Below are 57671 nucleotides of genomic sequence, written 5' to 3'. Positions count from 1 at the left end.
TTGATTTTTGGCACGCGCTTCTTGTGTCATTTTAGCGAAGCCTTGTGCTGATTGAGCATTCAAGGTTGCGCTGTCGGCACCCGCCATATCTGCGAAAGATGCGCAGCCAGAAATTGTCATTACTGTAACAGCACAAAGGCTCAAAGCTAACTTCTTCATACTTATTCTCTCCAAATCAGTATCTTATGAATATAGTCGTGATTAGGGAGGATTATAAAAAATGTTGACAGCAGTTAACATTCTGAATACCTCTATAATCATTGTAATTATGTAATCAGCAGCTGTTATAGGTTTGATTGAAAAAATTAAAGCCAGTGGCGGGCACTGGCTTTAATTCGAACGCATTTGATCTCAGATCAAATTAATCCTCTTCATCATACTCTTCTTCAGCAAAAGTATTTTCTTCTAAAGAAGCATCAAAAATTAAGATGGCTTTACCGTCAGTTTGAATCATACCTTGATCTTCAAGCGTCTTGAGTACGCGTCCAACCATTTCACGAGAACAACCCACGATACGCCCAATTTCTTGACGTGTGATACGAATCTGGCGACCATTTGGCAAAATCATTGCTTCAGGTTGTGCAGATAAGTCAATTAAACAGCGAGCGATACGACCAGACACATCGATGAAGGCCAGATCTGTTACTTTACGCGTTGTATTTTTAAGACGACGTACCAGTTGAGCAAACACAGCGTAACTTAGATCTGGGTATTGTTTACTTAACTCGTGGAAGTTGTCATAAGAAATTTCTGCAATTTCGCATACATCTCGAGTACGTACTTCTGCGGTACGCTGAGGGTTCTTTTCAAAAAGCCCCATTTCACCAAAGAAGTCACCAGGGTTTAAGTAGGCAACGACGATTTCACGTTCATCATCTTCACGTAAAATAATTGACACTGAACCTTTTAATATTAAATACAGTGATTTTGATTCAGTTCCAGCGTCAACAATCGCGGTGCGTTTAGGGTATCTGTTAATATGAGCACGTTTTAGCAATGCTTTAACTGATTCAGGTAGTTGACCTGGAGACAAAGCATCAGTGCTAAGTTGTGAAAAATTTGAAGTCATGCTTAAAATTTCCGAATTTGGATAAAACCGATCGCACAGGCCCTTGCTAGAGCCTTTTCTACACAGAAGAGATGAAATTCCTTATCAACTCATTTTATGTTAGTGTACAAGAACACAGTAAATTTATAACGTTTTTCGGGTAGTTGCAATGCAAACAAGTGTACATTGGTTAGAGAATGTTGCTTTTGAGGCTAAATCAGAAAGTGGCCACACTGTGGTAATGGATGGTTCTGCTGAATATGGAGGTGAAAACCGTGGTCCACGTCCTATGGAATTGATTTTAATGGGACTTGGTGGGTGTGCTTCGTTTGATATTGTGACCATCTTAAAGAAATCTCGCCAAGATGTGACAGGTGTCGTATGTCAGCTTAAAGCGGAAAGAGCAGATTCGATTCCAGCTGTGTTCACTAAAATTCATTTACATTTCGTGGTGACAGGTAAAGCAGTAAAAACCAAGCAAGTCGAAAAAGCGGTTGAACTTTCAGCGGAGAAATATTGTTCAGCAAGTAAAATGCTTGTGGATGGTGGTGTTGAAATTACCCATGATTTTGAAATTGTTGAAGCTGCATAAAGCTTAAATTATTAAGTTTTTCTAAAAAGTGATCTATTTTTATAGATCACTTTTTTTATAAGCTTTTCTTTTTATTTTAGAAATAATTGTGGGTCAACCCGAGCATTATTCAGGCTCATACCCCAATGTAAATGAGCCCCCGTGACTCGTCCAGTATTTCCCACTAAGCCAAGCGTTTCACCCTGACGAATGCGTTGTCCTTTTTCTACGTTAATTTTACTTAGATGACAGAACATACTGATTAAACCTTGCCCATGGTCAATCAGGACTGTATTGCCATTAAAGAAATAGTTTCCAGTTTGCACCACGATACCATCAGCAGGTGCAATTACTTTTTGACCAACTGGCGCTGGAATGTCCAAACCTGAGTGTGGAGCACGCTCTTCACCATTAAAAAAGCGTTTACGGCCAAAAGAGTTGCTAAATTTACCTGCTGTAGGGCGGATAAAGTTTGGGAAACTGTTCCATGTACTTTGACTAAAAGAGCTATAAATATCATTTTGCTCTTTTGCTTCACGCGCATAACGATCCAATTGCTCTTGCTGAGGATTGACGTAATCCTGATTTTTGACGTTGAGACGCTGCTCAGCATAAGGATATGGCTTAAGTTCGATTTGAATCGGACTGTTATTGGTTCTTAGGGTGAGTGTACCGAGAGGCGCAGATAAAGGGATACCAAACACAGCATAACGCTGTGAGCCTTCATGCGTAATCAGTACAGGATTTTGTTCATAAAAAACTTGAGTGGTATTTGCTTCTAAAGGAATAACTGCGATTCCACCAGCTCGTCTTGAGTCTTGTGGCAGTTGTGCAAAAGTAACATGAAGTGGAAGAAGGCAAGCGACTGCCAGATAGATTCTTTTTAAATACATGATCATCATTATGAGTAAAGTAAAGTTGTAAGCTAAAAGGTTCTGCTTAAAAGTACAAGATCGGTGGTGTTCAAAACAGAATAGGTAGCAAAAATATACAAAATATACTTGAAATAGATTGCTTTTGTACCCATATTAAAGCCGAGTCTTATATTTATTATTTTATATAAAATATTGAAAAATATATAAATTTTATTTGAAATTTTAAAATGTGTTCCCATCTAAGTGATAAGTTAGAAATTTGTTGTGAGGAATAACAAGAATGCGATTTGAAAAATTTACAAACCGCTTACAGCAAGCGCTCTCAGATGCACAATCATTGGCCATGGGTAAGGATCATACTGCAATTGCAGGGATTCATATCTTAACCTCTTTATTAGACGAACCGGCCAATCTGAGTTTATTGCAACAAGCGGGTGCGCGTTTACCAGAGTTAAAGCAGAAACTTGAACAAGCAATACAAAATGCACCCACTTTGGCAAATCCGACAGGTGATATCAATCTGAATCCTGAAGCGGTTAAGGCACTCAATTTAGCTGACCGTTATGCACAGAAAGCAGGTGATGAGTTTTTATCTACGGATTGGGTGTTGCTTAGCTTGGCAGAAACAGGCGAAACCAAAACTATTTTAAATAGTGTTGGTGTAACACCAGAGAATTTACGTAAGGTAATTGAAAACATTCGAGGAAATGACAAAGTCATGAGTAACAATCACGAAGATCAACGTGACTCACTAAATAAATATACCATTGATTTGACTGAGCGTGCCTTGGCAGGGAAGTTAGACCCTGTGATTGGCCGAGATGATGAGATTCGTCGTACCATTCAGGTGCTCTCTCGTCGTACGAAAAACAACCCTGTACTGATTGGTGAACCTGGTGTTGGTAAAACTGCGATTGTAGAAGGGTTAGCGCAGCGTATTATCAATGGTGAAGTACCAGAGAGCTTAAAGAACAAGCGTGTCCTGTCACTCGACTTGGGTTCATTACTTGCAGGTGCAAAATATCGTGGTGAATTTGAGGAACGTTTAAAAGCAGTTCTCAAAGACTTGGCAAAACATGAAGGTGAAATCATCCTGTTTATTGACGAGCTTCATACACTCGTAGGCGCAGGTAAGGGCGATGGCGCAATGGATGCAGGTAATATGCTCAAACCTGCCTTGGCGCGTGGTGAACTCCGTTGTGTGGGTGCAACGACTTTAGATGAGTATCGTCAATACATCGAAAAAGATGCTGCGCTTGAACGTCGTTTCCAAAAAGTGTTGGTGGATGAACCAAGTGTTGAAGACACTATTGCGATTCTGCGTGGTCTAAAAGAGAAATATGCGACCCATCACGGTGTACAAATTTTAGATTCAGCGATTATTGCTGCAGCGAAAATGTCACATCGTTATATCACTGATCGTCAGTTACCCGATAAGGCAATTGATTTGATTGATGAAGCTGCATCACGTATCAAGATGGAGATTGACTCTAAGCCAGAAGCTTTAGATAAATTAGATCGCCGTTTGATTCAATTAAAAATGCAGCTCGAAGCGGTGAAAAAAGATGAAGATTCAGGTAGTAAAGCTGAAGTCAATCATCTTGAACAGCAAATTGCTGAAAAGCAAAAAGAGTACAATGATTTAGAAGAGATCTGGAAAGCTGAAAAAACACTGGTTGAAGGTGATAAAAAAGCACAGGTCGAACTGGATCAAGCGCGTAGTGCTTTGGAAAAAGCCAAACGTGAAGGTGATTTGGCTGAAGCTGCACGTTTGCAATATGGTGTTATTCCAGAGTTGCAGAAACGTTTAGAGCAAGCTGAAGTTGCAGAAGAAAATGAAGAACCGAAGTTGATTCGTACCAAAGTCACTGAAAATGAGATTGCCGAAGTTGTGAGTGCAGCTACAGGCATCCCTGTGACCAAAATGCTGCAAGGTGAACGTGAAAAACTTCTGAAGATGGAAGAGTTTTTACACGATCGTGTTGTGGGACAAGATGAAGCCGTGGTTGCGGTGTCTAATGCGGTACGCCGTTCACGTGCAGGATTATCTGATCCGAATCGCCCAAGTGGATCATTCTTATTCCTTGGCCCGACTGGTGTCGGTAAAACGGAGTTAACCAAAGCATTGGCCAACTTCTTGTTCGACAGTGATGATGCCATGATTCGTATCGATATGAGTGAGTTCATGGAAAAACATTCTGTCAGTCGTTTGGTGGGTGCACCTCCTGGCTATGTGGGCTATGAGGAAGGTGGAGTCTTAACTGAGGCTGTACGTCGTAAGCCATATAGTGTGGTGTTGTTTGATGAGGTGGAAAAAGCGCATCCAGATGTATTCAATATTTTATTGCAAGTATTGGATGATGGCCGTTTAACGGATTCACAAGGTCGTGTGGTCGACTTTAAAAATACGGTCATTGTGATGACATCTAACTTGGGTTCACAAGATGTACGTGAGCTGGGTGAAGGAGCGACTGATGAGGAAGTCCGAACTGTGGTCATGAATGCCGTAACACAGCATTTCCGTCCAGAGTTTATTAACCGTATTGATGAGTTGGTGATTTTCCATTCACTGCAAAAAGCACAGATTCGTGGTATTGCGGATATTCAGTTGGATCGTTTGCGTTCACGTTTGAGTGATCGTGATATGGGCTTAACAGTAGATGACACAGCATTCGATCTGTTAATCGACGCTGGTTTCGATCCGATCTATGGAGCACGTCCATTGAAACGGGCCATTCAGCAACAAGTGGAAAATAGTTTGGCTCAAAAAATCCTGTCTGGTGAGTTTCAGGCTGGTGATAACATTTTAATCAAAGGTGAAAATGGTCATCTTGTGTTTGATAAAATGAAATTGAGCTAAGTCTTAATTTTAATGTTTGACCCCAAAGATGGTGATGAAAGTCACCATCTTTTTTTGTATCGGTGCAACTGGTCTGATTTTTTCAGGAATATTACCAATGACATTGCGAGTTGATGAAAAACTTGCTAGTTTCTTGAACAAATAAGAAAAAAATTCAGGATGAATTGCAATGGAAAATAGCAAACATCATTGCACATATAGTTGTGTAATTTTGTTGATGACCGTTTTATCTTCAATCGTAAATGCTGCACAGCCATTGAATGAGGGAACACTCGCCTTACAAACAGGTGTGCTGAATAATGCGCTCCCTAGTATTATCATTAAAGCTCAACAAGATGCCTTGAAGCCAGAAGAAGAACGTTGGCGTTCACAGCGTATTCTTAGCGATAAATTTTTAGGTGATATTAGAGTTAATACGATCTTGGATGGCGTACTATCTACTCATGAAGAGCAAAAGAAAGTATTTGCTGTTGACACAAGAGACAAGGATAAGCGCGAGGCTACGATTAAGCCACATGCACAGCCATCGGATCGTTTCATGATTTATGAATTCGACTCAGGCAATGTTCATGTGACTTATAATGATGAACCAGGCGAAATAGTAATTAAATAGCTGGGTGTTGAATTTTCCAAGCACGATGAATTTTTTGATTGCGTTTGAAATCTAAACCAATCGTTTCAGAGGTGATTTCTTCAACTTGATACATCGCCTCAATTTCTTCATCCAGCTCGAAGCCACGATAGTTATTGGAGAAGTACAAAGTACCATCACTGGTTAAACGATTCATTGCACGTTTAAGCAGTGAAATATGGTCACGTTGAACATCAAAAGTGCCATAAAACTTTTTCGAATTTGAGAAGGTTGGTGGGTCAATAAAGATTAAGTCATATTGTTCATGACCTTCTTTTAACCACTCAAAGCAATCGCTTGCAAAGAACATATGCTGTTCATCAGCGTGGTCAACCGTTAAACCATTCAGTACAAAGTTCTCTTTCGACCAATTTAAGTAAGTATTGGATAGATCGACACTGGTCGTACTTGCTGCGCCACCCAAAGCAGCATGTAGGCTTGCTGTAGAGGTATAGCTATAAAGATTTAAAAAATGCTTGCCACGTGCTTCTTTAGCAATTCTCAGACGAATTTGACGGTGATCCAAGAATAAGCCAGTATCCAAGTAGTCGGTCAGGTTCACTAAAATTCGTGCATCACCTTCTTGGACGATAAAACGTTTAGAGGCGGTACTTTGCTTGGTATATTGTGTTGTACCTGCTTGTCTTGCACGGGTTTTGATGAAAATGGCATCACGGTTTAAACCTGTCACAGCACGGATTGCAGCAAGACCTAGATTAAAACGCTTTTTGGCTTTTTCAGGATCAATGGTTTTTGGTGGTGCATACTCTTGTACATGCAATCGATCACCATATAAGTCGACTGCAATATTGAAATCAGGCAAATCTGCATCATAAAGACGTAAACAATAGACGTTCTCTTTCACAGCCCACTTTTTCAATGCTTGCATGTTTTTCTGCAAACGATTGGTAAAGTCTTCAGCACCTTCAATTTTTTCAAATTGTTGGGGTTGCCAAGTTGCTAAAAATGGCTGTGTAACGGTTGCAGGTTTGACTGTACCAAAACGAACATAAATAGGTAATTTACCATTCATCAAACGTAAAATTTGCGGATCATTAAAGGCAAGTACATCGGCTTGCTCAACTTGTGCAGCAATAATTGCAGCACGTTGATTTGGAAAATTCTTTTGCAATAATGCAGATAAGCCCAAGTAGAGCGAACGGTTAGACGCTTTATCACCTAGACGTTCACCATACGGTGGATTGGTTACGATAAATGCTTTTTTACCTTCAGCATGGAAGTCATCCCAGTCTGCTAAAGTACGTTCTTCTATTTGAATTTTATCCAGTAAATTCTCAAAACCAGCGGCAATGATGTTCTGACGTGTTGCTTTTACGGCTTCCCAGTCTGCATCATAAGCATAGAGTTGTGGTAGCGGTTGCTGCAATGCTCGTTCATGGCGTTCTGCTGCTTCAGCTTTAAGCGTCATCCACAATTCATGGTCATGACCGTGCCAGCCATTAAAACCAAAACGGCGAACTAAACCAGGTGCACGATCAGTCAAAATTAATAAGGATTCAATAATAAATGTACCTGAACCGCACATTGGGTCGAGGATAATGTCAGGCTGATATTGTGCGAGTTGTGCTTTTTGTAGAATCGCAGCTGCCAAATTTTCTTTGATCGGTGCTTCGGTCATAAAACGACGATAGCCACGTTTATGTAAAGAATCACCAGACAGATCTAAACAGTAGGTGTGTTCGGTTTTACCCGCTAAAGCATACAGTGTAATTTCTGGTTGCTTAATATCAATACTTGGGCGTTTGCCAACAGCTTCCATAAAGGAATCAACAACACCATCTTTGACACGCAAAGTCGCAAATTGAGAATTTACCTTAATGTCACGTTCGATATGCAAGCGAACGGCAAAGGTACTTTGTGGTGCAAAAATGAGAGACCAATCAAAGCTGATTGCACCTTCATAGAGTTCTTCGGCAACATCACGTGCATCGTGCGTATGTTCAAGCTCATGGGTATGAATAGGTAAAAGCACGCGAGAGGCTAAACGAGACCACATACAAATGCGGTACGCATTCTCCAATGTACCTTTAAATATTAAACGTCCTGCAAAACGCTGGATATTTTGAATGCCTAAATCTTCAAGCTCTTGTTGTAGTAAGGTTTCAAGCCCGTCCGCACAGGTGACCCAATAGTCTGTTAGACGTGGTTTAGCGTTCATTCAAATTTCCAAAACATTTTTAGCAATCGGCTATTTTAACTGATTTTTATGGGTTCTGTCGGTGCATATTTGTTTGATTGCCAGCTTTATCATCTAATAATTACATTTTTTTTCATTGAGCTGGGGTGGTGCGGCATGAGGACCGTGATGTATTTCATTTTAATTGGCTATTTTATTGCATAGTTGGTACAGCTTTTGCTTTTAAATTTGCACTACATCAGTAAATGATTTTACTTAAAGCTGATGAAATTTAAGAATTTTAATTTGATGGCTGTGAGGATATTATGAAAGAAAGCATGAATAGTGAAGTATCGGTCAATGCTGAAGCTTTTACGATTGCGACTCAAATGTATGTCCGTTTAAGACGTGTTTGTGGTCGTGTGATCGATGTAATGTATTTAGTCAATAATCAAGACTATGCCAAACATGTGCTTGACGTTGCCTTGGCAACTCAGGATCAAGAACTCGCACGATTTGTTGCTCGTTTAAGCCCATTAATTGATCTGTATGCCCAGCCAAGTGTAACGACGACAGAAGTGAAAACAGAAGCTAAAAAAGTAAAAGCTGAGGTTTTAGAAACCTATTCTGTGGAAGTCACTGAAGAAGAAATATATCAGGCACAGGTTCATCATCATTATATTGGTGCGTTACGTTAAGCGATAAGTTATTTAAAAGGTGAAATAAAAGGATGTAAGCGGGGAATTACATCCTTTTTAATTAAGTGCTGAAAACTTCAACTACGAATGAAATCTAAAGTCTGTATAATGCGTTAACTTAACGTGTTAGGAATCTCTTATGCACTTGGCGGCATTGCATACTTTGAGTCAGATCCAGCTCAATCAACAAGGAAATCTAAAGCACTTTTTAACAATTGAAGGTCTTTCCAAAGAAACCTTAACCAAGATCTTAGATACAGCACAAAGCTTTTTAGATGAAAATAATAATTTGATCAACCGTCCGTTACTTGAAGGATTGACGGTCATGAATCTATTCTTTGAAAACTCCACTCGCACCCGTACGACTTTTGAGGCGGCAGCAAAACGATTGTCTGCCAATGTCCTGAATATTGATATTGCGCGTTCAAGTACCTCTAAAGGCGAAACGCTACGTGACACGCTGTGGAACTTGGAAGCGATGGCCGCGGATATTTTTGTGGTTCGCCATTCATCATCTGGTGCAGCGCATTTTATTGCCAAAGATGTATGTCCGAAAGTTGCAATTATTAACGCAGGGGATGGTCGTCACGCACATCCAACCCAAGCGATGTTGGATATGTTGACGATTCGTCGTGAAACCAAAAAGCCTTTTGAAGAATTAACGGTTGCCATTATTGGTGACATTAAGCATTCACGCGTGGCGCGTTCAAATGTAGCTGCATTGCAAACATTGGGCTGTAAAGATATTCGGGTGATTGCACCGAATACGCTATTGCCAGTGGGCTTTAATGAATATGGTGAACATGTCCGTCTGTTTAATAAAATGGATGATGGCGTCAAAGACTGTGACGTGATTATTGCATTGCGTATCCAAAATGAACGTATTGATTCACCTGCCTTATCTTCACAGGCTGAGTTCTACAAAATGTATGGTTTGAATAAAGAGCGCCTTGCAATGGCAAAGCCTGATTGTATCGTGATGCATCCAGGGCCGATGAATCGTGGGGTTGAGATTGATTCAAGTGTCGCGGATGGTGATCAATCGGTGATTTTAAAGCAAGTCACCAATGGTATTGCAGTTCGTATGGCGGTACTCGCACTTGCGATGCAAGGCCAGTTACAAGAACAAGGTTTAATTGAAGCGATTGCACTGTAAAGGATAGATCACATGAGTATAGTAAAAATTGAAAATGTCCGTGTGCTCGATCCAATTCAAAACACTGATCGAGTCAAAACGGTTTATATTGAAAATGGTAAATTGATTGATGCAGTAGATCAAGTCGATGAAAGTATTGATGGGCAAGGCAAATGGTTAATGCCGACCATGGTGGACCTGTGCGCACGAATGCGTGAACCTGGTCAGCAACAACATGGAACTTTAAAATCAGAAGGTAAAGCGGCACGTGCCAACGGTATTTTGCATGTGATTACGCCTCCAGATTCAAAGCCAATTGTTCAAGACAATGGTGCTCTGATTCATGGCTTGATTGAAAAAGCGCAATTAGATGGTGGAATTTATCTGCAAATTATTGGCGCGCAGACTCAAGGTTTGAATGGTAAACAGCCTGCCAATATGGCGGGATTAAAGAAGGGTGGCTGTACCTCAGTTTCAAATGCCAATGCTGCTTTTGATAATGATGATGTGGTAATTCGCACACTTGAATATGCTGCTGGTTTGGGCTTGACCGTTGTATTCTATGCGGAAGAACCACAAATTGCCAAAGATGGTTGCGCACACGAAGGTTTTATTGCTTCTCGTCAAGGCTTGCCAATGATTCCTGCGATCGCAGAGACAGTCGCAATCGCAAAATATTTATTGATGATTGAAGTGACTGGTGTAAAAGCACACTTTGGTCTCTTGTCTTGTGGGGCATCTGTAGAACTGATTCGTATTGCCAAAGCCAAAGGTTTGCCTGTGACTGCGGACGTTGCGATGCATCAACTGCATTTAACGGAACAATTGACTGATGGTTTTAACTCTTTGGCTCATGTACGCCCACCATTGCGTTCTGAGCAAGATAAAGCCTTATTACGTCAGGGCGTCAAAGAGGGAGTTATTGATGCAATTTGTACCCATCATGAACCTTTGAGCAGTTCTGCCAAAATGGCACCGTTTGCTGAAACGCAACCTGGTATTACTGCCTTTGATACCTATGTGGGCCTAGGTGTGCAACTGATTCAGGAAGGCGTATTTGAGCCTTTGGAATGGGTTGCAAAAGTGACGTCGATCCCAGCACAAGTGGCGAATATGACGGAACGCTGGCAACAAGAAGCAGGTTGGGTGCTGGTAGATCCAGAATTGAAATGGACTGTTTCTAAAGAAACTATTGTTTCACAAGGAAAAAATACGCCATTACTTGGTCAGCAATTGACGGGTAAAGTACTGGCAACTTTTGCATAAACTGATGTGAAATAAGCAGAATAAGATGCAAAAGTCTTATTCTGCTTTGTAAAGTGTGATGTAGATATTGTATTTAAATTTTACAAATGTAGATAAAAATAAAAAAATTAGATTAAAGTAAGAAAATAAATGAGATGTGCCTTACATAAAATTATAAAAACGAGAAATAAATTATTTAAATAATTGGAGCTTAATAACATGTCTATAAATCCAATGGAATTACTTAAACAAAAAGTTTCATCTGTGATTGTGAATGACCAAACATGTTTGGTAAATGAAAAAAATGATGTTCTATCAAGGTTTTATCCTGTTTTTTTGCATCGTTTTTTAGAAAAGCCTGAATTGGTTGATCAACTAAAAGAAAAGCTTACGCCGTCTGTTTTTGATTTGTTGGAAGAAAATGAACGAGTAAAAAATGCATTGCTATTGCGATTGGCAGCAGGCAAAGTTTCGGTTGCAGAGGCTGAACTGACGCTTAATCGGGCGATTCCAAAAAGTTTGGCTGTTCTTTCGAATGAAGTTGGAAATGATGCAATTAGCATTATTCATTACCTGAGAGAACATAAACAATCGATCAATGCACTGTTACCAAATTGGTCTGATGAGGTGCTTTCACTTTTAAAAGAAGTTGCTGTTCCGGTGCAGTCTATCCATGAGGAGCCAGTAGAGCTTGATCTACCACCTGCGAAGAAACCTTATCGATTTTTTCCATTTTTAACCCTGATTTTTGCAAGTTTTTCATTAGTTTGTCTATATCAACTCATCAAGTGAACGTGGGGAAGATTGAAGATGGATATACACTATCTTGTACTTCACTTTGTAAAGTGTGATGTAAGTATTGTATTTAAATTATATAAAAACGAATAAAAAACACACAAGTGATTAGAATGAAAAAGCATCAATTTGCGTGTAGTTCGCATTTTTCTTAAGCGATCTGAATATTATAAATTTAATGAGTTGGAGTGAATAACAATGTCAATAAACCCAATGGAATTGTTAAAGCAAAAAGTGACCTCGGCAGTTGTGAGTGGTCAAGACAGTTTAGCGAACGAAAAAAGTGCGCTGCTAACTAGGTTCTATCCGATTTTTCTTTCCGTATTAGCCGCAAAACCTGAACTTATTCAGAAACTCAAAGAATCAATTTCACCTTCTTTGCTTGATTTGTTTGGGCACAATGATCAAGTTAAAAATGCACTGCTGTCTAATCTTGCGGGTGGTCAGGTTCCACCTGCTGAGGTGGAGCATACATTAAATCAGGCGATTCCAAAGAGTCTGGTTGCTTTGACCAATGAAGCAGGAAATGACACATCAAGTATCGTGAATTATTTAAAACAACATGCCGATTCAATTCGCTCACTTTTACCTGCATGGGCAGTCGGCTTGCTTGCTCCATTAGGGCTGGTCGCAAGTAGCTCGACCTCAGCTTCAAATTTGGCAAACACTGCCGCTGCGAATAAATCACGTGCTTGGCTACCGATTGTGGCTGTCATTATTTTAGCATTATTGATCGCATGGTTATGGAAGTCATGTCAGCATAAACAAGTGGCTGTTCCAGTCAATAATGAAGGTACTTCGGCATCACAGGTAAGTACGGATGTGGTACCTGCAAGCTTGTCTTTAACTACGGATGCCAGTGGCAATGTTGCACAATGTCAAGTCGGTGTGGGTGATCAAGGATTTTTGGCAAGTATTCAAGCGAAGGTCAAAGAGGTTTTCTCTTCCAGTCAGGATTGTACCGTAGATACTGCAACAGCACATGCAGCGACATTTACTGATCAAGCTGGACTTGCTGGCGTGTTGGGATTGCTTAAAGGTGTACCTAATCTCTCTTTGGATTGGGTGGGTGACAAAATTACATTGAAAGGTAATGATACAGCCAAACTGAATGAGTTATTAGGCAAGATTAAAGGTCTAGTTCCAAATACGGAAGTTGTGATTGACGCGCCTGTAAGTGCAGCCGATTCAGTAAGCAATAGTTTAAATGCTGCTCAGGATGCACTGGCCAATATTGATAGCAATAAAGTTGACATCAATGAGGTGATTAAAGCACTTAATCTACAAATTATTAATTTCGCCACAGGATCGAATCAGATTCCAGATGAAAATAAAGCAATTTTAGATAAAGCTGCGACTTTACTGAAAACCGCTAAAGATGCAAAACTAACGGTTGCAGGTTATACCGACTCGACAGGTCATGCAGATAGCAATAAAGCTTTATCGCAAAAACGTGCACAAGCCGTGGTCGATTATATCGTGAGCCAAGGCGTTGATGCGGCTCAATTGACTGCTGTAGGTCATGGCGCAGATAACCCCGTAGCAGATAATGCGACCGAAGAAGGTCGTTTTAAAAACCGCCGTATTGAGTTTTCTGTGACACCTTAATTCATCCTTCAAGTACTATTTAAACAGGAGTTATTATTGTAATAACTCCTTTTATTTTAATTATTTAATTTCGTAAATATGATTCTAGATCTGGTTGTTTGCATAAAATTCAAGAAAAGACTCGAAAGTCTAGATTTAAATTGAGTAGAATACGCCCGAAAAAAACAAGATAACAGGGTATTAATATGAATAAGCTTTTTATATTCACAACATTAACGGCAGCAGTTTTATTAACAGGTTGTGATAAGTTCAAGCCGAAAGATAAAGTTGAAAATACGGATAGTGCAGCTGTTGCAGAGTGGAGCTGTACCAATCAAGACAACCTCAATAATATTCAGGCTGCATTAAAAAAAGCGTATTTAAAGCAAATAGAGCGTAGTTTACGTGACAGTGAATATCAAGCGGACTATACGATTTTAGATACTATCAATAAAGGTTTAAAGTTTGAAATTAAAAATGTGCGCACATTAGATGCCAGTGAAACAGAACAGACATCAAAGACATTATTGAGTTGTGAGAGCCAGCTGGTGGTTTCTTTCCCGAAGGGGTTGCAGAAACGTGCAGAAAACGCCTATCTTGAACAGCAAAAATATCAACACGATGGTGAGGACGAAGATCCAAAAACCTATACCTTGAGTGATTATTTCTCGGATAGTGATTATCCATTAACACTCGAAAATGACCAATTAAGCGGTGAGTTTTCCTATAATCTGACCAAAACAGATAAGGATGGTTTGGTTTTCAATATTCCCGATCAAAATGGCGTCATTGATGGTGTGGTGTTCATGGCGACTAAGGCCGTGCAATATGTTGCTTACTTAAAAGAAAATCGCTTGATGGAACAAAGTAGCGAACAGGCGCAACAAGAGTATGATGCAGAGTCTTCTGCTCAAATGGACTTGGCGCAAAAAGCGATGGATATTCGCAAGAAAGAGCTCGATGCTGAGAAATCCAAACAGGTTGAGCGTTTAAACCAAACATGGGATAAATTCAGCCCTGAACAAAAGACACAATTACAGCAAGATCAAGCAGATTGGTTTGAAAAACGTGATGTCGATTGTAAGGTGTTGTCACAAAAAAGTGTGTATGACATTCCTGAAAAAGATCGTGAGACCTATCAGAAACAATCAGGTTATTGGAATGATGCAATGCGTCAACAAGATCGAGATATGCAATACACCAAATGCTTTACTCAACGGACGATTGAGCGCATTGTTTATCTCAATAATGTCAATTAAGTAAGCAACCAGAACAAGGACGAATTGATTCGTCCTTTTTTTATTGGCATGCTTAAGCAATCACGATGAATAGATAGAGATTATGCGAATTACATTGATTGGCGCAGGGCGTGTGGCAACACATTTCGCAAAAGTATTGCAGTTACAGCATCAAATTGTTCAAATCTATAGTCGCGATTTACAGCACGCACAGACACTGGCTGATCAGGTCAATGCTCAGGCAATTGATCAGGTTCAACAACTTGATCCACAAACAGATCTGGTCATTATTGCTGTGAGTGATCAAGCAATTTCAAGTGTGATTCAAGCGATTACTCGATATTTACCAGACAATCTTATTGTTCATACTTCAGGCAGTACGGACTTGTCGATACTTCAGCATGAGCATTCGCGCGCTGGGGTTTTATATCCATTGCAAACCTTTAGTTTTGAAAGAGCAGTGAACTGGTCTGAAACACCTTTGTTCGTCGAAGCAGTTCAAACACAGGACTTAACATTATTAACGGATTTGGCAAACAGTTTAAGCCAACGTGTTTATCAATATAGTTCTACACAGCGTTTAACCTTGCATTTAGCCGCAGTATTTGCTTGTAATTTTAGTAATTATTGTTATGACATGGCGAAGCAAGTGGTCGATGCTGAGCAGGTTGATTTTAGTTTGTTATACCCTTTAATAAGGGAAACTGCGAATAAGGCAACACTCAATGATCCTCGCCAAATGCAGACAGGGCCTGCAATGCGTGGTGATCAGAATATATTAAATATGCACGCTCAGCTATTGGCAAATATGCATCGAAAAGACTTGGAAAATATCTATGCATTAATGAGTGATGGGATTTATAAACGGCAAAGCAATTAGAATTAACGATAATTATACAAAATAGACAAATTAGTCTATTTTGTATAATATGCCTAAAATTTTATTTAATATTTTATAAAAAAGATGTTGGCTAATATATTTCAAGCGTTAGAGAGTCTCGGCCTTACAGCACAAAAACGTGCCATTCATATTCAATTTTCGAATCAAAATTTAAATACTCAAGTTTTCCTGCAACGTATTGATGGGCAGCATCAACTCAATGCAGGCCTTAAAGCAGAATTAATTTGCTTGTCGACTAATGCGACTATTCCCTTAAAAAAATTTATTGGCAGTCAAGCTGCAATTGATACCGTCACTGATCAAGGTCAATTAACCCGTGTTACGGGGATCATCACTCAAGTCCTACAAGGGCAATCGGATGGAAGTTTAACTTTATATAAACTCACGCTTGAAGATCCAACTGCACTGTGGAAACAACGCCGTAATAGCCGCGTGTTTATGAACAAGAGCGTGTGTGATGTCATCGAAATCATCTTCAAAGAATGGCAGCAAAAAAGTCCCTTATTTGCATCCAGCCTCACTTTAGACCTAAGCGGACTCAGCCAAGACTACCATGTCCGTCCCTTTATTATGCAGTCCAATGAAAGTGACTATGACTTCTTAACTCGTTTGATGCGTAGTGAAGGCATCAACTGGCTGATTGATGAAGCAGCACACACAGTTCCACTCAGCAGTGCAGCCATCCAGGCACAAAAACTACGTCTCATTGATGACAATAGTCAATACCAAGCGCTCGATCGCAGACAGATTCGCTACCACCGCAGCAGTGCCACTGAACAATACGACAGCATGACCAGCTTGATCGGACAACGTACACTACAGCCGAGTTCAGTCCATGTACAACGCTGGCAAGCTGATGCACTGGAACAAGAAGAAGGTGCAGGTAGTGTCCAAAGCACGCATCAACACAGCGAACAACATGACAATGCCAGTCTAGGTCTAGAACAAGCATGGCACTTTTCACCCGCTTGGATGCAAGACCTAAATGGAGAAGATGGGGCGACCCAGTCAGGCAATGCCCAGATTGAAAAGCTCAATCAAAACTTGGGTCAATATTACGATCTACAATCGAAACAGTTTATTGCCCATACCACTGTCCGAGATACCCATGTCGGTTACTGGTTTGAACTGGCAGAGCACCCTGAAATCGATCAACATGACGGGGCAGACAAAGAATTCCTGATCACAGGCAAAAACTTCTATAACCAAAACAACTTGCCCAAAGATCTGAATCAACAAATTAATCAACTGTTGGCACAAAGCAATTGGCAACCCACTCAATACAACAAGGCAGAAGAACGCCAAGCCAACCAGTTAATCCTGCAACGCCGCAATATCAAAACCGTACCCGAATACAACCCATTACAACACCGACCAGCAGCCTCTCCACAACGCGCTAAAGTGGTTGGACCCAGTGGTGAAGAAATCCATGTGGATGAATGGGGACGCATCAAAGTCCGTTTCCTGTTCACCCGCAATGACGATCATAGCCATGATGGTGGTGCAGGCGCGAATGACAATGACACTGACTCCGCTTGGGTGGATGTACTGACCCCTTGGGCAGGTGAAGGCTATGGTGCACGCTTCTTGCCGCGTATCGATGAAATCGTGGTGATTGACTTCTTTGATGGCAACATTGATCGCCCATTTGTGGTGGGACGCATCCATGAAGCACACCGCAGCCCGACCAAATTCGACAACTCAGGCAAGTTACCTGATACCAAGAAACTGGCAGGGTTCAAATCTAAAGAATATCAAGGCGAAGGCTATAACCAACTGCGCTTTGATGACACCACAGGACAGATCAGCGCCCAGTTGCAAAGTAGCCATGCAGCCAGCCAACTGAACCTCGGTAAACTCAGTCATCCCAAAAACAAAGCGGAAAGTGAAGACCGAGGCGAAGGTTTTGAGCTTCGCACTGATCAATGGGGCGCAGTCCGTGCAGGCGAAGGTCTTCTAGTTTCTACGCACAAACAAGATCAAGCGCAAGGCGAACACATGGATGCCCAAGTTGCCAAGCAACAGCTGGAAGGCAATCAGAGCAATGCCAAAGCTTTAAGTGAAGTGGCTAAGAATCAGCAGACTGATGAGATTGAATCATTGGATCAATTGAAAGCCTTTGCCGAAGAAATTGAGTCTGATATTGCCAAGTTTAATAAGGCGATGTTGTTGCTCAGCTCACCCGCAGGCATTGGCCTGAGTACCAATGAAGATATTCATTTATCAGCGGATGGACAGATCAATCAGTTTGCGGGTGACAGTATCAATCTAAGCACACAAAAGAATCTGATTGCACATGTGAGTGGTAAAGCCAGTCTATTTGCGGCGCAAAATGGGATTAAGCAGGTGGCTGCCAAAGGTAAATTTGAAGCACTGGCTCAAGCAGATGGAATGGATTTGCTTGCTAAGCAAGGGATTCAGATTATTTCGACCGAAGATCGCATTGAGATCAGTAGTCCGAAAGAGATTGTGATTACCGCGGGCGGTTCTCAAATCAAGCTGGATGGTTCAGGTATTTTCCCAACGACGGGTGGTAAGTTTGAGGTGAAGGCAGGGCAGCATTTGTTTATGGGTGGGGGATCTGTGAATGTCCCTGCAATTGATTTACCTGACTGTTCTGCGAAACAGACACAGGCAGCTCAAAATGGCTCAGCTAAGGTTGACTTATCATGAGTTTACCTATTTTTACAGCAGTTCAATATGCTTCTGAACAAGATGACAGAGTCCAATTGGAACAACAATGTAAAAAGTTATTAAATGAATACGGGCACGTCATCTTTTTATTAGATAGCACCTTAAATCCATCCATTTTTGATGACGTGGTCAATACCTTAGCGAAAAAGAATATTGCTTATATTCCTTTAGCAATTAAAAAGGACATGGAAACATCTAATCTTTTTTTGATACGAATTGATGATCAAAAGGTATTTGAGCATGTAAAAGATGATGTGCTGCTAAATTTATTGCGCAATAAAGATATTACTAATGACTATTACTTTGTACATGGCTTTGGTGTATCAAAAACAGGATCTCTTGAGGAGTTAAGAGATCAGATAAGAAATAAGTTGGTCGTGTCTGATCAAGGACGGAAAATTTTATTCCGTTGGTATGATCCTCGGGTACTGATTTATTTAAATGATATTTTAGAAGAAAAAAATGTATTGAGTTTATTAGATAACTTTGAAGCGTGGCATTTCTTACATCCTACAGGGTTTTATAGTATCGAATCTCATGAGGAGCGGGCTCAAATCAAAACATTAGCGCTTCGTTCTCTGGATCAATCTCAATCGGTCGCATTAGATCTGGTTGAAATAGCAAATAGTGTATTTCAACAGCTGAATGATTTTAAAGACGTCGATGTTTCAAAATTACGCCCTGTAGAGATTCATAAAACTTTAGTACAAGCATATCAAGTTTATGGACTAGAAAATAATTTAGATCTCGTCACTTATGGTTTATATGGGCAAATTATTCATAAGGATTTTATGACTCATCCTATAGTGACGGATATTCTTTACGCGCATTGCGTGCAGGGTGAGCTTTCATTTACAGATGCAATGGATTATCTGGATGCTGATTTGTATTCCGTTATTCAGCAAGATCTAAATGTATAAGGTGTGATATGACAACAAATCAGCAGGCTAAATTTAAGATTCCATATAATGCTAACTCAAAACTTAGTGAAGCTCTTCAACAGCAAAAACAGAGTAACATTCTTAAATTTGGTCAAAACAACTCTTTGGGAAAGATTGGAAGTCCAGAAGATCTGAAAGAATTAGCTAAAAAAATAGCTCAAAGTTCAGTTTCCAAATCTGCAAAACAGTCCACTGCTGCAAATGTACAGAATAATAGTGCAGGGCAAGCACAAAAAGAATGTTCGAATTTCTGTCGTAAAACGGGTTTTAATATTTTACCTTTACGTTATACGGTAGTCAGTAGCTCAGCGCCTGCTTTGCCTGCAACATTAGGAAAAAATGTAAAAGAGATTCAGTTAAGTCATTTTAAATATGCAGTAGAAATGATTGATACTGGATATATATACAGTTTAGTAAAACGGGCATCTGGAGCTTTGGAGTGGGCAGGCTATCTAGTTACACCGAAAGGACATTTATCATATTTTCCTGTTGGTAAAGAAGCCCCAAAAAGCGTGCCTGAATTTGCCTGCAAAGGGGCGGGTCATAGTGTTAATTCATCTTTGATTACTTTAGAAAGTAATCCTAAAGATGAAGCTAAAGTTGCTTATCTCATCCATACCCATGATCCGATGAGTAAACTAAAACTAAAAGAATATGAAAAAAATGCTGAGAAATTTGTAACTGAAGGCAAATGGCAAAAATTTATTGTGGGAGGTGGGGCAACTCAAGCACATTGTTTGGCAGCAGCCAATGTGAAAAATTCAATTTATAATGTTAAAAGCTTTGGTACAGGACGTATTGAACAAATTTTGAAAAAATTTGTTCAAGAACCTAATAATGTTGCTTGTATGGCGTTGTATGATCCAATTGGCATAACGCTAAAACTCAATGATAGTCGAAATGCGAGATTTGAAAAACTTACAAAATATATCGCAGAGAAAGATAATAAAACGACCAATGAACATAAGTTAAATTCTTCTCAATTGATTGATAGTATTAAGATTGTTGTTGAAAATAAACTTATCAATCAAGGTTTAAGTACTAATACCCTACAGGCTGATTTGAGTACTAAGTTAATATTTGCGCAAGGTAAAATCCCTCTCTTCGGATCGATGGATCAAAGAGACTACCAACGCAAAGTTAATGAAATTTGGGATCGAGCTTCTCCGCAAGAAAAAGAAAAGTTTTTACAGCAGTACAATAAAAAATATGCTGTGGGACAAAAGCAGGTCAGAGATAAGATTATTAGCCAATCTAAAGCACAAGCGAAATTGGATTGGGAAACGAAGTATTCGACAAAAATTGATTGGACCGCAAAAAATGCTTTCGACAACAAAGTGAAAGTATTAACTGATGAAGCACGTAAATCAGCACAAGCCTATGCAAGTGATCATTTGCAATGGCTGCAATCTAAACAGTTACTAAAAGCATTTTATACTTATGATCAAACAGTTCTAAAGGGCGATGGTGCATTATTTCACATAAAAGTACTATCACTCATCAATGGCATGACAGGTTGTGATCAAGGGCAGGCATTGATGGAAAAATGGTTAGGGGTGGATAAAATCTCTGACGATAATCTATATATGCGCGCAGTCACCTATAATCAAAAAAGTTTGATTGATCAATATAATGCAAAAAGTCCTGAAATTACCTCTTTAACTTGGGATCAGTCTCAATCCAGCTTAAAAGGTTTAATTGCTGCGTTTGTCAGTGCTGACCAGCTATGGGAGCAATGGTTAGCTGACCCAAACAATAAAGTTAATGACCTGAAATGGTATAACCCTGCCAAAGCTTTACCTTGGATCTCAGAGATTACACGCAGTGTAGCCAAATGGAGCCTACAATATAATGCAAGTCCTTTGATTGCAAAGAAACTTTCAAGGGTTTCTTTTATTGCCTATGCTCATAGTTCGTTATTAACAGACAAAGTGCCGAAATGGTCATTGCTCTATAATATTGATTTAAAAATGACGAATGCAGCAAGTCAGTTGAATGCGACTGAAATCCAAAAACGTTGGAAGAATGCAGGGCAGAATACGGCTACACAAAAAATTAAAGAAATTCTGAGTAAATCTCCTGTGAGTGTAGCGCTCAGGATTTCTGGAGTTGTTGCTCTATTTGAGTTAATAAATTTGGGAACGCAAGCCAGTCTTTTCGCTGGGGATAGAAATTGGGAAAACGGTTTTAAGGTAACAGCAGGCTTATTAGCGACTACAGCGGTTGTTTTAGATATTGCTGGTGGTGGTATGGATGCTTTAAGTTTTCAAGAAAAAGCGAATAAAATTAGACTATATGGTGCAAGACTTGCAATTGGTGGGGCCACCTTTAGTATGATTGCCGACATTACAGCATTCGTAAAAGAGTTTGGCGGAAAAGATAATATTTTCTTACTGATTGTATTAGGTGCAAAAGCTACTATTTCTTTATTAATGGTTGGTGTAGGTATTGGGATGTTATTAAGACTTCCTGCATTAGCTGGCAGAGATATTGTAATAAGATTGCAAAAGTCTATAGCTATTAAAAGCTTTTTGACTATAGGTATTATGCGTGCTGCTGTATGGCTAAACTGGATTGGTATTGGTCTTAGCGTTATTGAAATTATTTTAAGAAATTATTATTACACAGAAGATGAGCTGCAAAAATGGTGTAAAAAGTCAGTATTTGGGACGGAAGCTGGGAAATATAAATCTCTTGAAAATGAAGAAGAAGCTTTTAGTAAAGCTGTAGTGAGTGTCTAAGATGAATGAAATGTTATTGATCAAGGGATTTGTAAAGAACTTAGATGTTGAGGACTCCAAAATTTATCCTTTGAAGAATATTAAATCACAAGCTGCTGGTAGTGTAATACTTGGAACCTTAACTGCAAGTAGTAGCGCAGCAACTAATGCACCAATTTTGCTAATGGCAGCAAGTGGAGAAGATGCTAAATCTTTTACTTGTGAAGTCGGTGATTATCGTGTGATTGGTCAGTTTACAACAGTACAATTTAAGAACGAGGATGAACTGGTTTGGGTGATTAGTAGGGAAAAAGAGCAAGGAAGACATTTAGCTTACGCTGTACTTGATCCTAAAACTGGGTTACTTTATATGATGTATGAATTGGGACGGTCGTTGAAAAAAGCTTATAACTATAACAATAAGGTAGCATTATTTTTAGGGCTAGTGTGTTTTTCATTTATATCTATTTTAATATTAGGTTCAAAACTTTATTATGGAGATAGTGTAGATATTTCTTTTAATGATATTATTAAATATTTATTTTTTAGCTCTATTATAAGCTTTTTATTTTCCTTCTCTTTTTCTTATCTTGTTTTTGGCCGAGTATTAAAGAAAATGGGGGTGTTATCTGAGAAAATTTTTAAAGTCTTAGGTTTTAAAATAATTGAACAGGACTTTTACAATGATTGTATCGTCAAAGATGGCATTCATATTAGTGTAATGGAATATAGAAAAAACTTAAAAGGTCCAGACCCATATCCAGAGGATTATTTTGATAAAAAATGATAAAAATCGAAGGTCGTGTAAGGAATCTTCAAATTGAAGACTCCAGAATTCATCCATTTAAAAACATCGAAAAACAAGCAGCAGGTACAGCTGTGGTTGGAGCTTTAACTGCAAGCAGTAGTTTGGCAACCAATGCTCCTATTATGATGATGGCAGCAAGAGGAGAAGCTGCTAAATCTTTTACTTGTGAGGTGGGCGAATATAGAGTAATTGGCCAGTTTACAACAGTACAATTTAAGAATGGCGATGAACTGGTTTGGGTAATTAGTCAGGAAAAAGAACAAGGGCGACATTTAGTTTATGCAACACTAGACCCCAAAACTGGATTATTGCATATGATTAATGAGATGGGACGTTCATTAAAGCGGGGCTATATAAGTATTTGCAAAACAGCGCTATTTGTTGCTCTATTTTTTGTATTATTCGGAAATGCAATAATACTAGTAACTTGGTTTATTTCGGAGGATGGCTTAGGTTTTAGCTGGTTGATGCATATATTTGGTTTTATCTTATTTCCATTTGCATTTACATTTTTATTTGTATTAAGTACATTTTTATTTTCACGTGATCAGAAACAGGCTTGTCGGCTATCAGAACAGGTCTTTGCGGTACTAGGTTTTGAAGATGTTAAAAATCAGGATTTCTTCGGAACTGCAGATCATTTCAAGGAAAATGGGCATACTTTCAAACGTAGTGTGATGTATTACCGTAGAAGTTTAAAAGGAAAAGATCCTTATCCAGAGGATTATTTTGATAAAAAATGATAAAAATCGAAGGCCGAGTAAGGAATCTTCAAATTGAAGATTCTAAGATTCATCCACTAAAGAACCTTAAAGTGCAAGCCGCTGGATCAGCAATATTAGGTACTTTGGCTGCTAGTAGTACATTAATGACTAGCGCACCAATCTTGATGATGGCAGCAAAAGGGGTAGATGCTAAAACATTTATTGGAGAAGTAGATGGTGTAAGAGTTATAGGGCAATTTACTACTGTTAAATTTAAAGAAAATGATTCGCTTATTTGGGTAATAAGTGGAGAGAAAGAGCAAGGAAGGCACTTGGCATATTCTGTACTTGATCCAAAGACAGGGTTGCTTTATATGATGTATGAGATGGGGCGGTCATTAAAAAATCTATATGTAAGTACTATAAAGTCAATTTTTTTTCTTTTTCTTTTTCTTTTTCTTTTCTTTTCTTTTCTTTTTCTCTTTTTAAATTTCTTAGATGGTGGTAGTGGAGATTATATTAAATATGGTGGAATAATATTTTTAAGCTGCTTTATTTTTTCCACTGTATTTATGCTAGGTTATATTACAATTGGAAATTCTGTAATCTCATTATCAAAAATATCAGAAAGAATTTTTGATAAGTTAGGTTTTGAAAACCCTAAAAGTCAGGACTTTTTCCAAAAAAGTTTACTTGATATGGATGGTATGCATGCTAGTGTCATGGAGTATCGAAAAAATTTAAAAGGCCCAGATCCCTATCCAGAAGATTATTTTGATAAGAAATGAAAAAGATAGAAGGCCGCGTAAGGAATCTTCAGATTGAAGATTCTAAATTCATCCTTTAAAAAATATAGGAAAACAAGCTGTTGGGGTAGCGATGCTCGAAACTTTAGCTAGTAGTAGCGCATTGATGACTAATGCTCCAATTATGCTTATGGCTGCAAGAGGAATTGATGCTAAAACTTTTTCTTTTGAAGTCAGTGGTTATAAGGCAATTTACTACCGTCCAGTTTCAAGAAAATGATCCACTTATTATTGTAGTTAGTGATGAAAAAGAACAGGAACGGCATTTAGCTTATTCTATATTGGATCCTCAGTCGGGTTTGCTATATATGTTATATGAAATGGGAAGGTCTCTTAAAAAATCATATAAAAATATTTGGCAAAGTATAAAATCAACATTCAGTTTCGATAACTCAGCTACATGGTGGAATATTAGTGCTGGAATTGTTGGTGCTTCTTTAGATGTATCTAAAAGAATTTCAATTGTTGATAAGTTTTTCATTCCTTTTTTTAATGTATTAGGAGTGGCGGCAACGCAAGCAAAATTTATTATAAGGAACATTGGGAACCATAATGGTCTTTTTTTTATTGGTTCAATTATTGGAAGAGCACACTTTAACCTTAAATTATTTTCGAAAAATGCCAAAGATGTTCTTACTGCACGATTGCCAAAAGAACAAATGTTTGATTTTAGCCCAAAAGCTGCAATAAAAGGATCTTTTATAGGAATAGTGGTTGGTGGAACTGTTGAAATACAAAAATGGATGCAGAATGAAAATAACCAAAAAGATATTACAGATTTGCTAGCTAATTTGACAGGAATGGCTATAAAAACTCTTATTGGAACATGGTTAACAGTTTTGTTAGTTAGTATGTTACTAACAGGTGGACCTGTTGGCCTAGTTATTGCGGTTGGTGTTGTTGTTGGAATAGCAATTGGTTGGATGTTAGATTATTTAGATGAATATTTTGGTATGACTGATAATCTTAAAAATTTATATAATCACTTGCAGAGTTGTACACAAAATACGCTGCAAGATATAGTCAATAAAGGAAATCAACTTTTTGGCTTAAATTATACTTTATCTTCATGGTTTTATTAAGTCGAGTTTTTAAATGTCATTAAAAATATCAGAATTTGATCATCAATATTTTGTTAAAAATCATTTTATGTTGAACCTAGCTTTGGGAGTTCTTGGTTTTTTGGGTTTTCTTACTATTAAGGATTTGAATTACTATTATATTAATACTTTTTTTACAGTATTTTATATTTTATATTTTATATTTTATATTTTATATTTTATTGTTTGTGTGTTTTTTTATTTTAGGATAAAAACATCGGAAAGTATTGTTTTATATTCTTTCCATAGAGTAATGTGTAGTTTCTTAAATGCTTTAGTTTTTTTTGTAATTTCTTTAACTATTTCTATGAACTTAGGCGTGAAATACTTTTTTGGATATGTGCTACTTTTTATACTTATATCTATGTTTATATTTGTGAAGTGGAAGGCTTTATTGTTAAAAGAGGAATATATAGAAGTTTTAACAGATAAATATTTCTCAAAAGATGACGTAAGTTTGTATGATTTTTTCTTCTCTATTAGTAATTTTAAATATGGAAATAGTAAAATTTCAGTATTCCTTGCTTTGATTTTTTCTCAAATTGCTTTTGTTCTTGTAATGAATGGATTGTTGGAAATCCACGCTTCTTATGAGCTTTATATTATTGTAAGCCTATTCTTTCTCATATCTTGTTATATTTTATATAATATGGGGGTAAATGTAATTTTGCCTTATAGTTTTTTAAAAAAAATGAAGTGATTGCAAAATAAAAAAATTATTGAGAGTGATCGCTATCCAGAACGTTAAATAGAGATGATTGATTTTGTAACTAATTGAAATTAAATTGTTATTTGGGGTGGGTTATTTGAAACTAAACTTAAAGCTTGTTCAAGGTCCAATCCACTCTCTAGAGAAAGCTAAGTCCAAAATTCCTGTAAATCAGAATATTGGTGGGATTGCAGCAGGTACCGCTTTTGCTGCTTCAGCTGCATTTTCCGTGACGGTCAGTAATGATGGGACACAGCAAATGTTAAGTAGTATGAGGCGTGACCCCAAGGGTACACTTGCAAATAGCTTGAACTCATCTAAAAGAGCTGTATTGAATATTAAAAAAGGTCAAATGGATGAAGAGGTGAAAGATAACTATTTCAATGCTGGAATTAATGCCTTTGCAGGGATACAGGCCAATATTACCCCTTTTGGCGGTTTACAATGGTTAGACCCTGAGCATCCTAAAGACTTTTCTGATTTGGCAAAAATTTCTCCGACTTTGGGACTGAGTGCAGGTGCAGGAGGAAGTGCCAATTTTCAACTTTATTTTGCCAAGGGCGCGTTTCGTTTTAGGGCCAGTATTGCAGCCTGTTATGGGGTTGGCGGCAAAGGTGCATTAGAATTTATGGTTGATTTTAGTAAGATTGACCAATTGATTAAATTTATTGCCTATCAACTGCTTTATATTTCATTTAAAAAACTAGTGTATATGACCGAAGGCACTTTTATGCTACTGCATAAGGTCAGTATGATGTTACCCTTTGAAAAAGATAGCTCCTTTATTCAGAGTGTCGCACTAATTAATTTACATTTCGCAGATTTTAAATCTAGAATGCAAATTGCCGAGAAACGACTAGAAATGTGTCGTAAAATCAATGCTAAAGAACAGTGGTTAAAATATCTAAGTCCTGAAAGCCGCGGCTGTTTCCTGTATCATATTACCCGGCATGGTCTGGTTAGTGGGGTACTCAATCCAAGCCAACGAGATGGTACCTGGGTGCTGAATAATGTCAAGGAATATGACCTGACTGCGCATAAAGAGGCGGTATTAAACCTGTTTAGGAGCGTTACAGTGGTTAGTCACTGGACCAACACGCTTCAACATATGAGTACAGATGGTGACACCTCGGTAAAAACAATTGCGCAAAATGAAAGTGAATTACTGGATTTTCTCAACTTGGGCCGTAGCCATGGCTTCTTACCTTTGGCTGATTTAGCTGAGGTGAAAAGGCGTATTAATCAGGATCATAATTTCCCTAAGGACTACCGTTCAGGTAATCGTTATTTGGATGAATACCTGAAAATGCGTGGTGAGCGGATTTTGGCTTATCCCAAAGACTATAAAATTGCTGACTTTGGTTCATCTGAGTTTATGCAGGCCAAGATTGCGCAAGATATAGAAAAGCCAGAACTGTTTTTAGCACAAGCGCCACAACCCATAGACGAACTTGGGCTGGATCAATACGGTCAAGAAAACAACGCTCTCCAAACTTGGCAAGTCTAACTTCTAACTTGCCGTAGGACTGAAGAATTTTATTTCTGTTTCAGAAATGGTTGGTGGGAGTTAGAAGCACAGCGTACAGCTGTTGCGCCATTTGGATTTATACTGGTAAAAGCGCTAGAATCTTTCTCAAATTGAGGATTTGGTTCTTCTCCACTTCTATAAATTGTTGTAACTTCTCCACTTATTTGTAAATCTAAGGTACCTGCAACTTGGTAAGTGCTACGCACAGATTTAAGTGTACCAGTAGCAGGACCTTGCGGGTTCTTTTCTGGTGAGTTTTTATAATATTGAGGGTCAAACCAGTCCGACATCCATTCGTAACTATCTGTTGCCAAATCATAAAACCCTAAAGGAGATGGAGGAAATTTACCTAAAGTTGGGATAGGTACACCATCCATTTCTAGTGATTTACTCAGTTGATGACGCTGTTCATCACTCCAGACATTACGGCCCATTTCATATTTACCATTATCGGTTGGATAAATAATATATTGACCACGGTTTCGTGCAGCATATTCCCATTGTGCTTCGGTAGGCAAATTCATTGGAATCCCGACCTGTTGTCCTAACCACTGACAATAATTCTGAGCTTGTTGCCAACTCACACCAGCAGGGGCATTAGGAACACGTAATTTTTTTGAAATTTCCTGCATCCCGATTTTGGGTTGTCCTGTTGCTTCAGTATAAAGATCAAAATCATCAAAGGTCGTTTTATAGGCATTGAGACTATAGCTATCTAAAGTGACTTTATGCAGCGGCATAGCGGCATAAAGACCAGTAATTGGCAATTTATCTTTACGGGTGACTGGGCCAAAGTCGCCCATCATAAAAGAGCCACCTTCAACAAAGATCATATTCTTTTTGGTTTTTTCCACCAATTGCTGGATTTTTTGTTGTAGCTCTGGTGATGGTTTGGTTTCTTTAGGGCCTGTTTCAGTCGATTTGGCACAAGCAGTCAGTGCCAGACTGGATAACAGAAGAATAGACAGACTTTGTATTTTAATTCTAATAAAAATCAATAGGTTGTATATATTGCTCCGTATTTTAATAGATAAGATGAAGATCGAACAGCAGATTTATGTTATTTAAATTTAACTAGAAATTTATTATTTCATAGGGGGAGATTGTAATTTTTTCAAATATATATCAGAGGTTAAAGAGAAAAATTGGCAATATAAAAGGTTTATCTTCCTATCAAATTATATTTAGTCTTTTTTGCATTTATTTGGATATGTTTCTGTAATATTAAAATCTAAATCAAAAACAGGCTGTATTGGGATTTCTTCTGATCTGTAGGAGCACATCTCTCGCCATTTCATAGCTTTTTCTTCATTTTCTGGCAGGCCATTTTGCCCATTATAATAATTCTGAAACATATTGTGTTGTGCTAGGCTATAACCTAAGTTGGCAGCTTTAATATACCAGCCTGTTGATATTTGACCATTTTTTTCTACGCCAAAACCTCGTTGATACAACATGCCGATATTATTCATAGCAGCAGGATTGCCTTGTTGTGCTGATTTTTTATACCAATACATGGCTTTATGATAATCAATCGTAGTACCCCATCCAACAGTGTAACATTCACCTAATTTAAATTGTGCATCAGCATTGCCATTCTCAGCAGCCTCTTTATAAAGTTGGAAAATAACTGGGACAACATTCGGAGCTTGATTGGGGTCTTGTTGATCTATGTCTTGATTGTAATATTCATAGTGCGCTTGTGTGTATATTTTCGCTAAATTAACTTTGGCTAATGTACTGCCATGATCAGCAGCTTTTTTGAATAACTGTTCTATTTCCTTATTATTTTTTATAGATTTTTCTTTAATAGCTTGGATTTCATTATCACTTTTTTCATCAAAACTAAATATTGCTTGATCGGTTAGATCCTTATAATACAGTAAAGCCGCATATTCATTTAACTCATCTGCTGTTAATTCATTTAGATGATGACTATATTTTTCATAGTTTTTAGCATATTTTTTTTCATTGTCATTTTTATTCGAAGCATTACAACCAACTAGAATAACGGTTAAGAATAGAAAGATAATTTTCATATTGACCCCCATATCTTTAAATGTGGATAGCATAAGCTATGCCATGTTTGTCATCAAAAGTGGTTTTATAGGCATTCAGGCTATAGTTATCCAGTGTGACTTTATGCATTGGCATAGCAGCATAAAGACCCGTGATCGGAAGTTTGTCTTTACGGGTTACCGAGCTAAAGTCGCCCATCATAAAAGAACCCCTTCAACAAAGATCATATTCTTTTTGGTTTTTTCGCCTAGCTGCTGAATTTTTTGTTGTAACTCAGGTGAAGGTTTGATTTCATTTGTGGCTGTTTCAGGTGATTTGGCACAAGCACTAAAAGCTAGGCTTGAAAATAAAATAAAAAATAGGGTCTGATTTTTCATTATAATAAAATCAATTGGTTGAAATTAATTAAAAAAATTTTAATCAATCTGATTAAAATTGAAAAGATAATTTATGTTAGTAAATATTAAAAAATAATTAAATATTTTTAAACAAAAAATGTTGTGCCGACTTATAAAATAGTTGATTTAAGGATGCGATCTATCATAAAAAAGCCACTAAACATTTAGTGGCTTCCTTCGAAAACTAAATCAGCTTATTTAATTTTCTTAAAAATAAAGTCATTAATTTTATGACCAGATTCCAGACCACGACGTTCAAATTTAGTCACTGGACGCCATTCTGGGCGAGGGTAGCTATTGCCTTTACCTGCCAAGTTTTCCATATCAGGACGATTGTCTAGGATATCAAGCATCCACTCTGCATACGGTTCCCAGTCTGTCGCTGCATGGAAGGTACCACCCAACTCAAGCTTTTGTTCAACCAGTTGCATACGCTCATGAATAACAAAACGGCGTTTAAAGTGACGCTTCTTCTGCCACGGATCTGGGAAGTAAAGCTGTACGCAGTTAATGCTGTTGTCTGGCATTTCACGTAACACTTGGATTGCATCGGCATCCAATACAAACAGGTTCTTTAAGCCTGCCATACCTGCTTCATAGACACACTGTGCGATCCCAGGTACATGTACTTCAATCCCGACAAAGTTACGTTCAGGATTGGCTTTTGCCATTAACACCAAAGAACGACCCATACCAAAACCGATTTCAACGGTTAATGGGCGTTCAGGATGTTCAAAGTGTTGACGTAAATCACCAACAGGATATTCCAAAATTAAATCACGATAATCTTCTAAAGCAGTACGTTGTGAAGTATTGAGCGGAGCTGAACGACGCATAAACGTCACAATTTCACGGTGCTCAGGCAAATTGTCGAGTTCCGTAATTTGCGTTTCTAACTGATCGTTTGACATGATTCTGGAGATATAAATATAGAAATGCCGTATTTTAAGTGTTCAGGTGGTCAAGTCAAACTTTAAGTGATTTTATTTAGTCAGTCATTTTTGAAATTGATTAAAATTTGTCAAAAAATCTTCATGTAGCTGTCACAGAAATTGCATAGCCTAATTAGAATTTTAACACTAAGTAAAAAACGATGAACAATTTTAAATACCATTCGATCGCCATTTGCCTAGGTTTATTAGGCGCGTCTTCAATCTTTTCTGCTGCACATGCACAACTGATGTTTAGCCAATATGTCGATGGCAGCAGTAATAAAAAGGGACTGGAAATCTATAACCCCGATGCCACAACGGTGAATTTAGCTGATTATGAAATTCAGCAGTTCAATAATGGTGGTACAGTCAAAACTGTTGCCTTCCCATTACAGGGAACTTTGGCCAGTAAACAAAAATTTCTGATTGGCCGTTCAGAATTACAGGCGCAATTGGGCGATAAGGTTAATCAAGTTGCGGGATTATCTTTTAATGGCGACGATGCCATTGTGTTGCTTTATCGTGGTACACCCGTAGATCGTTTTGGTCGTATTGGCGAGCGTCCAACGGCAGGTTGGGGCACAACGGTATTTAGTACTGCGAACAGCTTTAAACGGATTCAAACAGATAATCCTGTGGTCAGTATAGACCCGACCAGTCCATTTGATCTAGACCCATCTTGGCAGGCATGGACAGATCGGAATGACTTTTCGAATTTAACCGGCTCTACTACGACACCGCCTGTAGATGCAGTCAGTTGTAGCAGTAGTGATACACCAATTTCTAGTTTAGCCGAGTCGACTCAGAATCAAAACTACACCATTCGTGGGGTGATCACAGCGGATTATCGCTATAGCAATGGCTTCTCAGGTTTCTATGTACAAACCCCTGATAGCAAAGCCACGCAAAATGTCAGCAATGCAATTTTTGTTTATATCCCTGCAAGTAGTGCAGTCAAAGGTGGACAGGTTGGTGATGAAGTCATCCTACGTGGTCGTTTAACCAACTACCAAAACCAACTTCAAATTGATCAGTTGCAGCAGGATATTAAGACCTGTAACCAGAACATGGCATCGCTGATTCAACCACTGGACTTGAACTTACCCTTTAGCAGCTTGACCGATGCAGCGGGTAATTCACCGAAACGTTATCAAGGGATGTTGGTGAAATTACCGCAAACGTTGACGGTCAGTGAAAACTATAATTTTGGTCGTTATGGTGAGCTATCTCTAAGCCTTGGTCGCTTATTCATTCCAACCAATCTTTATCCTGCACTTTCAAATGAAGCTAAGGCTTTAGCGCAACAAAACCTACTTTCTAAGATTATTTTTGATGATGGCTATAATAATCAAAACCGTGCACCGTGGTTGCCACAAAACTTTAGTGCTTTAAATACGCTACGTTCGGGCTACCAATTAAAAAATGCACAAGGTATTTTAGAATACCGCTTTAATGCTTGGCGTGTACAGCCGATTGTGGGCGCGAACTTGCCAGAGGTCGTGACCACCACTAATCCGCGCCCAAGCATTACCGCTAAACAAAGCAAACATATTCGTGCTGCGGCATTTAACGTATTGAACTATGACAATGGCAAAAATGGCTTTCCAACCGAACGTGGTGCCAACAGTCAGGCTGAATTTGATAAGCAACATGCCAAAATCGTCAATGCATTAAAATCAATTGATGCAGATGTTTATGGTCTGATGGAGATTGCCAATAATGGTTATGGCAGTGACAGTGCGGTTGCCAATCTCACCAAAGCTTTAGGACCAGACTGGAAATATGTAATTCCAGAAGGTTTAAATCAGCTCGGTACGGATGTGATTGCCGTTGCGATTATTTATAACAGTAAACGTGTGCAACCTGCCAATAAACCTGCGGTATTGGACTTGGGTGATAAAAATCGCTCCACCATTGCCCAATCATTTAAACCAGTACAAGGTGGTCAGATCTTTACGGTGATTCCAAACCATCTTAAATCTAAAGGTTGTAAGGGTGTAGATGCCAACTCGCTTGATGCCGATCAACGTGATGGTCAAGGTTGTTGGAATCCAACTCGTGTTAAAGCGGTTGAGCAACTTACCCAATGGATTGCCAAGAATCCAACCCAAGTGAAAAATCCGAATATCTTGCTCTTAGGTGATATGAACAGCTACGCTAAAGAAGATCCAATCCTTAGCTTTGAAAAAGCCAACTATAAAGTCTTGCTGAATGACAGCAAAGTCGGTGAGGGTAGTCAGGCGTATAGTTATGTCTTTGGTGTTGCCAGCGATGCAGATGGTTATGGCGGTGCAGGTAACCTTGATCATGCCATTGCTGATGCCAATTTGTATAAGCGTGTGATCAAAAGCTTTGCATGGCATATCAATGCCGATGAGCCGACGGTGCTGGATTATAATGAAGAATATAAAACTGATGAGCAAAAGGCTTTGTTCTTCGCTGCGGATGCTTATCGTTCTTCTGACCATGATCCAGTCATTGTGGATTTGGATATGAAAAGCTCGGACTCTCAGCTTGAGCCAAACAATCCCAAGAATATCATCGTTGAATTTTTAAACTCATTATTTGAATGGTTAGGCAAACTTTTTGGCAGAGCATAATCCGCTTTCCGTGACCTTGTTGGGTTTGTTTTTTCATAAATTAATCATTCGTCACGGAATATAACTTGCAAGGCAGAAAAAAATTCATTAATAGTAGTGGTGTAGATGTTCTTAGCATGAAAGCTATTATAAATTTTAGTTATTTCTGTTCTCGAGTTTCGTAGGAACGTTCTAGGGCATAAGTTGTTAGATAACAAGGATCAATTATGAAGTTGTATTATTCACCTGGCGCATGCTCATTGGCAGCCCATATTATTTTAAATGAAATAAACGTCGATTTTGATTTAGAACGAGTTGATCTAAAAACACATAAAACCTCTAAAGGTGCAGATTATTACGAGATTAATCCAAAGGGTTATGTGCCTGCATTGGAAATTAATCCAGGTTTGATTTTAACTGAGAATGTGGCGATTTTACCGTTTTTGGCACAGCATGATCCTAAACAGGATTTGATTCCACCGTCAGGGATGGGACGTGCCAAAGTGCTGGAATGGTTAGGATATTTAAATTCAGAACTGCATGATGCTTATTCGGTATTCTTTGGTGGCAAACTCACTGATGATGAAAAAACCAAAGCCTATGCAGAAGTTGATCGTTTGCTTAAATATATCGACAACTATTTAGCTGAATCAGATTGTGATTATTTAGTCGATGACAACTTTGGTCCTGCGGATGCATATTTATTTGTCCTCACCAATTGGTCAAACCATATCGAACATGATTTGACGCCTTATATCAATGTGATTGCATTACGTAATAAAGTGGCGGAACGTCAATCTGTGCAAATAGCAATGCGTGATGAAGGTCTATTAAGCTAAATGAGACAAATAAAAAAGCCTCTGTTTACAGAGGCTTTTTTATTTCAACTCAATTATTGTTGAGCTTTTTCTTTCACATCAGCAGCAGTTGATTCTACCGCACCTGCAACTTTAGCGGTTGCATCACGTGCAGCAGCTTCAGTTTTTGCAGCAGCTTCAGCAGTTGCAGTCGCAGTGTGATCAGCAGCAGCATCAATTTGATCACCTGCAGTATCTACCGCAGTGGCAACATTGTTAGCAGCAGTATCAGCAGCATTTTGTACATCCGCACTAGCTTGGCTAGCAGCGTGCTCTAAATGTTCACCCGTGGTTGCACCTGTTTCAGGTGCTTTATCTTTATTACAGCCTACAAGCGCAACAGTAGCAGCAAGACCTAATGCAACAAGTAATTTATTCATTGTCTATTTCCTTTTCTTTGTGGCATCCAATAGGATATGGATACCGAAAATATAAACACAAACTTGATGAATAATAAAGTTGAAAATTTGTTGATAACTTGTAAAAACACACACTTACATCGGGAAATATAAGTGTGTGCACGTGTTTTAGATCAGTTATACGCCAGAACGGATCATATAATCAAAAGCAGACAGCGATGCTTTGGCACCTTCACCAGTCGCAATGATGATTTGCTTGTATGGCACAGTCGTACAGTCACCCGCAGCAAATACACCTTTGACATTGGTTTCATTACGATCATTGATCACGATCTCACCGCGGTTACTCAGCTCAACCGCACTGTTCTTTAAGAAATCCGTGTTTGGCAATAAACCAATTTGCACAAAGATCCCTGCAAGCTCTACGGTGTGTTCAACCTCAGTGGCACGATCTTTGTATTTCAATGCCGTTACTTGTGAACCATCACCCACCACTTCAGTACTGAGTGCATTCAAGATCACCGTGGTATTTGGCAAGCTGTTTAACTTGTCTTGCAATACTTGATCGGCACGTAGTTTGGTATCAAACTCAACCAAAGTTACATGCTCCACAATCCCCGCAAGGTCAATGGCTGCTTCTACACCCGAGTTACCGCCACCAATCACCGCAACACGTTTGCCTTTGAACAATGGGCCATCACAGTGTGGGCAGTACGCAACACCACGAGTACGGTATTCTGCTTCACCTGGTACATTCATTTCTCTCCAGCGCGCGCCAGTTGAAAGAATGATGGTTTTCGATTCAAGCTTGGCACCATTTTCCAGTTCAACTTCAACTAGACCATTGGCGGTTTGATCTGCACCTGTGATCTTGCTAACACGTTGCAAGTTCATGATATCCACACCGTATTCACGTACATGTGCTTCCATGTCTTGAGCGAACTGCGGGCCTACGGTTTTTTGAACCGTGGTGAAGTTTTCAATATCCATGGTATCCATCACCTGACCGCCAAAACGTTCAGCCACGATACCCGTTTTGATGCCTTTACGTGCTGCGTAGATTGCTGCGGTACCGCCAGCAGGACCACCACCAATCACCAACACATCAAACGCATCTTTGGCATTGATTGCCGCTGCATCTTTCTCAGCAGAATTGCTATCTAACTTGGCAACGATTTCTTCCAAAGTCATACGACCTTGACCAATATGTTGATTGTCTTGGAACACCATTGGCACCGCCAAGATTTTGCGCTCTTCAACTTCGTCTTGGAAGAAAGCACCATCAATCATGGTCGCCGTGGTATTTGGATTGTTAATCGCAATTAAGTTGAGCGCTTGAACCACATCTGGACAGTTATGGCAGCTGAGCGAGACAAACACATCAAAATTTGCGCTTAAGTTTAAGCCTTTGATCTGAGTGAGGACTTCATCAGAGACTTTTGGTGCGTAACCAGACACTTGTAATAATGCCAAGATCAAAGAAGTAAACTCATGTCCCATTGGCAAGCCAGCAAAGAACACACGCGGTTGTTCACCTGCTTTTGCTACACCAAAACTAGGACGGCGAGCGTTTGAACCGTCAAAACGCGCCGTAACTTGGTCAGAAAGTTCAGCAATTTCCGTTACGAGTTCTTTAATTTTTGCAGCTTTGTCCGAGTCATCTAAAGCAGCAACCAACTCGATTGGACTTTCTAAACGTTCTAAATAAGCTTTTAATTGAGTTTTAATATTTTGATCTAACATGTATTTCTCCAAACGCTAAGACTTTTCAATCAGCTAAATTCATTCAATAAAGCTATAGTACGCAAAAGTACTGAATAGGTAAAACAGTATGTTTTTATTGGTTTGATCGGTTTTTTGAATTTTTAGCGTATTGGCTATTATGTGTACAGATAGTTCCATATAAATTTGAGTACAATCAAAGTTGTTATATAACTGCAATCATTTCGTGGCATAAATAAAGGGTAAGCAACATGGCGTTACAACGTGGCATCTATCAGCACTATAAAGGTCAGCTATATCAAGTGTTTAATGTTGCACGACACAGTGAAACCGAAGAAGAGTTGGTCGTTTATCAATGCCTATATGGTGATTATTCGATGTGGGTACGCCCGTTGACGATGTTTAACGAAACCGTTCAACTTAATGATGGTCAGATTTTACCGCGCTTTAAACTGATACAAACGACTTAAATTCAATGCGCTTTTCATTGTGGCATTTGAGGGATCAGACATGACCAGCACTGTATTTTTACAACGTATCTCTGATTTATATGATGAGTTTAAACAACACGATGCTCAACAGTCTGATCGCCTGAGTCGCTATCGGAATATTGAAGCTGAGTCGGCAAAATTATTGGCAATATTGATTCGTTGCCAACAATCAAAGCGTATTCTGGAAATTGGGACTTCTACGGGTTATTCAACCTTATGGTTGGCTGAGGCTGCCAAAGCAGTAGATGGCAACGTTCAAACTGTGGAAATTGATCCATTGCGCAGTGCTCAGGCAAAGAAATATGCGGAGGAATTTGAGTTAGAACAGCAAATTGATTTCTGGATAGGAGATGCGGCGGATTTTCTGGCCCAAGCCAGTGGACCGTTTGATTTTATTTTATTAGATGCAGAGCGTGATTATTATGTCAGTTACTGGGCTGATTTAAAGCGCTTATTGCGATCTTCAGGTAGCACTTTAATTGTTGATAATGTGATTTCTCATGCCGCTGAAGTGAAAAACTTTCTGGAATTGATTAAGAACGATGAGCATTACATGTGTACCACTTTGCCGATTGGCGCGGGCTTATGTATGGTGGTGTTGAAGTGAATCGGCTTTGCCTTGGTGTTGTAATCGATACGCTTGAGGGCTACAACCAATGACCTTATTAAAAGCACGGGTAAAATTAGCAGGATTAGAATAACCCAATTCATAGGCAATATGGGTAATGGTAAAGCTAGAATTTTCTAATAAATCAATGGCACGCTCTGTACTGATTTGCTGTTTTAAAGCTTGAAATTCAACGCCTTGTTGCTGTAAATAACGCTGCAAGGTTTTAGTCGAAATGTTTAATACTTTGGCACATTCCATGAGGGTAGGAACCTGATTGGCTTGTCGTAACATCATGCTGACCCATTCAACAATTTCACCTTGATGATAAATCTTCTGGATTTGTTCCTGACAGCGTTGCTCGACTATTTTTAAACTATGTGCATCTGCCAAAGGCAAGGGGAGTGCCAATTGTTGCTGATCAATCACCACACGGATACCTGAAAGCCAAGTATAGTTAAAGTGAAAATTGGCTTTCACTAAAGCGAAGTAACGTTCTTGATAACTTGGCTCTGGAACACTCAAATATACTTGGTAGCGTTGTAATTGCTGACCTGCCAACTCTAAAAGGCTGTAGTAAAACGCCACCGCAATTGCTTCAATATGAAAGGCCAAACACTGCTTATTCATCTGTAAAATTGGTTCAAATAAGAGTTCAACCTTATGTTGATGGGACGGAAACTGAATACTTAGCTTAAAACTCGGCATAATCAGTCGAAAATATTGTGCAATCAGCCTAAGTGCATGTTCCAAATTAGGACTGGTCATGAGCGCATAGCCGACTAAGCTATGCGAGCTGAGCTTGATATTTTTACCGAGTTCAAAGGCCAGATCTTGAGTATTGGGTAGACTTAAACCAATTTCGATGAATTGTTCAATTTGTTGAATCGACAATAATTCTGTTTTTGCCAGTTCTTGCTGCACTGCCATCAATAACTCATTATCGTATTGATGCGTCGCAATCAATATTTCAATCAGTCGTAAATAATAACGTGATGGAATAACCGGGATCTGTTGCTTCTGCACAATAAAAACTCAGTAAAGTCTTAAAATGATAATAGCAAGTCTTAAAATGATAATATAGAGCGGCGGTGAAGGAACACAATCAATTCAAGCAAAACATTTTGTGTTTGATTGAGGAGTTTCTAATGAATATGCATACTCAACTGGATGTCGAGCAAGCGACAACAAAATTTAAGGATAAAAAACGTCATTTATGGCTTTTAGGTTTGGCTGTACCAACCATTGCTATGGGGGGCTTGGCGGGCTATCAATTTGGTCCTAAAAAAACGAAAAAGTTTTTTGCTTCATTTGGACCATTATTTATTCATGGTGTCATTCCGGCATTGGATAAACTCATTGGTGAAGACACAGAAAATCCACCCTTAGATGCAATCGCGGATTTAGAAGCTGATCCGTATTACGCTCGTATCGTTAAACTTTTTATTCCTTTGCAATACGCGACCAATATCTACGGGGCATATTTAGCCAGCCGTAAAAATACACCAGTTGCTGATCAGGTTTTACTGGGAACTTTGGTGGGCATGGTCAATGGAATCGCGATTAATACTGCACATGAACTCAGCCATAAAAATGGACAACTTGAACATTATTTATCGCATTTAGCGTTAGCACCATCAGGCTATAACCATTTCCGAATTGAACATCCTTATGGACATCACCGTCGTGTTGCGACACCTGAAGACCCTGCATCTTCGCAATTTGGTGAAAGCTTTTGGAAGTTTTTACCACGTACCGTGATCGGCAGCTTTAAATCAGCAATCGAGATTGAAAAGAAGCGTTTAGAACGTAAGAAACTACCTTTCTTCTGTAAGGAAAATGAGTTGATTCATGGTTGGGCAATGTCGGCTGTGTACCATGCGGCGATGTTGAGCAAGTTTGGTCTGCGTTCAGTGCCGTTCCAACTTACACAAGCGGCTTATGCGATTACCTTGTTTGAATCGGTAAATTACATCGAACATTATGGTTTAAAGCGTGCAAAGAAAGAAAATGGCCAATATGAGCGTACTTTGCCAGAGCACAGCTGGAACAATAATAATGTGGTGACCAATTTGTTCTTGTATCAATTACAGCGTCATTCAGATCATCACGCCAATCCGACCCGAAGCTTTCAAACCTTGCGTCACTTTGAAGATGCACCACAGCTACCAGCAGGGTATGGTGCGATGATTTTGCCTGCATTTATTCCATCTTGGTGGTCAAAAATTATGGATGATCGCGTTGTGGCTCACTATAAAGGTGATCTCAACAGAATCAATATGCATGAGGGTGTGAAGGAAAAAATGCGAGAGAAATATATAGAGCAAAATGAAGCAGCTTAAATAATCGAAAGACACAAAACAGATCAGCCCAAGCGGGCTGATTTTTTATGATTAAGCAGAAATACAGAGCCTTTTAAAGTGCAGATCAAACTCAAGATATTTATGAACAAAGGCGGTTTTATCATTGGTACGTAGCAAATTATTGTAAATAAACTCTGGAACGGGATGATAGAGCTCACCTGAGCCATTGCTATAGAAAATTTTTAAATAGCGTGAAGAAACATCATATTTCCAAGAGGTTACAACAACAGATTTTTCCATATAACGACTCCTACTTTTGTTTGATCTGTTAGTACATATCTAAAAACTCTTTTGTTTCATAATTTGACAGTACTCCAACTTGAGCAGGCTGACAATTCTTAAATGAATGTTGCTATAAATTTATAAGTATAAGAATTGTAAAAAATTAGCTATAAATTTTCAGTGTGAAATAGGACTGGGATTGATAAAAATAATCAATAAAAAAACCACCCTAAAAAGGGTGGCTTCAAACCTATTGGTCTAATCTAAAAAATTAGATTTTACCAACTAAGTCGATAGATGGAGCAAGCGTAGCTTCGCCTTCTTTCCATTTCGCTGGGCATACTTCACCTGGGTGAGCGTGAACATATTGAGCAGCTTTAACTTTACGAAGAAGTTCAGATGCATCACGGCCAATACCACCAGCGTTGATTTCAACGATTTGGATTTTGCCTTCTGGATCGATTACGAAAGTACCACGGTCAGCAAGACCAGCAGCTTCGATTAATACGTCGAAGTTTTTAGAAAGTGTCCAAGTTGGGTCGCCGATCAATGGGTATTGAATTTTACCAATAACTTCTGAAGTGTCGTGCCAAGCTTTGTGCGTGAAGTGAGTGTCAGTAGACACGCCATAGATTTCAACGCCTAATTTTTGGAATTCAGCATAGTTGTCAGCAAGGTCGCCTAACTCAGTTGGACATACGAACGTGAAGTCAGCTGGGTAGAAGAATACAACAGACCATTTGCCTTTAAGATCAGCTTCAGATATGTCAACAAATTGACCGTTGTGGTACGCAGTTGCTTTAAATGGTTTAACTTCAGTATTAATTAAGCTCATCATTGTCTCCATGATTGAGGTTTTATTGAGAGGCTAACGCCTTACTTGTTTACGAGATAAAGAATAAATAATTTTTAGTTATTGGGGAAATAGTATTTTTACATCACTAAAATCGGAAAATTGAATAACTCAATCAAAAACGACTTCCCCAAAGATATTCTTTCTATTTGACTCCATACAGATGAAGCAAAAATGACAAAATATCTGAAAACTAACGTGCATAACAACATGAAGTCTACGTCAGTAAAATTCAAGGGTAAAATTGAAAAAAGATAAAAATATATAAAAAACCAAGATATACGGTTAAATTTTCAACACAAGATAAATGTATAAAATGATCGAGGAATAAAAAGTGCAATGGGGTAACTAAGCTAAGTTTTGCATTCTGTTGCCAAGAGAATGAAAAGGTTTCTTTGCATAGCAAGGGCTTAAAGCGTAAAATAGCCGATTATTTTATTTTTCAGGAAAGCTGTTCAGTGCAGAGTCATTTAAATGTAGATCAATTGGTTATGGCACGTGACCGTCACCGTTTAAATCGACTGCGCAAAGATAAAAAAACAGAAACAGCAGAAATCGAAAAACTCATTGAACAATCGAATCATAAGGTAAAACAACGCTTAGCGCGTGTTCCCAAGATTAAGCTTAACCAAGATTTGCCTGTCACCCAATATGCAGACCGTTTAATTGAGGCGATTCAAAAGCATCAGGTTATCATCGTTGCAGGTGAAACAGGTTCTGGTAAAACCACACAGCTTCCACAAATAGCGATGCTGGCAGGTCGTGGGCTCACAGGTATGATTGGACATACTCAGCCACGTCGATTGGCGGCTCGAAGTGTCTCACAACGTATTGCGGAAGAAGTGGGCGAGAAGCTTGGTGAATCAATTGGCTTTAAGATTCGCTTCAATGAGCAAGGTTCGCAAGATTCAATCGTCCGTTTGATGACCGATGGTATATTGTTGGCGGAATTGACCAATGACCGTTTTTTATCAAAATACGATACGATCATTATTGATGAAGCGCATGAACGCTCACTCAATATCGATTTTATCATGGGTTATCTCAAGCAGCTTTTGCCAAAACGCCCTGATTTAAAAGTGATCGTGACGTCGGCGACGCTAGATGTAAATCGTTTTAGCCAATATTTCTATGATGCACCGATTTTTGAAGTAGAAGGTCGTAGTTTTCCTGTCGAGCTGCGTTATCGTCCGATTTCTGAACTGAGTATTGTTGGCAGTGATGACGACGAATTTGATGATTTCGAAGAAAATTTACCGCGTGCTGTGGTACAGGCGGTAGAAGAATGTTTTGCCGATGCTGAAGCAAAAGGTCATCCTGAATATGCAGATATTTTAATTTTTGCCAGTACTGAACAAGAGATTCGTGAATTACAGGAAACACTGCAAAAATATGGTCCTCGTCATACTGAAGTATTGCCTTTGTATGCACGTTTGGCGCTCGCAGAACAACAAAAAATCTTTAGTCCGAGCGGTAAAGGGCGACGAATTATTATTGCCACCAACGTTGCTGAAACTGCGTTAACAGTTCCAAATATTCGCTATGTAATTGATAGTGGTTTTGCTCGAATTTCACGTTATAACTATCGGTCGCGTGTACAGCGTTTACCGATTGAAGCAATTTCTCAGGCTGCAGCCAATCAGCGAAAAGGTCGTTGTGGTCGTATTGCTGCGGGTGTGTGTATTCGTCTATATAGCGAGGATGATTTTTTAAGCCGTCCTGAATTTACTGAACCTGAAATTAAGCGCACCAACTTGGCCTCTGTTATTTTGCAAATGCAAAGCTTAGGCCTAGGTAATTTAGAAGACTTTGATTTTATTGAGCCGCCTGATTTCCGTTTGGTGAATGATGGACGTAAGCTCTTGGTAGAGTTAGGCGCATTAAATGAACGTAAGAATGATTTAACCAAAGTCGGTCAAATGATGGCGCGTATGCCGATTGACCCGCGTTTGGCACGTATGTTGGTTGGCGGGGCACATTTTGGTGTGCTCAAAGAAACTCTGATTATTGTCAGTGCCTTAGCCATTCAAGATCCTCGAGAACGTCCTGCCGACAAGCAAATGCAGGCCGATCAAAAGCATGCGTTATTCAAAGAAGCGGACTCAGACTTTTTATTCTATTTAAAACTCTGGAATACACTGCAAACCAGTCCCGAAACACAAACTGAAAATAAGCGTCGTCAATTTGCACGTCAGCATTTTTTAAGTTGGTTGCGTCTGCGTGAATGGAAGCAAACCCATCAGCAATTGGTTGAATTGGCAGAAGGTTTAAAGCTGAGTTTTAATGAAAAATCAGCCAATTATGAAAATCTACATCGTGCCTTACTGACTGGTTTACTCTCATTTATCGCCAATAAGACCGATGAACGTAATACTTTTATGGCAGTGCGCCAACAGAAGGCTAAAGTTTTTCCTGCAAGTACTTTGCACAAAACCAATACGGCTTGGGTCATGGCATTTGAGATGGTGGAAACCTCTCAAGTGTATTTACGGACCTTGGCAAAAATTGATCCTGAATGGATTTTATTGGCAGCGCGTGATTTATTGAAATATCACTATTTTGAACCACATTGGTCGAAAAAAGCAGGTATCGTCAATGCTTATGCTCAAATCTCTTTGTTTGGTCTGATTATCGAGCCAAAAAGATTAATCAATTTTGAGAAAGTAGACCAAGCTGCGGCACATGAAATCTTTTTACGTGATGCATTAACGACAGGTCATTTAGGCATTACTCCACCATTTTTAAAGCATAACTTACTCAAACTTGAAGAAGTTGAACGGGTTGAAGATAAGCTGCGTCGTCGTGATTTGGTGGTGGATGAAGAAACCATTTACCAATTCTATGCAGCAAAAGTGCCTGAAGAAATCGCCAGTCGTAGTAGTTTTGAAGATTGGCGCGCAACCATTGAGTCAGAGCAGCCACGTTATTTATTTGTAGAAGATGATGCGTTGTGGATGAATGATCGCCCAACCACGCAGCAATTCCCTGATTATTTACATAATGGACAGCTGCGACTTGCGGCTAGCTATCGTTTTGATCCAAGTCACGATGAAGATGGTGCGACAGTTAAGATTCCTGTGCAGGCTTTACCGCAAGTGGATGAGAAACAGTGGTCGTGGGGGATTCCAGGGTGGCGTCAGGATTTAATCGAAGCATTATTAAAAGCCTTGCCAAAAGACAAGCGCCGTAATTTGGTTCCGATTCCCGATACTGCGAAAAAGCTGATGCAGGGAATTGATGCTGTTCATCTGCGCGAACATTTATTTAGCTACTTGGCATTTGCTTTACGTGGCGAGCAGATTACGGAAAAAGATTTTTCTTTTGAGCGAATTGATCAGTATCTGATCCCGTTTATTAAAGTCGTTGATGAAAAAGGCAAGTTAATCGCGCAAGGGCGAGATCTGGATGAGTTGAAAGCGCGTTGTCGTGTCGAAACCCACCGTCCAGTGAAACAGCAACAAGGTGAGTTCCAGACCTTCCCTGAAAACTTTGTATTTGAAGCATCGCAAAAAGTAACAGGTGTTGTGATCAAGCAATATCAGGCTTTGGTACCAACAAAAGTATTTGCAGAGCTTGACGCAAAAGATGAATCCGGTGTGGTGATTCAAACCTTTAATGATCAAGATGAAGCCATTAAGCAACATCGAGAAGGGGTGATTCGTCTGGTGCATATGCAGTTGGGTGATTTAATCCGTCAATTGAAAAAACAAATTTCTAAGCCTTTAGCTCTGGCTTATTCACCACTAGGTGATCGAGCCAAACTGGAACAAATGTTAGTCTACGCAACTTTACAGGTGTCGATTCAAGAATTACCTAAAAATGTGGATGAGTTTCAACAGCTGTTGAATGAAACGAAAAAGCAGTTTTTAGCAAATGGTCAACAGACATTAAATGATTTAACTGAAATATTTACCCAGTGGCAGCAGATCCGCCGTGAGTTGTTGGTGTTGGATCAGACGATCTTTGGTCGAAGTGTGGATGATATTGAAGATCAACTCGATTTAATGTCACTGGCAAACTTTGTGTATAGCCGTCCCGCTGAAATTTGGCAGGAATACCCGCGTTATTTAAAAGCACTGCTATTGCGTTTAGATCGGTTGCCCAATAATCTACAACGAGACCTTGCTGCGATTGATGATGTCGATCCATGGATGGACAAAGTATTTAAATTTAAAAATGATCCTAAAATCAAAGAATTGTATTTGATGTTGGAAGAATTCAGGATTTCTTTGTTTTCTCAGCCAATGAAAACAAAGCTGCCTATTTCACCAACTAGATTACAAAAACTATGGGATCGATTAGCAATCGGTTAAACTGAGAAATATGAAAGCTAGAACCATTCTTTACAGGAGTTTTACATGGGCATCCGTATAACAGGTACAGGTTTATTCCATCCAACTGAATCTATTTCCAATGAAGAGTTGGTTGAAAGTTTAAATGCTTATGTAGAACAGTATAACCAAGTTAACGCAGCTCAAATTGAAGCTGGTGAAATTGAAGCTCTTCGTGGCTCAAGCCCTGAATTCATTGAAAAAGCATCAGGTATTCAACGCCGTTATGTTGTCGAAAAATCAGGTATTCTTGATCCGACACGTTTGCGTCCGCGTTTGCAGGAACGTAGCAATGATGAACTTTCACTTCAAGCGGAGTGGGGTGTGATTGCTGCAAAACAGGCGATGGAAAATGCAGGTGTAACAGCTGAAGACATCGATGTTGTGATTTTGGCATGTTCAAATATGCAACGCGCATATCCAGCTGTTGCGATTGAAATCCAGTCGGCTTTGGGTATTCAAGGCTATGCTTACGATATGAATGTGGCATGTTCTGCTGCAACATTTGGTTTGAAGCAAGCTTACGATGCAGTGAAATGCGGTGCTCGCCGTGTATTATTACTCAATGTTGAAATTACTTCGGGTCATTTAGATTACCGTACTCGTGACGCACACTTTATTTTTGGTGATGTTGCGACTGCATCAATTATTGAAGAAACTGAAACTAAATCTGGTTATGAAATTTTAGATATCCATTTGTTTACTCAATTCTCAAATAATATCCGGAATAACTTTGGTTTCTTAAATCGCAGTGAAGATGCGGTTGTAGATGACAAACTGTTCCGTCAAGACGGTCGTAAAGTATTTAAAGAAGTTTGTCCGCTTGTTGCAAAAATCATTTCTGCACAATTAGAGAAACTTGAATTAACGCCTGAGCAAATCAAACGTTTCTGGTTGCATCAAGCCAATGCCAACATGAATGAACTGATTTTAAAATTGGTTGTTGGTAAAGATGCTGATCTTGAGCGTGCACCGATCATCTTGGATGAGTTTGCCAATACTTCATCTGCCGGTGTCATCATTGCGATGCATCGTACTGGTGAACAGGTCGATAATGGCGAATTTGCTGTAATTTCTTCTTTCGGTGCGGGCTATTCAGTCGGTTCGATTGTGGTACAAAAGCATATTGCTTAAGCTTTTAGCATAATTAAAATTAAGGAAGGAGCAGATTTGCTCCTTTTTTTTAAAAGGAATGTATATCACTACGGGGAAATTATGGCTTTTTCACTTTATTGTTTGATTGATGAGGACTCGGGTGTTTTTTCATTGGGGTTGTTAGAAAAACAGTTAAGCGAGTATTTTTCAAAAACAGGTATCTTTTCTGTTGAGTATGAAGAAGACCCATTTAACCCTTTAGATAAGCATCTACGTTTTTCTTGGGAGGATTGGTGGATGCTTATTTTTTATGAAACAGGGCAGAATGTGATTGATGATTCTAGGATAATTGCAAATTATATTGATTCTAACCAAACGGATAAGATTTCTGTTATTAATAAGCGGATTATAGTTAGATTTGCAGATAATGACTTAAAAGCTTATACAAATCATATGGTTTTGATGATTGACTATTTAGAAGATATACCAAATTCTGTTATTTTTAATCCTAATACCAAAGAGATTATCAAGGCATAAAATATTTTAAAAAAGATTTAATATAGGATAGATAAAGAAAATTACTATTTTTATGGATATGGATTCACCTGAAGATTTTGATCGGGTAGTAGCTTGGCTGGAAAAATGGAAAAGCTTGGTTATTATTGATGGCTATTGTAGTGGGGCATTAATGGAATGTTGAAGCTCTTATTGAGGCGATAATTGAGATTCCTAAAGCATGATTATGCTCTACTGTGAGGCTAACACCTGAAAATTTTTATTAAAACATAATCCTCAAAAAATTAAAAAATGAACGTACCGAAGTACGTTCATAACGAAAAATTTTAAGCTTCAATCGCCTGAACTGCAATTTTCTTGGCAGGATCTGCCTTACGGCGTACAGCAGGTACTGGTTCACCATGATATTGACGATCAGCAAAGTAGCTTGAACGAACCATTGGCGCAGACCAGATATTTCTGAAACCGAGCTTACGACCATGTTCAGCATAACGCTCGAATTCTTCCGGTGTAACAAAACGGTCGATTGGTGCATGTTGTTTAGACGGCTGTAGATATTGACCAATAGTCACGTAATCCACATCGTGTGCACGAAGATCATCCAGTAAAGAAATGACTTCTTCTTCAGTTTCACCAATACCCACCATCAAACCACATTTGGTTGGCACATCAGGGCAGTATTCTTTAAACATTTTTAGCAAAGTTAAAGAATGCTGATAGTCTGAGCCTGGACGCATCGCTTTATATAAACGCGGTACGGTTTCAATGTTGTGGTTAAACACATCTGGTGGACATTCAGTCATGATGCGTAAGGCAATATCCATACGACCACGGAAATCAGGCACTAGAATTTCTAATAAGGTTTTTGGACTTAATGCACGGGCTTCTTTGATACAGTCAACAAAGTGTTGCGCACCACCATCTAACAAATCATCACGGTCAACCGAGGTAATGACCGCGTATTTTAAACCAAGATTTGAAATGGTTTCTGCCATGTGACGTGGTTCGTCTGGGTCCAATGCATTTGGGCGGCCGTGTGCGACGTCACAGAATGGACAGCGACGTGTACAGATATCGCCCATGATCATGAAGGTAGCTGTACCACCACCGAAACATTCAGGCAGGTTAGGACAAGCTGCTTCTTCACATACGGTATGTAGTTTTTGCGAGCGCAAGGTTGTTTTGATACGCTGAACTTCTTCTGGAGCGGTCATCTTGACTCGAATCCAGTCAGGTTTGCGAGGTACTTCAACCGTAGGGATAACTTTTACAGGAATTCTCGCGACTTTTTCCGCGCCACGAAGTTTTATACCCTGTTCAGGTTTACGGTGTTCAGACATATAAGTTCTACAGCCTTTGACTTGAGATATCCCGTTATTATAGTCAAATTTACCGTAATAAAGCATGAAAAGTGGTATTCATTTTGAAAATGTAAATATATAAAAATATATAGTTGTGAAATACATCATCTGGCTGCATATTGGTTATCATATATATAGCAAAACGGTTATAGAGACAAAGGAGCTTTGAATGCCACGTAAGAAAGAGGTCGTCGGTGGGAATATTGTTAAATATGATGCAGTAATTCTCGGTTCTGGCCCAGCTGGCGAAGGCGCGGCAATGAAGCTTGCAAAAGCAGGTAAACGTGTTGCAATCGTTGATGTTCGTGATCAACTCGGTGGTAACTGCGCACACGTAGGCACAATTCCAAGTAAAGCTTTACGTCAAACAGTTTCAAGTATTATTCGTTATCAACGTGACCCAATGTTTCAAAAAGTAGGTGAGTGGAAACAATTCACCATGAAACAGGTACTACGCAATGCGCATAAGGTCATTCAACAGCAAGTTGATACACATACACGTTTTTACGATCGCAATAAAATTGAAGTTTTCCATGGTCGCGCGTATATCCAAGATAAAAACACTGTACTGATTTTTGGTCAAGATGGTATTAAAGACACCATTATTTGCAAGCAAATCGTGATTGCAACAGGTAGTCGTCCATACCAACCAAAAGGTTTAGATTTTAATCACCCACGTGTGTTTGATTCAGACAAGATTCTTGACCTTGATTATTCAATCCAGAAAATTATTATTTATGGTGCGGGTGTGATTGGTTGTGAATATGCTTCAATTTTTATCGGACTCGATCATAAAGTTGATTTGATCAACACTCAACAAAAGCTTTTAAGCTACCTTGATGATGAAATTGCAGATGCGTTGTCTTATCACTTACGCGAGCAAGGTGTGTTGATTCGTCACAATGAGCAAATTGATCGTTTAGAGACCTTTGATGATCATGTGGTCTTACATTTACTCAGTGGTAAGAAGATCAAGGCAGATGCGATCTTATGGTGTAATGGCCGTTCAGGTAATACCGATGGTTTGGGCTTGGAAAATGTGGGGCTAGTGCCGAATGGTCGTGGTCAGTTGATGGTAAATGATCAGTATCAGACTGAAGCAGAAAATATTTATGCGGCAGGTGATGTGATTGGTTGGCCATCATTGGCATCGGCTGCGTATGACCAAGGTCGTTGTGCAGGTGCAAACATGGTGGGCGAAAAAAATGTGAAGCCAATCCGTGATGTACCAACAGGCATTTATACTATCCCAGAGATTTCTTCAATTGGTAAGACTGAGCAGGAGCTGACCGAGGAGAAAGTGCCTTACGAAGTTGGTCAGGCTTCTTTCCGTCATTTGGCACGAGCACAGATTACCGGTGATACCGTTGGTGAATTAAAGATTCTGTTCAATCGTGATACTTTAGAAGTATTGGGGATTCACTGCTTTGGTAATAATGCCGCAGAAATTATCCACATTGGGCAAGTGGTGATGCATAGTCCGAACAATACTTTGAAGTATTTTGTTGAAACCACATTCAACTATCCAACCATGGCTGAAGCGTATCGTGTTGCAGCTTTAAATGGTATGAATCGTTTGTTCTAAGCCATATAGACATTGTATGATTAAAATGCCAATCAACTCGATTGGCATTTTGCTATCTAGGACTAAATCATAGGTAAGTATGAAAAATCAAAAAAATAATCTGATGATTGTTGCTATAGTCTTGTTGGTTGCTGCTTATTTAGGTATTGATTTTAAGCAAAAACAAAATACAAGCAGTAATTCTCAAACGTCGAATACGAGTCGCACTGTAGCTGTTGATGATCAACATAAGATCATGCAGGCCTATCAACAGCAGCGAAGTAATGTGCAAGTCCAAGCGCAAGGTGTTGTGAAGGCGATTTTGCCTGATGACAATGAGGGTTCAAGACACCAAAAAATGATTCTTAAACTGGAAAATGGTCTAACCGTTCTGATTGCACACAATATTGATTTGGCGCCAAGAATAGAAGGGTTGAAAAAAGGTGAGACCGTTGAGTTTTTTGGTGAATATGAATACAGCCAAAAGGGCGGTGTTATTCATTGGACGCACCATGATCCGCGTGGAAAACACATCGATGGTTGGCTAAAATATCAAGGAAAAATGTATCAATAGCATTTTTCCTTGGTCAGTTACTTGCATGGTATGCGCTAAATTAGCCTGTAATGGCTGATTTTTGACGAATTTTCCATTTAGGTAGGACTTTAGCTAAATAAGCATCCATGCACCATACAGGGCCAATCAGAAGGAATTGTAGATCTTTAAAGAATGAAGGTTTCTTACCTTCAACTTTATGCCCATAAAATTGCCCAATCCAGGCAATCACAAAAACACCGATATAAAATCCAACGCCTACTGGCAAGATCACAATTAACCATGCCATTACTGCTAATAACGCTGCCATCGCCACAGCTAAAACAATATCTAAACGGGCATAAAAGACAAGGGTTAATACTAAGAGTAATGCAGTCAGTAAAGTACTGAAGTGAGCCAGAATACCGATAATTGAAAAAAGGATAGCTGGGACGCAGACCCAATGGATTTTTTTATTGGTTTGGTTCTGGTGACTGTCACTGTATTCATCAAACCATTCATCAATCGATTTCACCTTGCTCTCCTTGCGATATTCATTTTTATTTATTCAATATACCGAAGAAAAGAATAGGGCGTAAAGGATTAAAAACTAGAACCGACAAAAATAAAAAAGCCGCAATAAGCGGCTTTTTAGTTATGGTCTTAATGATTAAGAATTAGGACCATCAACACGTTCAATGCTCACATTGCCCGTACCTGAACTAGACATACCAAGTTGCTTTGCAGCGCCATAAGATAAGTCTAATACACGGTTACCATGGAATGGACCACGATCGTTAACTTTTACAACAACACTTTTGCCATTGTCTTTGTTTGTTACACGGATATAACAGTTCAAAGGAAGGCTACGGTGTGCAGCAGTCATAGCATTCATATCGAATGTTTCACCGCTTGCTGTTTTGCGACCATGGAATTGACGACCATACCATGATGCAACGCCATTTTGGCTGAATTTACGAACGGTGTTCGAAGCAACAGTATTCAGTTTTTCAATCACTGAAGGCTCTTCTGCTGGGATATCGATCTTAGCAGCGATCGTTTGGCGACGTACTTTGTCACCAGAACTCTCAGTGATTGAAAGACTATTAACGTTTGAAAAACGAGAATTAAAATTTTGAGAATCTTTGCTTAGTACGCGGGCAGCCAAATTAGAACCTTCCACATCATTGGTTAATGATGAAGACTGTACCATTTCAGCATGTAACGGGCTTAAACTTAAGCCTGCCGTCAGCGCTAGAATATATTTTAGCGAAAACTGCATTGTATAAACTCCTAGAGAACATGCTTTTCTATTTCAACAAACACCTTGAAATATAGTGCACATGTCTAATTATTCACTTTTGCAATTACTTTTAACTTGGGGCGATAATATTCATCGCTTACGAAGTGTGTCTAGTCTTTAACGATAAATAGTTACAAAAAGGGCAAAAACTTACAGTTTCTGGTTAAAAAATAATCAATATTGTAACAATTTATAAATTTTGCTGAATATGTGTGCTTTTTAAATAAAAAATTTATTGACTTTTCATAATGTTGTAAAAAAGCTAGCCTATCGGCTAGCCACTTCTGTGCCCAATAACCATACAGCTGTCGCATACATGCGGCTCTTGTTGTAGGTCGTAATGACTTGGAAATTTGGATATGTAATATAGTAAATTGGACCAAATTGATCTTGCAATTGAATGACATTGACTAAATCTAGGTCATCAATTTTTACCAACGGGTCAATTGGTGCCACTCCCAATTTTTTCAATTCACCATAAGGAACTGGCTGGGTCAAATCTTTCGCAATGATGCTATCTGGGTTATTACCTAAATAGCGAGCAGGGAAGCCAATTGGGCGATCACGTTCCCAACCATGTTGAGCTAAATAGTTAGCAATTGAACCAATCGCATCAGCCGCAGAGTTTCTTAAATCGATATGACCATTGCCATCATAGTCCACACCAAGTTTTTGAATATTACTTGGCATAAATTGTGGATAACCAATGGCACCCGCATATGAGCCGACAATACTGTTGGTTGGATAGCCTTCTTTATACGTCCACGAAATCAAAGCTGCTAATTCGTCACTAAAATAGTCAGCACGACGCGGGTAACCGAATGCAAGCGTTGCTAAGGCGTCTCTAGTGATGAAAGAGCCTTTATTGGCACCATAACCAGTCTCTACGCCTAAAATACCGAGAATCACAGATTTAGGGACACCATATTGCTGTTCAGCGCGATTCAGCACATCTTCATACTGGCTTTTAAAACGCGCCCCACGTTGAATCGTACCTTCCACTAAAAACATTGAGCGGTATTGATACCAAGGCTTACTTTCACCAGGGCGTGTCATGATGTTCAGGATATTAGGTAAATTGCGTGCACCACTCATGGCTGCATTAATTTGCTCGCTGCTTAACCCATAGGTCGTCATTGCTTTTTGCTTAAATGCAAAATAATTAGGATGGCTATAAAATTCATTTGCTTGTGCCCAATTACTGCTCAAGAATAAACCAGCGCTTAAAGTTAAAAATTTAAAAGTTTTATTTAAAGTAGGAAGAAACATAAGTTTATAAAATTCCTCATTATCGATGTGTATGAATAGACATAACCAGTCCAAAAGTTGACATAAGAGTAATAATTGCAGTTCCACCATAACTCATGAACGGCAAAGGCACACCTACCACAGGTAAAATACCACTGACCATGCCTGCATTTACAAATACATAAACAAAAAATGACAAACCAAAGGCGCCTGCAACCAAACGACCATAGTTATGGAAGCTTTGTAGGCCAATTTGGAATGTTCTGAAAATAATTGCACAATAAAGTAGGATCAGCAGGGTAACGCCAATCAAGCCAAATTCTTCCGAATAGGCGGCAATAATAAAGTCAGTATGACCTTCAGGTAAAAAGTGTAAGTGGGATTGAGTTCCCTCTAAAAAGCCTTTGCCTGAGAAGCCACCAGAGCCGATTGCAGTTTTAGACTGAATAATGTTCCAACCCGTTCCTAGAGCATCGGCCTCTGGATTAAATAACGTTAAAACGCGTTGGCGTTGGTAATCATGTAGTAAAAATTCCCAAGCAATCGGAATAATAATCCCAGCAACACCTGCTGCACCTGCGATCAATTTCCATGATAAACCACTCAAGAAAAGTACAAAAATACCACTCGCAAGCACCAGTAAAGACGTGCCTAAGTCGGGTTGTTCTGCAATGAGTAGAAAAGGCACTACAATTAGCATTAAGGACAGAATGACCTGAGAGAAGCTTGGCGGTAACGCCTTACGTGACAGGAACCAAGCCACCATCATTGGCATGCCAATTTTCATAAACTCACTGGGCTGCACACTACCAAAGCCTGGAATATCGATCCAACGCTGTGCACCCATACGGACTTCACCAAAAACCACAACAGCAAGCAGTGATAACACGCCAAACACATAAAAGTAGGGTGAAAATGCCTGATAAACTTTGGGTGGAATCTGAGCCAAACTGAACATCACCACAAAACCAATTCCAAAGCTGATGGCTTGTTTGGTCACGAGTCCTACATCTTGTGCTGAAGCGCTGTATAAAACAGTCAAACCCAGCGTAGCATTGAGCACTAAAAATAGGCACAGCCAAGGATCAAGGTGCAGTTGTTGCCAACGAGAAGGGTGATTAGCTGTGCTTAAGCCATCCCGAGGCGCTTGACGTAAAAATTTGTATTGTGGGCTTGGAGACATGCGATTCTAAATCAGGTAAATCAAAGCTTCGCGAATGCTAACATAAACGCTGATTTAGACAATGCAAATTTAGAAATTGTGACATTTATAAAGGATTAATTTGGCATAAAAAAAGCGACGATTTTGCAATCGTCGCCTTTGCATGAGGTAAAACTTATTTTTGCACCAATAACTGATCGAAGTGCTTAGTAAATACTTCGAGTTCAACTTGGCTCAAGCTCGGAATCAATTTCTTAATTACGATATGTACTGCTGTTTCGACACCGCTGGTTGCCACACTGGCAACACCGCGTTTGACCATACCTAGACCAAGGGTCTTGTTGTATTCAGTCATAAAGTGGTGGGTCAATGCATCAGCAAACGATTTGAACTGTTGTGTTAAAGCATCACGCTGTTCTTTACCATTTCCAGCTGCAACTTCAGCAAAGCTCTTTTTCATATCGCTTACAAGGCTGTCGGGTAGCGCTGTGCCAATACGCTGCTTACCTTCATTATCGATAAACAGGCTTTTTTCCATGAATGCTAATGATTCAAGTACTTGTTCGTTTGAAGCCTTGCCCAATAGTTGCTTCATTAAGGTTTCAACAATGCCGCGAATTTTAATCGCAAGTCCTTCGGTGGTATCTCGTTTGTCACTTGGTGGAAATTGTTGAACCAAGTGAACCAACATGGTGTCAATTAACTCATCAGTAAGCTGTAGAGAAATTTTGTCACGTAAAGGGTATTGAGGCTCTTTACTGTCACGATTGGCTTGTGCAAGTTGAATATCCTGACTCAAACTTGCTGACGGAAGAATCCCGAAATAACTGGTCATTGAAGAACGTCCTCTATATCAAATTTATTCGTTTTATTGTCGTGCCAAGCGAATTGGCTTGGGCATCCATGACAAATCGGATACTCGGCACGGGTTAATATCCAAGCCCCCACGGCGAGTATAAGTTGCATAGACCATCAGTTTTTCTGGTTTCAGCAGTTGCCAAATATCTGCAAATATTTGCTCAACACATTGTTCATGGAAACCATTATGCTGACGGTACGAGATAATATAAGCTAAAACGCTGCGATAACAAGGTTTTTTACCTTGTAAACGAATAAAAACCGTGCCCCAATCGGGTTGCCCGGTCACAGGACAATTACTTCTCAATAAATGCGAGTACAGCTCGATTTCAGCCTCGTCTTCGACTGTTGCATCTAATTGCAACAAAGTTGAGTCAGGGTGCTCTGATAAACGCTCAGGGATTAGATCATCGATACAGATCCCTTGGGGTTTAGAAATCTCTAAATCATCGACTTGGAACAGTTGCAGTTCAACTTTTGCACCGGCAGCTTTCGATAAATCACGTTCAACGGTTTCAACAAAACTTTGCTGAGAGTCAAATTGGGTGAAATTCATACCATTAAAATAGAGTTTAAGTGATTTCGATTCAATTAAGTTTGGTGAGCTGGCTGGTAGCGTTAAACGACCAATCGCAACTTGTGGTAAACCAATCGAATTCAACCATGAAATTTCAAAAACATGCCACCAGTCTTTGCCCTGAGTAATCCCTTCAATATGTGCATATTGTTGACGAGATTCAGCACGGGCAATTGGAAATAAAACTTCTGGCTGATATTGAGTCGGGTATTGGGTATCTTTACCCAATAAAGAATGTTCAACACTCATTCACGCATTCCTGAACCACGAGCTAATAAATGATAGGCAATTGCATAGAGGACAACACAGCACATGGTTACAATGCCAAGTGACAAAGAAACATTGACATCGCTATGCCCTAAAATTCCAAAACGGAAGGCATTGACCATATATACAATTGGATTAATTAAAGAGATATTTTGCCAAAAAGGGCTGAGTGCACTGATGGCATAGAACACACCACCTAAATAGGTGAGTGGGGTCAATACGAAAGTCGGGATAATAGAAATATCATCGAAAGACTTCGCATAGACGGCATTGATAAAACCGCCCAATGAAAATAATAATGAAGTAATAATGACAGTATATATCGTCACAAATAAATTATAAATTTCCAGATGAGTAAAGAACAGGCTCATTAAGGTCACAATCAGACCAACCAATACGCCACGACTAACACCACCAATCACATAACCCCATAGAATTAAGTGCAATGGCACGGGACTCATAATCAGTTCTTCAATACTTTTCTGGAATTTTGCACTAAAGAAACTTGAAGAAACGTTGGCATAACTGTTGGTAATGACTGCCATCATGATCAAGCCAGGCACAATGAATTGCATATAGCTAAAGCCACCCATTTCGCCAATACGCGAACCCACCAAATTGCCAAAGATCACAAAGTACAAACTCATGGTGATTGCAGGTGGAAGCAAGGTTTGTGGCCAGATTCGCATAAAACGACGAATTTCTTTAACAACTAAAGTCCAAAGCGCAGTTTTTAATTGATTGAAGTTCATTCATTCGCTCCTGCAAGGTTTTTTTCGACCATTTTCACGAATAATTCTTCTAATCGATTGGATTTATTACGCATACTGCTCACCTGGATATTCTGCGACTGTAATAACAAGAATAGATCATTCATGCTATGCGCTTTATCCATTGTGACTTCCAATGTTACTGGGTCAATCAGATTAAATTTGAAACCAATGATATTCAGATTAAATGAGTCGATTGGTTCAGCTAAATCACAAATAAATGATTCTTCATTCAGTTGATTGAGGAAACCTTTCATAGAGGTATCTTCTTTAATCACGCCACGATCGATAATCGCAATACGACGACACAGCATTTCTGCTTCTTCTAGATAGTGTGTAGTTAAAATAATGGACGTACCGTTCTCATTCATTTCTGTCAGGAAGTCCCACATCGAACGACGCAGTTCGATATCTACGCCTGCAGTCGGTTCATCCAGAATTAACAATTTTGGTTCATGCATCATGGCACGAGCAATCATCAAACGGCGTTTCATACCACCAGAAAGCATGCGTGATTGAATATTACGTTTTTCCCATAAACCTAATTTTTCTAGATAATGCTCAGCACGTTGCTCAGCCAGTTTTTTGGGAATGCCGTAGTAACCCGCTTGAGTCACTAGAATATCGAAAGTTTTTTCGAATTGACCAAAGTTAAATTCTTGAGGAACAACACCAAGACATTGTTTTGCATGTGAAGGATGGGTATCTAAGTTATGCCCAAAAATTTCAACTGAACCAGATGTTTTTTTGGTTAAAGAGCTAATGATACTGATCGTGGTTGATTTGCCTGCACCATTAGGTCCTAACAATGCATAGAATTCGCCTTCAGGAACGGTAAGGTCAATCCCTTTTAACGCCTGAAAACCATTACGATAGGTTTTGGACAAATCGCTCAACACCAAAGCATCAGTCATAAACGTCTCACGTTGTTAAATAGAACGCGTATTTTGAGCG

General features: G+C 39.2%; 48 protein-coding genes and 3 pseudogenes (1 of these 51 only partly in view). 29 read left to right on the top strand and 22 right to left on the bottom strand.

Features of this window, described 5'->3' with window-relative positions; all coding sequences use genetic code 11:
* Both F909_RS02680 and crp read right to left on the bottom strand, forming a co-directional pair.
* Window positions 1–159, bottom strand: the start of a protein-coding gene (locus F909_RS02680) for a M48 family metallopeptidase (protein WP_005153935.1). The gene continues 618 nt to the left of window position 1, outside the view; the window shows 159 of its 777 coding nt (coding positions 1–159); the start codon lies at window positions 157–159; the stop codon falls past the left edge of the window.
* A 202-nt stretch (window positions 160–361) separates the two neighbouring features.
* Window positions 362–1069 (bottom strand): cAMP-activated global transcriptional regulator CRP, encoded by a 708-nt coding sequence (gene crp, locus F909_RS02685; RefSeq protein WP_005153934.1) that lies wholly within the window; start codon window positions 1067–1069, stop codon window positions 362–364.
* Window positions 1070–1217: 148 nt separating this feature from the next.
* Between crp and F909_RS02690 the strand changes: the two genes are divergently transcribed.
* The gene (locus F909_RS02690) at window positions 1218–1640 is read left to right on the top strand and encodes an OsmC family protein (RefSeq protein WP_005153932.1); all 423 of its coding nucleotides are present in this window, start codon (window positions 1218–1220) and stop codon (window positions 1638–1640) included.
* 71 nt (window positions 1641–1711) lie between these two features.
* On the opposite strand, the gene F909_RS02695 is transcribed toward F909_RS02690, so the two are convergent.
* Entirely contained in the window at window positions 1712–2512 is an 801-nt protein-coding gene (locus F909_RS02695; RefSeq protein ID WP_005153930.1) for a peptidoglycan DD-metalloendopeptidase family protein, read from the bottom strand.
* A gap of 262 nt (window positions 2513–2774) precedes the next feature.
* On the opposite strand from F909_RS02695, the gene clpB reads away from it, so the two are divergent.
* Entirely contained in the window at window positions 2775–5354 is a 2580-nt protein-coding gene (gene clpB, locus F909_RS02700; protein ID WP_005153925.1) for an ATP-dependent chaperone ClpB, read from the top strand.
* A gap of 169 nt (window positions 5355–5523) precedes the next feature.
* Window positions 5524–5967: a hypothetical protein gene (locus tag F909_RS02705; RefSeq protein ID WP_005153917.1), complete on the top strand. Its 444-nt coding sequence runs from the start codon at window positions 5524–5526 to the stop codon at window positions 5965–5967.
* On the opposite strand, the gene rlmKL is transcribed toward F909_RS02705, so the two are convergent.
* Entirely contained in the window at window positions 5960–8164 is a 2205-nt protein-coding gene (gene rlmKL, locus F909_RS02710) for a bifunctional 23S rRNA (guanine(2069)-N(7))-methyltransferase RlmK/23S rRNA (guanine(2445)-N(2))-methyltransferase RlmL (protein ID WP_005153916.1), read from the bottom strand. The genes F909_RS02705 and rlmKL overlap by 8 nt on opposite strands.
* Window positions 8165–8448: 284 nt before the next feature.
* Here rlmKL and F909_RS02715 point away from each other — a divergent pair, with 284 nt between their 5' ends.
* The 16 genes and pseudogenes from F909_RS02715 to F909_RS21445 form a co-directional block, all read left to right on the top strand.
* Window positions 8449–8820, top strand: coding sequence for a hypothetical protein (locus F909_RS02715; protein ID WP_005153915.1), 372 nt, complete (start codon window positions 8449–8451; stop codon window positions 8818–8820).
* 139 nt (window positions 8821–8959) lie between these two features.
* Complete coding sequence (locus F909_RS02720; RefSeq protein ID WP_005153914.1) at window positions 8960–9976, top strand: aspartate carbamoyltransferase catalytic subunit; 1017 nt, start codon at window positions 8960–8962, stop codon at window positions 9974–9976.
* Between the two features lie 12 nt (window positions 9977–9988).
* Window positions 9989–11221 (top strand): dihydroorotase, encoded by a 1233-nt coding sequence (locus tag F909_RS02725; protein WP_005153913.1) that lies wholly within the window; start codon window positions 9989–9991, stop codon window positions 11219–11221.
* Window positions 11222–11419: 198 nt separating this feature from the next.
* The gene (locus tag F909_RS02730) at window positions 11420–11992 is read left to right on the top strand and encodes a hypothetical protein (RefSeq protein ID WP_005153911.1); all 573 of its coding nucleotides are present in this window, start codon (window positions 11420–11422) and stop codon (window positions 11990–11992) included.
* Window positions 11993–12193: 201 nt separating this feature from the next.
* Window positions 12194–13603, top strand: coding sequence for an OmpA family protein (locus tag F909_RS02735; RefSeq protein WP_005153908.1), 1410 nt, complete (start codon window positions 12194–12196; stop codon window positions 13601–13603).
* A 185-nt stretch (window positions 13604–13788) separates the two neighbouring features.
* A complete protein-coding gene (locus F909_RS02740) occupies window positions 13789–14841 on the top strand; it encodes a hypothetical protein (RefSeq protein WP_005153905.1) in 1053 nt (350 codons plus the stop codon).
* An 82-nt stretch (window positions 14842–14923) separates the two neighbouring features.
* Window positions 14924–15700, top strand: a complete 777-nt coding sequence (locus F909_RS02745) for a Rossmann-like and DUF2520 domain-containing protein (RefSeq protein ID WP_005153897.1) — start codon at window positions 14924–14926, stop codon at window positions 15698–15700.
* Between the two features lie 84 nt (window positions 15701–15784).
* Complete coding sequence (locus tag F909_RS02750) at window positions 15785–18394, top strand: type VI secretion system Vgr family protein (RefSeq protein ID WP_005153894.1); 2610 nt, start codon at window positions 15785–15787, stop codon at window positions 18392–18394.
* A complete protein-coding gene (locus tag F909_RS02755) occupies window positions 18391–19335 on the top strand; it encodes a DUF4123 domain-containing protein (protein ID WP_005153892.1) in 945 nt (314 codons plus the stop codon). The genes F909_RS02750 and F909_RS02755 overlap by 4 nt, the downstream gene beginning before the upstream one ends.
* Window positions 19336–19343: 8 nt before the next feature.
* Window positions 19344–22097, top strand: coding sequence for a T6SS effector BTH_I2691 family protein (locus F909_RS02760; protein ID WP_005153890.1), 2754 nt, complete (start codon window positions 19344–19346; stop codon window positions 22095–22097).
* Between the two features lie 10 nt (window positions 22098–22107).
* Window positions 22108–22863: a putative type VI secretion system effector gene (locus F909_RS02765; protein WP_032878247.1), complete on the top strand. Its 756-nt coding sequence runs from the start codon at window positions 22108–22110 to the stop codon at window positions 22861–22863.
* Window positions 22860–23627 carry a putative type VI secretion system effector gene (locus F909_RS02770; RefSeq protein WP_005153885.1) on the top strand — a complete coding sequence of 256 codons (768 nt, stop codon included), beginning with the start codon at window positions 22860–22862 and terminating at the stop codon, window positions 23625–23627. The genes F909_RS02765 and F909_RS02770 overlap by 4 nt, the downstream gene beginning before the upstream one ends.
* Window positions 23624–24376 carry a putative type VI secretion system effector gene (locus F909_RS02775; RefSeq protein ID WP_005153883.1) on the top strand — a complete coding sequence of 251 codons (753 nt, stop codon included), beginning with the start codon at window positions 23624–23626 and terminating at the stop codon, window positions 24374–24376. Before F909_RS02770 ends, F909_RS02775 begins: the two co-directional genes overlap by 4 nt.
* Window positions 24373–24774, top strand: a pseudogene (locus tag F909_RS21755) (putative type VI secretion system effector); the annotation flags it as partial. The gene F909_RS02775 and the pseudogene F909_RS21755, both read left to right, overlap by 4 nt.
* A gap of 715 nt (window positions 24775–25489) precedes the next feature.
* Window positions 25490–26194 (top strand): hypothetical protein, encoded by a 705-nt coding sequence (locus F909_RS02780; RefSeq protein ID WP_005153879.1) that lies wholly within the window; start codon window positions 25490–25492, stop codon window positions 26192–26194.
* Between the two features lie 106 nt (window positions 26195–26300).
* Window positions 26301–26427 (top strand): annotated as a pseudogene (locus tag F909_RS21445) (ABC transporter ATP-binding protein); the annotation flags it as partial.
* A 1312-nt stretch (window positions 26428–27739) separates the two neighbouring features.
* Here F909_RS21445 and F909_RS02790 read toward each other — a convergent pair.
* From F909_RS02790 to trmB, 4 genes and pseudogenes are all read right to left on the bottom strand, one after another.
* A complete protein-coding gene (locus tag F909_RS02790) occupies window positions 27740–28729 on the bottom strand; it encodes a formylglycine-generating enzyme family protein (RefSeq protein WP_005153874.1) in 990 nt (329 codons plus the stop codon).
* A 186-nt stretch (window positions 28730–28915) separates the two neighbouring features.
* Window positions 28916–29803 carry a tetratricopeptide repeat protein gene (locus tag F909_RS02795; RefSeq protein ID WP_005153873.1) on the bottom strand — a complete coding sequence of 296 codons (888 nt, stop codon included), beginning with the start codon at window positions 29801–29803 and terminating at the stop codon, window positions 28916–28918.
* A gap of 16 nt (window positions 29804–29819) precedes the next feature.
* Window positions 29820–30127, bottom strand: a pseudogene (locus tag F909_RS21440) (sulfatase); the annotation flags it as partial.
* A gap of 215 nt (window positions 30128–30342) precedes the next feature.
* A complete protein-coding gene (gene trmB, locus F909_RS02805; protein WP_004662584.1) occupies window positions 30343–31059 on the bottom strand; it encodes a tRNA (guanosine(46)-N7)-methyltransferase TrmB in 717 nt (238 codons plus the stop codon).
* Window positions 31060–31241: 182 nt separating this feature from the next.
* On the opposite strand from trmB, the gene F909_RS02810 reads away from it, so the two are divergent.
* Window positions 31242–33680, top strand: coding sequence for an ExeM/NucH family extracellular endonuclease (locus tag F909_RS02810; RefSeq protein WP_005153868.1), 2439 nt, complete (start codon window positions 31242–31244; stop codon window positions 33678–33680).
* Window positions 33681–33886: 206 nt separating this feature from the next.
* Complete coding sequence (locus tag F909_RS02815; RefSeq protein ID WP_005153867.1) at window positions 33887–34498, top strand: glutathione binding-like protein; 612 nt, start codon at window positions 33887–33889, stop codon at window positions 34496–34498.
* A 53-nt stretch (window positions 34499–34551) separates the two neighbouring features.
* Here F909_RS02815 and F909_RS02820 read toward each other — a convergent pair whose 3' ends face one another.
* Window positions 34552–34896 (bottom strand): hypothetical protein, encoded by a 345-nt coding sequence (locus F909_RS02820; protein ID WP_005153865.1) that lies wholly within the window; start codon window positions 34894–34896, stop codon window positions 34552–34554.
* A gap of 156 nt (window positions 34897–35052) precedes the next feature.
* Window positions 35053–36618, bottom strand: coding sequence for an alkyl hydroperoxide reductase subunit F (ahpF, locus tag F909_RS02825; RefSeq protein WP_005153863.1), 1566 nt, complete (start codon window positions 36616–36618; stop codon window positions 35053–35055).
* 230 nt (window positions 36619–36848) lie between these two features.
* Here ahpF and F909_RS02830 point away from each other — a divergent pair, with 230 nt between their 5' ends.
* Together F909_RS02830 and F909_RS02835 are read left to right on the top strand one after the other, a co-directional pair.
* A complete protein-coding gene (locus F909_RS02830; protein WP_005153862.1) occupies window positions 36849–37067 on the top strand; it encodes a DUF1653 domain-containing protein in 219 nt (72 codons plus the stop codon).
* Window positions 37068–37107: 40 nt separating this feature from the next.
* A complete protein-coding gene (locus tag F909_RS02835; RefSeq protein ID WP_005153859.1) occupies window positions 37108–37695 on the top strand; it encodes an O-methyltransferase in 588 nt (195 codons plus the stop codon).
* Here the strand turns inward: F909_RS02835 and F909_RS02840 are convergent.
* The gene (locus F909_RS02840) at window positions 37672–38721 is read right to left on the bottom strand and encodes a helix-turn-helix domain-containing protein (protein ID WP_005153854.1); all 1050 of its coding nucleotides are present in this window, start codon (window positions 38719–38721) and stop codon (window positions 37672–37674) included. The genes F909_RS02835 and F909_RS02840 overlap by 24 nt on opposite strands.
* A 122-nt stretch (window positions 38722–38843) precedes the next feature.
* Here F909_RS02840 and F909_RS02845 point away from each other — a divergent pair, with 122 nt between their 5' ends.
* Window positions 38844–40037, top strand: coding sequence for an alkane 1-monooxygenase (locus tag F909_RS02845; RefSeq protein WP_005153850.1), 1194 nt, complete (start codon window positions 38844–38846; stop codon window positions 40035–40037).
* A 51-nt stretch (window positions 40038–40088) separates the two neighbouring features.
* Here the strand turns inward: F909_RS02845 and F909_RS02850 are convergent, their stop codons facing one another.
* Together F909_RS02850 and ahpC are read right to left on the bottom strand one after the other, a co-directional pair.
* Window positions 40089–40298, bottom strand: a complete 210-nt coding sequence (locus F909_RS02850) for a KTSC domain-containing protein (RefSeq protein ID WP_003652651.1) — start codon at window positions 40296–40298, stop codon at window positions 40089–40091.
* Window positions 40299–40551: 253 nt separating this feature from the next.
* Window positions 40552–41115: an alkyl hydroperoxide reductase subunit C gene (gene ahpC, locus F909_RS02855; protein ID WP_005153847.1), complete on the bottom strand. Its 564-nt coding sequence runs from the start codon at window positions 41113–41115 to the stop codon at window positions 40552–40554.
* Window positions 41116–41591: 476 nt separating this feature from the next.
* On the opposite strand from ahpC, the gene hrpA reads away from it, so the two are divergent.
* The 3 genes from hrpA to F909_RS02870 all read left to right on the top strand — a co-directional run bounded on the left by hrpA (window position 41592) and on the right by F909_RS02870 (window position 47096).
* Window positions 41592–45446, top strand: coding sequence for an ATP-dependent RNA helicase HrpA (gene hrpA, locus F909_RS02860; protein WP_005153846.1), 3855 nt, complete (start codon window positions 41592–41594; stop codon window positions 45444–45446).
* 45 nt (window positions 45447–45491) lie between these two features.
* Window positions 45492–46598 carry a beta-ketoacyl-ACP synthase III gene (locus F909_RS02865; protein WP_005153844.1) on the top strand — a complete coding sequence of 369 codons (1107 nt, stop codon included), beginning with the start codon at window positions 45492–45494 and terminating at the stop codon, window positions 46596–46598.
* 81 nt (window positions 46599–46679) lie between these two features.
* Complete coding sequence (locus F909_RS02870) at window positions 46680–47096, top strand: hypothetical protein (RefSeq protein WP_228129405.1); 417 nt, start codon at window positions 46680–46682, stop codon at window positions 47094–47096.
* A 305-nt stretch (window positions 47097–47401) separates the two neighbouring features.
* On the opposite strand, the gene lipA is transcribed toward F909_RS02870, so the two are convergent.
* Entirely contained in the window at window positions 47402–48415 is a 1014-nt protein-coding gene (gene lipA, locus F909_RS02875) for a lipoyl synthase (protein WP_032878153.1), read from the bottom strand.
* 190 nt (window positions 48416–48605) lie between these two features.
* Between lipA and sthA the strand changes: the two genes are divergently transcribed.
* A complete protein-coding gene (sthA, locus tag F909_RS02880; protein ID WP_004806376.1) occupies window positions 48606–50021 on the top strand; it encodes a Si-specific NAD(P)(+) transhydrogenase in 1416 nt (471 codons plus the stop codon).
* A 79-nt stretch (window positions 50022–50100) separates the two neighbouring features.
* Window positions 50101–50574, top strand: coding sequence for a DUF3465 domain-containing protein (locus F909_RS02885; protein ID WP_005153837.1), 474 nt, complete (start codon window positions 50101–50103; stop codon window positions 50572–50574).
* A gap of 40 nt (window positions 50575–50614) precedes the next feature.
* On the opposite strand, the gene F909_RS02890 is transcribed toward F909_RS02885, so the two are convergent.
* The 8 genes from F909_RS02890 to F909_RS02925 all read right to left on the bottom strand — a co-directional run bounded on the left by F909_RS02890 (window position 50615) and on the right by F909_RS02925 (window position 57631).
* Complete coding sequence (locus F909_RS02890; RefSeq protein WP_005153836.1) at window positions 50615–51067, bottom strand: Mpo1 family 2-hydroxy fatty acid dioxygenase; 453 nt, start codon at window positions 51065–51067, stop codon at window positions 50615–50617.
* A gap of 135 nt (window positions 51068–51202) precedes the next feature.
* The gene (locus F909_RS02895) at window positions 51203–51814 is read right to left on the bottom strand and encodes a septal ring lytic transglycosylase RlpA family protein (protein ID WP_005153835.1); all 612 of its coding nucleotides are present in this window, start codon (window positions 51812–51814) and stop codon (window positions 51203–51205) included.
* A 288-nt stretch (window positions 51815–52102) separates the two neighbouring features.
* Window positions 52103–53104, bottom strand: a complete 1002-nt coding sequence (gene mltB, locus F909_RS02900) for a lytic murein transglycosylase B (RefSeq protein WP_005153834.1) — start codon at window positions 53102–53104, stop codon at window positions 52103–52105.
* A gap of 19 nt (window positions 53105–53123) precedes the next feature.
* Entirely contained in the window at window positions 53124–54266 is a 1143-nt protein-coding gene (gene rodA, locus F909_RS02905; protein WP_005153833.1) for a rod shape-determining protein RodA, read from the bottom strand.
* A gap of 154 nt (window positions 54267–54420) precedes the next feature.
* Window positions 54421–55080: a hypothetical protein gene (locus tag F909_RS02910; protein ID WP_005153832.1), complete on the bottom strand. Its 660-nt coding sequence runs from the start codon at window positions 55078–55080 to the stop codon at window positions 54421–54423.
* Window positions 55081–55113: 33 nt separating this feature from the next.
* Window positions 55114–55929 carry an NADPH-dependent 7-cyano-7-deazaguanine reductase QueF gene (gene queF, locus F909_RS02915; protein ID WP_005153831.1) on the bottom strand — a complete coding sequence of 272 codons (816 nt, stop codon included), beginning with the start codon at window positions 55927–55929 and terminating at the stop codon, window positions 55114–55116.
* The gene (locus tag F909_RS02920; protein ID WP_005153830.1) at window positions 55926–56699 is read right to left on the bottom strand and encodes an ABC transporter permease; all 774 of its coding nucleotides are present in this window, start codon (window positions 56697–56699) and stop codon (window positions 55926–55928) included. The genes queF and F909_RS02920 overlap by 4 nt, the downstream gene beginning before the upstream one ends.
* On the bottom strand, window positions 56696–57631 hold the full coding sequence (locus F909_RS02925; RefSeq protein ID WP_005153829.1) for an ABC transporter ATP-binding protein: 936 nt from the start codon (window positions 57629–57631) through the stop codon (window positions 56696–56698). Before F909_RS02925 ends, F909_RS02920 begins: the two co-directional genes overlap by 4 nt.
* Window positions 57632–57671: the final 40 nt, after the last annotated feature.

This window comes from Acinetobacter sp. ANC 3929 (assembly GCF_000369405.1).
Lineage (GTDB): Bacteria > Pseudomonadota > Gammaproteobacteria > Pseudomonadales > Moraxellaceae > Acinetobacter.
This window is presented reverse-complemented; position numbering and strand designations above follow the sequence as displayed.

Excerpts from the sequence above, each read along its gene's own strand:
- F909_RS02850 (WP_003652651.1), bottom strand. The coding sequence starts at position 40,298 with ATGGAAAAATCTGTTGTTGTAACCTCTTGGAAATATGATGTTTCTTCA.
- F909_RS02760 (WP_005153890.1), top strand. The coding sequence starts at position 19,344 with ATGACAACAAATCAGCAGGCTAAATTTAAGATTCCATATAATGCTAAC.
- F909_RS02715 (WP_005153915.1), top strand. The coding sequence starts at position 8,449 with ATGAAAGAAAGCATGAATAGTGAAGTATCGGTCAATGCTGAAGCTTTT.
- F909_RS02705 (WP_005153917.1), top strand. The coding sequence starts at position 5,524 with ATGGAAAATAGCAAACATCATTGCACATATAGTTGTGTAATTTTGTTG.
- F909_RS02830 (WP_005153862.1), top strand. The coding sequence starts at position 36,849 with ATGGCGTTACAACGTGGCATCTATCAGCACTATAAAGGTCAGCTATAT.
- mltB (WP_005153834.1), bottom strand. The coding sequence starts at position 53,104 with ATGTTTCTTCCTACTTTAAATAAAACTTTTAAATTTTTAACTTTAAGC.
- F909_RS02920 (WP_005153830.1), bottom strand. The coding sequence starts at position 56,699 with ATGAACTTCAATCAATTAAAAACTGCGCTTTGGACTTTAGTTGTTAAA.
- crp (WP_005153934.1), bottom strand. The coding sequence starts at position 1,069 with ATGACTTCAAATTTTTCACAACTTAGCACTGATGCTTTGTCTCCAGGT.
- rodA (WP_005153833.1), bottom strand. The coding sequence starts at position 54,266 with ATGTCTCCAAGCCCACAATACAAATTTTTACGTCAAGCGCCTCGGGAT.
- F909_RS02770 (WP_005153885.1), top strand. The coding sequence starts at position 22,860 with ATGATAAAAATCGAAGGTCGTGTAAGGAATCTTCAAATTGAAGACTCC.
- F909_RS02750 (WP_005153894.1), top strand. The coding sequence starts at position 15,785 with ATGTTGGCTAATATATTTCAAGCGTTAGAGAGTCTCGGCCTTACAGCA.
- queF (WP_005153831.1), bottom strand. The coding sequence starts at position 55,929 with ATGAGTGTTGAACATTCTTTATTGGGTAAAGATACCCAATACCCGACT.
- F909_RS02795 (WP_005153873.1), bottom strand. The coding sequence starts at position 29,803 with ATGCTATCCACATTTAAAGATATGGGGGTCAATATGAAAATTATCTTT.
- F909_RS02885 (WP_005153837.1), top strand. The coding sequence starts at position 50,101 with ATGAAAAATCAAAAAAATAATCTGATGATTGTTGCTATAGTCTTGTTG.
- F909_RS02865 (WP_005153844.1), top strand. The coding sequence starts at position 45,492 with ATGGGCATCCGTATAACAGGTACAGGTTTATTCCATCCAACTGAATCT.
- F909_RS02895 (WP_005153835.1), bottom strand. The coding sequence starts at position 51,814 with ATGCAGTTTTCGCTAAAATATATTCTAGCGCTGACGGCAGGCTTAAGT.
- F909_RS02765 (WP_032878247.1), top strand. The coding sequence starts at position 22,108 with ATGTTATTGATCAAGGGATTTGTAAAGAACTTAGATGTTGAGGACTCC.
- F909_RS02845 (WP_005153850.1), top strand. The coding sequence starts at position 38,844 with ATGAATATGCATACTCAACTGGATGTCGAGCAAGCGACAACAAAATTT.
- F909_RS02730 (WP_005153911.1), top strand. The coding sequence starts at position 11,420 with ATGTCTATAAATCCAATGGAATTACTTAAACAAAAAGTTTCATCTGTG.
- F909_RS02695 (WP_005153930.1), bottom strand. The coding sequence starts at position 2,512 with ATGTATTTAAAAAGAATCTATCTGGCAGTCGCTTGCCTTCTTCCACTT.
- F909_RS02820 (WP_005153865.1), bottom strand. The coding sequence starts at position 34,896 with ATGAATAAATTACTTGTTGCATTAGGTCTTGCTGCTACTGTTGCGCTT.
- F909_RS02810 (WP_005153868.1), top strand. The coding sequence starts at position 31,242 with ATGAACAATTTTAAATACCATTCGATCGCCATTTGCCTAGGTTTATTA.
- F909_RS02910 (WP_005153832.1), bottom strand. The coding sequence starts at position 55,080 with ATGACCAGTTATTTCGGGATTCTTCCGTCAGCAAGTTTGAGTCAGGAT.
- trmB (WP_004662584.1), bottom strand. The coding sequence starts at position 31,059 with ATGTCAAACGATCAGTTAGAAACGCAAATTACGGAACTCGACAATTTG.
- F909_RS02745 (WP_005153897.1), top strand. The coding sequence starts at position 14,924 with ATGCGAATTACATTGATTGGCGCAGGGCGTGTGGCAACACATTTCGCA.
- F909_RS02925 (WP_005153829.1), bottom strand. The coding sequence starts at position 57,631 with ATGACTGATGCTTTGGTGTTGAGCGATTTGTCCAAAACCTATCGTAAT.
- F909_RS02835 (WP_005153859.1), top strand. The coding sequence starts at position 37,108 with ATGACCAGCACTGTATTTTTACAACGTATCTCTGATTTATATGATGAG.
- ahpF (WP_005153863.1), bottom strand. The coding sequence starts at position 36,618 with ATGTTAGATCAAAATATTAAAACTCAATTAAAAGCTTATTTAGAACGT.
- F909_RS02735 (WP_005153908.1), top strand. The coding sequence starts at position 12,194 with ATGTCAATAAACCCAATGGAATTGTTAAAGCAAAAAGTGACCTCGGCA.
- F909_RS02755 (WP_005153892.1), top strand. The coding sequence starts at position 18,391 with ATGAGTTTACCTATTTTTACAGCAGTTCAATATGCTTCTGAACAAGAT.
- ahpC (WP_005153847.1), bottom strand. The coding sequence starts at position 41,115 with ATGAGCTTAATTAATACTGAAGTTAAACCATTTAAAGCAACTGCGTAC.
- F909_RS02740 (WP_005153905.1), top strand. The coding sequence starts at position 13,789 with ATGAATAAGCTTTTTATATTCACAACATTAACGGCAGCAGTTTTATTA.
- F909_RS02780 (WP_005153879.1), top strand. The coding sequence starts at position 25,490 with ATGTCATTAAAAATATCAGAATTTGATCATCAATATTTTGTTAAAAAT.
- F909_RS02720 (WP_005153914.1), top strand. The coding sequence starts at position 8,960 with ATGCACTTGGCGGCATTGCATACTTTGAGTCAGATCCAGCTCAATCAA.
- F909_RS02725 (WP_005153913.1), top strand. The coding sequence starts at position 9,989 with ATGAGTATAGTAAAAATTGAAAATGTCCGTGTGCTCGATCCAATTCAA.
- F909_RS02690 (WP_005153932.1), top strand. The coding sequence starts at position 1,218 with ATGCAAACAAGTGTACATTGGTTAGAGAATGTTGCTTTTGAGGCTAAA.
- clpB (WP_005153925.1), top strand. The coding sequence starts at position 2,775 with ATGCGATTTGAAAAATTTACAAACCGCTTACAGCAAGCGCTCTCAGAT.
- lipA (WP_032878153.1), bottom strand. The coding sequence starts at position 48,415 with ATGTCTGAACACCGTAAACCTGAACAGGGTATAAAACTTCGTGGCGCG.
- F909_RS02870 (WP_228129405.1), top strand. The coding sequence starts at position 46,680 with ATGGCTTTTTCACTTTATTGTTTGATTGATGAGGACTCGGGTGTTTTT.
- F909_RS02775 (WP_005153883.1), top strand. The coding sequence starts at position 23,624 with ATGATAAAAATCGAAGGCCGAGTAAGGAATCTTCAAATTGAAGATTCT.
- sthA (WP_004806376.1), top strand. The coding sequence starts at position 48,606 with ATGCCACGTAAGAAAGAGGTCGTCGGTGGGAATATTGTTAAATATGAT.
- rlmKL (WP_005153916.1), bottom strand. The coding sequence starts at position 8,164 with ATGAACGCTAAACCACGTCTAACAGACTATTGGGTCACCTGTGCGGAC.
- F909_RS02815 (WP_005153867.1), top strand. The coding sequence starts at position 33,887 with ATGAAGTTGTATTATTCACCTGGCGCATGCTCATTGGCAGCCCATATT.